51 protein-coding genes (2 of these 51 running past the window's edge) are annotated in these 57671 nt (G+C 40.2%); 27 read left to right on the plus strand and 24 right to left on the minus strand.

What is annotated here, in order from left to right; genetic code table 11:
• The 5 genes from sov to I5349_RS08600 all read left to right on the plus strand — a co-directional run.
• Nucleotides 1-2785 carry the final stretch of a T9SS outer membrane translocon Sov/SprA gene (gene sov / locus I5349_RS08580; protein ID WP_438865896.1) on the plus strand. It extends 4322 nt beyond the left edge of the window, so only the last 2785 of its 7107 coding nucleotides appear in the window; the start codon falls outside the window, past its left edge; the stop codon is at nucleotides 2783-2785.
• A gap of 126 nt (nucleotides 2786-2911) precedes the next feature.
• A complete protein-coding gene (gene gcvH, locus I5349_RS08585) occupies nucleotides 2912-3292 on the plus strand; it encodes a glycine cleavage system protein GcvH (protein ID WP_226390348.1) in 381 nt (126 codons plus the stop codon).
• Between the two features lie 9 nt (nucleotides 3293-3301).
• Complete coding sequence (locus I5349_RS08590; RefSeq protein ID WP_226390349.1) at nucleotides 3302-3667, plus strand: VanZ family protein; 366 nt, start codon at nucleotides 3302-3304, stop codon at nucleotides 3665-3667.
• 98 nt (nucleotides 3668-3765) lie between these two features.
• Nucleotides 3766-4440, plus strand: coding sequence for an energy transducer TonB (locus I5349_RS08595; protein ID WP_226390350.1), 675 nt, complete (start codon nucleotides 3766-3768; stop codon nucleotides 4438-4440).
• Between the two features lie 176 nt (nucleotides 4441-4616).
• A complete protein-coding gene (locus I5349_RS08600; protein WP_226390351.1) occupies nucleotides 4617-5288 on the plus strand; it encodes an energy transducer TonB in 672 nt (223 codons plus the stop codon).
• A gap of 44 nt (nucleotides 5289-5332) precedes the next feature.
• On the opposite strand, the gene I5349_RS08605 is transcribed toward I5349_RS08600, so the two are convergent.
• From I5349_RS08605 to I5349_RS08615, 3 genes are all read right to left on the minus strand, one after another.
• The gene (locus tag I5349_RS08605; protein ID WP_226390352.1) at nucleotides 5333-6211 is read right to left on the minus strand and encodes a YicC/YloC family endoribonuclease; all 879 of its coding nucleotides are present in this window, start codon (nucleotides 6209-6211) and stop codon (nucleotides 5333-5335) included.
• 76 nt (nucleotides 6212-6287) lie between these two features.
• Nucleotides 6288-9602, minus strand: coding sequence for a biopolymer transporter Tol (locus I5349_RS08610; protein WP_226390353.1), 3315 nt, complete (start codon nucleotides 9600-9602; stop codon nucleotides 6288-6290).
• A gap of 110 nt (nucleotides 9603-9712) precedes the next feature.
• Entirely contained in the window at nucleotides 9713-10759 is a 1047-nt protein-coding gene (locus I5349_RS08615) for an NAD(P)/FAD-dependent oxidoreductase (protein WP_226390354.1), read from the minus strand.
• Between the two features lie 71 nt (nucleotides 10760-10830).
• Here I5349_RS08615 and I5349_RS08620 point away from each other — a divergent pair, with 71 nt between their 5' ends.
• From I5349_RS08620 to I5349_RS08640, 5 genes are read left to right on the plus strand one after another with little or no spacing between them, the layout of a single operon-like run.
• Nucleotides 10831-11472, plus strand: a complete 642-nt coding sequence (locus tag I5349_RS08620) for an MBL fold metallo-hydrolase (RefSeq protein WP_226390355.1) — start codon at nucleotides 10831-10833, stop codon at nucleotides 11470-11472.
• Nucleotides 11473-11476: 4 nt separating this feature from the next.
• Nucleotides 11477-12178 carry a CDP-diacylglycerol--serine O-phosphatidyltransferase gene (gene pssA / locus I5349_RS08625; protein WP_226390356.1) on the plus strand — a complete coding sequence of 234 codons (702 nt, stop codon included), beginning with the start codon at nucleotides 11477-11479 and terminating at the stop codon, nucleotides 12176-12178.
• Entirely contained in the window at nucleotides 12175-15483 is a 3309-nt protein-coding gene (porU, locus tag I5349_RS08630) for a type IX secretion system sortase PorU (RefSeq protein WP_226390357.1), read from the plus strand. The genes pssA and porU overlap by 4 nt, the downstream gene beginning before the upstream one ends.
• 6 nt (nucleotides 15484-15489) lie before the next feature.
• Complete coding sequence (gene porV / locus I5349_RS08635; RefSeq protein ID WP_226390358.1) at nucleotides 15490-16719, plus strand: type IX secretion system outer membrane channel protein PorV; 1230 nt, start codon at nucleotides 15490-15492, stop codon at nucleotides 16717-16719.
• Nucleotide 16720: 1 nt separating this feature from the next.
• Nucleotides 16721-17986 carry a M16 family metallopeptidase gene (locus tag I5349_RS08640; RefSeq protein ID WP_226390359.1) on the plus strand — a complete coding sequence of 422 codons (1266 nt, stop codon included), beginning with the start codon at nucleotides 16721-16723 and terminating at the stop codon, nucleotides 17984-17986.
• Here I5349_RS08640 and I5349_RS08645 read toward each other — a convergent pair.
• The 4 genes from I5349_RS08645 to I5349_RS08660 are packed head-to-tail and all read right to left on the minus strand — an operon-like array spanning nucleotide 17983 to nucleotide 21463.
• Nucleotides 17983-18927, minus strand: a complete 945-nt coding sequence (locus tag I5349_RS08645; RefSeq protein WP_226390360.1) for a glycosyltransferase — start codon at nucleotides 18925-18927, stop codon at nucleotides 17983-17985. The genes I5349_RS08640 and I5349_RS08645 overlap by 4 nt on opposite strands.
• Nucleotides 18917-20137: an oligosaccharide flippase family protein gene (locus I5349_RS08650; RefSeq protein ID WP_226390361.1), complete on the minus strand. Its 1221-nt coding sequence runs from the start codon at nucleotides 20135-20137 to the stop codon at nucleotides 18917-18919. The genes I5349_RS08645 and I5349_RS08650 overlap by 11 nt, the downstream gene beginning before the upstream one ends.
• Nucleotides 20134-21057: a GNAT family N-acetyltransferase gene (locus tag I5349_RS08655; protein ID WP_226390362.1), complete on the minus strand. Its 924-nt coding sequence runs from the start codon at nucleotides 21055-21057 to the stop codon at nucleotides 20134-20136. The genes I5349_RS08650 and I5349_RS08655 overlap by 4 nt, the downstream gene beginning before the upstream one ends.
• Nucleotides 21050-21463 carry a sugar 3,4-ketoisomerase gene (locus I5349_RS08660; protein ID WP_226390363.1) on the minus strand — a complete coding sequence of 138 codons (414 nt, stop codon included), beginning with the start codon at nucleotides 21461-21463 and terminating at the stop codon, nucleotides 21050-21052. The genes I5349_RS08655 and I5349_RS08660 overlap by 8 nt, the downstream gene beginning before the upstream one ends.
• 66 nt (nucleotides 21464-21529) lie before the next feature.
• On the opposite strand from I5349_RS08660, the gene I5349_RS08665 reads away from it, so the two are divergent.
• Both I5349_RS08665 and dinB read left to right on the plus strand, forming a co-directional pair.
• Nucleotides 21530-22126: an IMPACT family protein gene (locus I5349_RS08665; RefSeq protein ID WP_226390364.1), complete on the plus strand. Its 597-nt coding sequence runs from the start codon at nucleotides 21530-21532 to the stop codon at nucleotides 22124-22126.
• 26 nt (nucleotides 22127-22152) lie between these two features.
• The gene (dinB, locus tag I5349_RS08670; RefSeq protein WP_226390365.1) at nucleotides 22153-23241 is read left to right on the plus strand and encodes a DNA polymerase IV; all 1089 of its coding nucleotides are present in this window, start codon (nucleotides 22153-22155) and stop codon (nucleotides 23239-23241) included.
• Between the two features lie 42 nt (nucleotides 23242-23283).
• Here dinB and I5349_RS08675 read toward each other — a convergent pair whose 3' ends face one another.
• Entirely contained in the window at nucleotides 23284-23781 is a 498-nt protein-coding gene (locus I5349_RS08675) for a DUF4494 domain-containing protein (protein ID WP_226390366.1), read from the minus strand.
• 140 nt (nucleotides 23782-23921) lie between these two features.
• Here I5349_RS08675 and I5349_RS08680 point away from each other — a divergent pair, with 140 nt between their 5' ends.
• Nucleotides 23922-26198, plus strand: coding sequence for a patatin-like phospholipase family protein (locus I5349_RS08680; RefSeq protein WP_226390367.1), 2277 nt, complete (start codon nucleotides 23922-23924; stop codon nucleotides 26196-26198).
• On the opposite strand, the gene I5349_RS08685 is transcribed toward I5349_RS08680, so the two are convergent.
• From I5349_RS08685 to I5349_RS08700, 4 genes are all read right to left on the minus strand, one after another.
• Nucleotides 26195-27649, minus strand: a complete 1455-nt coding sequence (locus tag I5349_RS08685; protein ID WP_226390368.1) for an SLC13 family permease — start codon at nucleotides 27647-27649, stop codon at nucleotides 26195-26197. The genes I5349_RS08680 and I5349_RS08685 overlap by 4 nt on opposite strands.
• Before the next feature lies 1 nt (nucleotide 27650).
• Nucleotides 27651-29666, minus strand: coding sequence for a monovalent cation:proton antiporter family protein (locus I5349_RS08690; RefSeq protein WP_226390369.1), 2016 nt, complete (start codon nucleotides 29664-29666; stop codon nucleotides 27651-27653).
• 104 nt (nucleotides 29667-29770) lie between these two features.
• On the minus strand, nucleotides 29771-30250 hold the full coding sequence (locus tag I5349_RS08695; RefSeq protein WP_226390370.1) for an Mpo1 family 2-hydroxy fatty acid dioxygenase: 480 nt from the start codon (nucleotides 30248-30250) through the stop codon (nucleotides 29771-29773).
• Between the two features lie 12 nt (nucleotides 30251-30262).
• A complete protein-coding gene (locus I5349_RS08700) occupies nucleotides 30263-30769 on the minus strand; it encodes a DUF4442 domain-containing protein (RefSeq protein ID WP_226390371.1) in 507 nt (168 codons plus the stop codon).
• Nucleotides 30770-30838: 69 nt separating this feature from the next.
• Between I5349_RS08700 and I5349_RS08705 the strand changes: the two genes are divergently transcribed.
• From I5349_RS08705 to I5349_RS08715, 3 genes are read left to right on the plus strand one after another with little or no spacing between them, the layout of a single operon-like run.
• Nucleotides 30839-31969, plus strand: a complete 1131-nt coding sequence (locus I5349_RS08705; RefSeq protein ID WP_226390372.1) for an NAD(P)/FAD-dependent oxidoreductase — start codon at nucleotides 30839-30841, stop codon at nucleotides 31967-31969.
• 53 nt (nucleotides 31970-32022) lie between these two features.
• Entirely contained in the window at nucleotides 32023-33498 is a 1476-nt protein-coding gene (nhaC, locus tag I5349_RS08710) for a Na+/H+ antiporter NhaC (protein WP_226390373.1), read from the plus strand.
• A complete protein-coding gene (locus I5349_RS08715) occupies nucleotides 33488-34072 on the plus strand; it encodes a 3'-5' exonuclease (RefSeq protein ID WP_226390374.1) in 585 nt (194 codons plus the stop codon). The genes nhaC and I5349_RS08715 overlap by 11 nt, the downstream gene beginning before the upstream one ends.
• Here I5349_RS08715 and I5349_RS08720 read toward each other — a convergent pair.
• The 4 genes from I5349_RS08720 to I5349_RS08735 form a co-directional block, all read right to left on the minus strand.
• The gene (locus I5349_RS08720) at nucleotides 34069-34659 is read right to left on the minus strand and encodes an outer membrane beta-barrel protein (protein WP_226390375.1); all 591 of its coding nucleotides are present in this window, start codon (nucleotides 34657-34659) and stop codon (nucleotides 34069-34071) included. The two genes, I5349_RS08715 and I5349_RS08720, sit on opposite strands and share 4 nt — an antisense overlap.
• An 80-nt stretch (nucleotides 34660-34739) precedes the next feature.
• A complete protein-coding gene (locus I5349_RS08725; protein ID WP_226390376.1) occupies nucleotides 34740-35813 on the minus strand; it encodes an alanine racemase in 1074 nt (357 codons plus the stop codon).
• 1 nt (nucleotide 35814) lies between these two features.
• Nucleotides 35815-36252 carry a GNAT family N-acetyltransferase gene (locus I5349_RS08730; RefSeq protein WP_226390377.1) on the minus strand — a complete coding sequence of 146 codons (438 nt, stop codon included), beginning with the start codon at nucleotides 36250-36252 and terminating at the stop codon, nucleotides 35815-35817.
• Nucleotides 36242-37690, minus strand: coding sequence for a sodium:solute symporter family protein (locus tag I5349_RS08735; protein ID WP_226390378.1), 1449 nt, complete (start codon nucleotides 37688-37690; stop codon nucleotides 36242-36244). The genes I5349_RS08730 and I5349_RS08735 overlap by 11 nt, the downstream gene beginning before the upstream one ends.
• Nucleotides 37691-38059: 369 nt before the next feature.
• Between I5349_RS08735 and I5349_RS08740 the strand changes: the two genes are divergently transcribed.
• The 3 genes from I5349_RS08740 to I5349_RS08750 all read left to right on the plus strand — a co-directional run bounded on the left by I5349_RS08740 (nucleotide 38060) and on the right by I5349_RS08750 (nucleotide 40264).
• Nucleotides 38060-38692, plus strand: a complete 633-nt coding sequence (locus I5349_RS08740) for a hypothetical protein (protein ID WP_226390379.1) — start codon at nucleotides 38060-38062, stop codon at nucleotides 38690-38692.
• A gap of 106 nt (nucleotides 38693-38798) precedes the next feature.
• Nucleotides 38799-39857 carry a linear amide C-N hydrolase gene (locus tag I5349_RS08745; protein WP_226390380.1) on the plus strand — a complete coding sequence of 353 codons (1059 nt, stop codon included), beginning with the start codon at nucleotides 38799-38801 and terminating at the stop codon, nucleotides 39855-39857.
• Complete coding sequence (locus I5349_RS08750; RefSeq protein WP_226390381.1) at nucleotides 39854-40264, plus strand: phosphate-starvation-inducible PsiE family protein; 411 nt, start codon at nucleotides 39854-39856, stop codon at nucleotides 40262-40264. The genes I5349_RS08745 and I5349_RS08750 overlap by 4 nt, the downstream gene beginning before the upstream one ends.
• Nucleotides 40265-40336: 72 nt before the next feature.
• Here I5349_RS08750 and I5349_RS08755 read toward each other — a convergent pair whose 3' ends face one another.
• A complete protein-coding gene (locus I5349_RS08755; RefSeq protein WP_226390382.1) occupies nucleotides 40337-41551 on the minus strand; it encodes a DcaP family trimeric outer membrane transporter in 1215 nt (404 codons plus the stop codon).
• 252 nt (nucleotides 41552-41803) lie between these two features.
• Between I5349_RS08755 and I5349_RS08760 the strand changes: the two genes are divergently transcribed.
• Nucleotides 41804-42196, plus strand: a complete 393-nt coding sequence (locus I5349_RS08760; RefSeq protein ID WP_226390383.1) for a DUF1801 domain-containing protein — start codon at nucleotides 41804-41806, stop codon at nucleotides 42194-42196.
• A 75-nt stretch (nucleotides 42197-42271) separates the two neighbouring features.
• Here I5349_RS08760 and I5349_RS08765 read toward each other — a convergent pair whose 3' ends face one another.
• From I5349_RS08765 to I5349_RS08790, 6 genes are read right to left on the minus strand one after another with little or no spacing between them, the layout of a single operon-like run.
• Nucleotides 42272-43081, minus strand: coding sequence for an SDR family oxidoreductase (locus tag I5349_RS08765; RefSeq protein WP_226390384.1), 810 nt, complete (start codon nucleotides 43079-43081; stop codon nucleotides 42272-42274).
• Nucleotides 43082-43093: 12 nt separating this feature from the next.
• Nucleotides 43094-44389: a TRAP transporter large permease gene (locus I5349_RS08770; RefSeq protein WP_226390385.1), complete on the minus strand. Its 1296-nt coding sequence runs from the start codon at nucleotides 44387-44389 to the stop codon at nucleotides 43094-43096.
• 11 nt (nucleotides 44390-44400) lie between these two features.
• Nucleotides 44401-44868, minus strand: coding sequence for a TRAP transporter small permease (locus I5349_RS08775; RefSeq protein ID WP_226390386.1), 468 nt, complete (start codon nucleotides 44866-44868; stop codon nucleotides 44401-44403).
• Between the two features lie 5 nt (nucleotides 44869-44873).
• Nucleotides 44874-45869 carry a TRAP transporter substrate-binding protein gene (locus I5349_RS08780; protein ID WP_226390387.1) on the minus strand — a complete coding sequence of 332 codons (996 nt, stop codon included), beginning with the start codon at nucleotides 45867-45869 and terminating at the stop codon, nucleotides 44874-44876.
• Nucleotides 45870-45904: 35 nt separating this feature from the next.
• Nucleotides 45905-46573 carry a beta/alpha barrel domain-containing protein gene (locus I5349_RS08785; RefSeq protein WP_226390388.1) on the minus strand — a complete coding sequence of 223 codons (669 nt, stop codon included), beginning with the start codon at nucleotides 46571-46573 and terminating at the stop codon, nucleotides 45905-45907.
• Entirely contained in the window at nucleotides 46570-47565 is a 996-nt protein-coding gene (locus I5349_RS08790) for a sugar kinase (RefSeq protein WP_226390389.1), read from the minus strand. The genes I5349_RS08785 and I5349_RS08790 overlap by 4 nt, the downstream gene beginning before the upstream one ends.
• Nucleotides 47566-47670: 105 nt before the next feature.
• Between I5349_RS08790 and I5349_RS08795 the strand changes: the two genes are divergently transcribed.
• From I5349_RS08795 to I5349_RS14305, 6 genes are all read left to right on the plus strand, one after another.
• A complete protein-coding gene (locus tag I5349_RS08795) occupies nucleotides 47671-49317 on the plus strand; it encodes a UxaA family hydrolase (RefSeq protein WP_226390390.1) in 1647 nt (548 codons plus the stop codon).
• A gap of 44 nt (nucleotides 49318-49361) precedes the next feature.
• Complete coding sequence (locus tag I5349_RS08800) at nucleotides 49362-50387, plus strand: LacI family DNA-binding transcriptional regulator (RefSeq protein ID WP_226390391.1); 1026 nt, start codon at nucleotides 49362-49364, stop codon at nucleotides 50385-50387.
• A gap of 9 nt (nucleotides 50388-50396) precedes the next feature.
• The gene (uxaC, locus tag I5349_RS08805; RefSeq protein WP_226390392.1) at nucleotides 50397-51821 is read left to right on the plus strand and encodes a glucuronate isomerase; all 1425 of its coding nucleotides are present in this window, start codon (nucleotides 50397-50399) and stop codon (nucleotides 51819-51821) included.
• A gap of 18 nt (nucleotides 51822-51839) precedes the next feature.
• Nucleotides 51840-53267 (plus strand): tagaturonate reductase, encoded by a 1428-nt coding sequence (locus I5349_RS08810; RefSeq protein ID WP_226390393.1) that lies wholly within the window; start codon nucleotides 51840-51842, stop codon nucleotides 53265-53267.
• Between the two features lie 100 nt (nucleotides 53268-53367).
• Nucleotides 53368-54603 carry a serine hydrolase domain-containing protein gene (locus I5349_RS08815; protein WP_226390394.1) on the plus strand — a complete coding sequence of 412 codons (1236 nt, stop codon included), beginning with the start codon at nucleotides 53368-53370 and terminating at the stop codon, nucleotides 54601-54603.
• Nucleotides 54604-55555: 952 nt separating this feature from the next.
• On the plus strand, nucleotides 55556-55705 hold the full coding sequence (locus tag I5349_RS14305) for a carboxypeptidase-like regulatory domain-containing protein (protein WP_226390395.1): 150 nt from the start codon (nucleotides 55556-55558) through the stop codon (nucleotides 55703-55705).
• 122 nt (nucleotides 55706-55827) lie between these two features.
• Here the strand turns inward: I5349_RS14305 and I5349_RS14285 are convergent, their stop codons facing one another.
• A complete protein-coding gene (locus tag I5349_RS14285; RefSeq protein WP_317194235.1) occupies nucleotides 55828-55971 on the minus strand; it encodes a single-stranded DNA-binding protein in 144 nt (47 codons plus the stop codon).
• A gap of 632 nt (nucleotides 55972-56603) precedes the next feature.
• On the opposite strand from I5349_RS14285, the gene I5349_RS08830 reads away from it, so the two are divergent.
• A protein-coding gene (locus I5349_RS08830; protein WP_226390396.1) for a tyrosine-type recombinase/integrase crosses the window boundary here: on the plus strand, nucleotides 56604-57671 show its 5' portion. It continues 48 nt past the right edge of the window; the window shows 1068 of its 1116 coding nt (coding positions 1-1068); it begins with the start codon at nucleotides 56604-56606; its stop codon lies off the right edge, out of view.

Raw genomic sequence — 57671 nt, forward strand, 5'->3', positions numbered from 1 at the left:
CGTCTCTGTAAAAGCTGAAAGAAATCAGAACATGGTTTCCCAAAACCTACCTTACAGTAAAATGATCGGTAGATATAAAGTCACTATCGTGGGTAGACCTGAGCTGAGTTTTATCCAAGCACTACTCCTCGGAGTTAAAAACCCTGGAAATGACGGACTCAACAAATCAGTTTGTATCTGGGCAAACGAACTTAGAGTGACTGGTATCAATAACTCAAGTGGCTGGGCAGCCAATGCGCGTACCAACATCAAATTGGCTGATCTAGGAACGATCAGTAGTTCGATCCGCTACAATTCCTTTGGCTTTGGAGCCATCGAGAGTCGTATATCAGATTTATCGAGAGAGAGTACCACACAGTATGATGTAGCCGCTAATATCAATGCTGAAAAAGTGCTTCCTGAAAGTTTTGGGTTGAAAATCCCAATGTTTGTCAGTTATGAGCGTGCGGTGACAAGGCCACAGTTTGACCCACTCGATCCAGATGTTCCTTTTGAAATAGCCTTGAGAACGCGACCTACCTCAGGAGACCGAGAGGCTTACAGGAGTCTCGTACTTGATCAGATGACTGCTAGGAATATCAGTTTCAATAATGTGCGCAAAGTCAAAACCAGAGAAGGTGCCAAAAATCATATTTATGACATTGAAAACTTTGCATTTAGCTATGCGCAAAGCTCTATTCGCCAGAGCAATATCAATACTGAGTCATACATCTTCAATACTTATCGTGGTGGAGTAGCTTACAACTATCAGCCAGAAGAGCGATTTATCACTCCATTTAAAAATTGGAATTTCTTAGACCTTCCTTTCCTCTCTTTGATCAAAGAGTTTAATATCAATTTTATTCCAGATCAAATCTCAGCAAGAGGAGATCTCGATAGGCGATTTATGAGGACTCAATACAGAAATGACAATCTAGAAACTGATGGTGTAGAACCACTCTTTCAAAAGGCATTTACTTTTAACCGCTCCTATGGTTTTAACCTCAATTTGACCAAAAGTCTGGACCTGAACTATAACGCCCGAAACTTTGCCATCATAGACGAGCCAGAAGGTGATCTCGATACTGAAGCTAAACAGGACTCTGTCAGAAATAACTTGAGGAACTTTGGTCGAACGACCAACTATCGACATGAACTTGTAGCCAATTATACCTTGCCTTTTGACAAAGTAGCCGCCCTAGACTGGGTCACTGGTAGCGTCAGATACAATGCGACCTATGACTGGAGAACTGGTGCTATCGGACAGAGAGATACTCTGGGCAATGTGCTACAGAACACCAGAGAGCAGACGCTCAGTGGTAAGGTAGATCTTGTAAAGCTGTATAATAAAAGTAAGCGTCTCAATGCGATCAATTCCCCTAGACGTCCAAGTACAGTCCGGACATCTGGTTTTAGAGGTGCTGCACCAGAAACCCCTCCTACTAATCCCGCAGTAGATAAAGCACTACGCTTTTTGATGATGCTGAGAGAGGCTAACTTTACTTATACCATTACTGAAGGGACTTTCTTACCTGGATATATGGGAAATACTTTCCTTTTTGGTATGGATAGAGGCTTCCTCAATCCAGGGCTTGGATTTATCCTAGGAAGTCAGGATCCTAATATTCGTTTTGATATAGCTGAGAAAGACTTACTAGCACCAAGTGGATTTTTGACCAGTCCTTTTGCGCAAAATCAAATCAAGAACTTACAGATGAGTGCCTTGGTCGAGCCTGTGAGAGATTTGAAGATCACACTCACTGCCAAGCGTAGAGAAGTGGGCGATTTCAGAGAGATATTCAGGATAGAAAATGGTGAGGCAGTCTCACTCAACCCAAGCAGAGTAGGTAGCTATAGCTTGTCGTTTAATCTCCTCGGAACAGCATTCACAGGCGCTCGTGGGGATAATTCATCTCCACTTTTTGAGCAGTTTGTAGCTAATCGAGATCTTATCAGAACGAGGCTTAATCAAAGTAATGCTGGAGGTGAATACAATTTAAACAGTCAAGATGTACTGATCCCGGCTTTCCTAGCTGCATATCGCGGACAAGATGCTGTCAGTAGCGGATTGAGTCCATTCCCAGCTATCCCACTTCCTAACTGGCGACTTGATTACAGAGGTTTGGCAAGGTTACCAATTTTCAGCGAATACTTTACTTCTATCAACTTATCTCATAGCTACACTTCTACTTTTGATATTGCTAATTATGCTAACTCACTTTCTTATTTTGACAATCTAGAGCTTAGAAATAGCATCTTAGACTACCCTACAGCAGGGGTGACCAATGACGAGGGAGTCTTTTTACCAGTCTATATCGTCAATCAAGTATTACTCACAGAGCGATTTGGTCCGTTTTTGAGGATAGATGTACAAACCAAAAGCAGGATCACTTTCCAGATAGAGTACAACCGTGAGCGAAATGTTTCCCTCAACTTATCCAATGCACAAGTCACAGAGCTGATTGGACAAGACATAAGAGTGGATTTTGGATTTACGCAAGCGGGTATACCAATACCATTTAGAATACAAGGAAGAACAGAAACGCTCAAAAATGACTTGACGATCCGCATCGCAGGTCGACTAGGAGACACCCGTACCCTTCAGCAAAAAATCGGTGAACCTGCTACAGTCACCAATGGTAACTATAACTTCAACCTTAGACCAACAATCAGCTACATCGTCAATCAAAACCTCAACGTGCAGTTTTACTTTGAACGTACAGTCAATGATCCAAGGATATCTACCAGTTTCAAGCGAGCTACCACTACCTTTGGTGGACAAGTGAGATTCAACTTATCTGAGTAACCAGTTGACTTTTAGGGGCTTTAATACGATATATTATCCAAAGTCTTACCATTAATTTATTTTGTGGACTAAAAATTTCTACATTGGCCAAAAGCATGTATTTTTGATCAAAATAAAACGTTTAACATGAATTTTCCAGCAGAGCTTAAGTACACTAAAGACCACGAGTGGATTCGCGTAGAAGGCGATATCGCTACCGTTGGCATCACTGATTTCGCACAGCGTGAGCTAGGCGATATCGTATATGTAGAAATCGAAACAGCCGGTGATACCATAGATGCACATGAGGTATTTGGTACAGTAGAAGCTGTCAAAACAGTTTCTGACCTATTCATGCCTATATCAGGTGAAGTGATCGAGTTCAATGAAGATCTAGAATCTGAGCCTGAATTGGTCAATGATGATCCTTATGGCAAAGGCTGGATGATCAAGATCAAAATAGCTGATGCTTCTCAAGTTGCTGATCTACTCGATGTAGCAGCATACAAGGAGCTCATAGGAGACTAAGCATAGGCTGTGTTTCTCCGATATAACCTCTTCGGTTTGCTATGGCTGATCGCTATCCTAGTACTCACTCAGATGCCTGGAAGCGAAACACCTCGTACCTCTCTCTTTGAAGGTTTTGACAAAATAATACATGGATCTATTTTCGCGGTCTTTGTGTTATTGATGGTAGTTGGCTTTATCAAACAAAGAAAGTATATCAAGTTGAGAACTAAAGCCAAATCTATTGCGTTAACTATTGGTATAGTTATTGGAGTTATCTTAGAGATTGTCCAAAGTGCTGTACCAGATAGATCCTTCGAATGGCTAGACATGCTAGCCAATGTAGGAGGTAGTTTGACAGGTATCCTATTATTTTATTGGATATATAGGGTTTAAAATAATCATGCTTGACATGAACAATAAAATTAGTTATCATTGTTTTTCCTTAATGGAAAGATATGGTAGAAATAACCAAAATTAACCGCTTATAAACCATGGAAGCAAAAAAGACACCCCAAGCTGACCTAACCCGTAAGACAGGATTATTCCTGAATATCGGATTGGCTATCAGTTTGTTTATTACGCTCATGGCCTTTGAGTACAAATCTTACGATGATGGTGAGTTAATGGACTTAGGGACAGTGAACGATGAGTTTGAAGAACTATTAGAAATCCCATTAACGGAGCAACCACCTCCCCCACCACCAGAGATTCAACAGCCTGAGGTGAAAGAGGTAGAAGATGAGATCGAGATCGAAGAAGAAATCGAAATTAACTTTGACGTAGACGTTAAAGAAGATACTAAAGTAGCCGAAATCATAGTCGCAGAAGGTCCTGCAGAAGAAAAAACAGACGAAATCTTTGAATTCGTTGAAACTTCTCCGGAGCCAGCTGGTGGTATGGAAGGTTGGATGAAATACCTCAGTAAAGAGACTAAATATCCTACCCAAGCTAGAAGAATGGGTATCGAAGGTACAGTATATGTGGCTTTCGTTATCGAGACTGATGGATCTATCACTGATGTACAAGTGATCAGAGGTATAGAAGGTGGATGTAATGAGGAAGCGATCAGAGTAGTAGAAAACGCTCCAAAGTGGACTCCTGGTAAGCAAAGAGGACGTCCCGTGAGAGTTAGAATGAGACTACCTATCCGATTCAAATTAGGTTAATCCATTATAGTTATATTGAAGCCCAATCGATGAGATTGGGCTTTTTTTGTTCACTTTACTCAACTTTTTTTAGCTTCAATTAATTTTTTAGTTGACATATTTTGAATTGACTAAAATATTAGTTAATATTCATACGGCTTGCAAGTCTTTCTTTTATTCATTTAAACAAGAAGTATATGGAAACTAAAAAATCCCCCCAAGTGGATGTTCATAGACATCGCACACTCTTCAGGCATATCGGACTGATGCTTACTTTGGCTATCGTACTGATGGCATTCGAGTACAAATCCCCTATGAGTAATGCTTACATTAGCTTGGATGACTTGAGCGATCAGTTTGATCCATTGTTGGAGATTCCGATCACGGCATTTCCTCCACCCCCACCACCAAAAGTGGAGCAACCTATTATCAAAGAAAAGCTAGATGACATAGAAATACCGCCAATAGATGTCATCTTAGATACCAATATACCAGAAGTAATCTCTTCACCGCAGATTATATTATTAGACTCAATCACTCCTGAAAAGACAGAAGAGATATTCACATTTGTCGAAGAATCTCCCTCCCCTGCTGGAGGCTATGAAGGCTGGGTCAAATACCTGCAAAAGTCTGTCAAATACCCAAATCAAGCTAAAAAGATGGGGATTAGCGGAATCGTCTATGTCTCGTTCATCGTGGATAAAGACGGGAGTATCTCAGATGTATCTGTGACAAGAAGTATAGGAGGCGGCTGCGATGAAGAAGCCATGAGAGTTTTGAAAAATGCACCAAAGTGGAATCCTGGTAAGCAAAGAGGCAACCCTGTAAAGGTAAGGATGTCACTTCCCATCAAGTTTGTTCTGCAATAAATGAAAGAGGCTGCTAAATGCAGCCTCTTTATTAAATTTATCTCTTAGAGAACATTCAGACTTTGTTCCTTAATCTTTTCTAGCTCATCTTTCATCGCTACTACATAGCGCTGCAAGCTCGCATCATTTGCTTTAGAGCCAATGGTATTGATCTCTCTGCCTATTTCCTGAGAGATGAATCCTAGCTTTTTGCCTTGAGACTCATGAGCATCTAGTGTCTTTTGAAAATAATCCAAGTGAGTAGAAAGCCTTACGATCTCTTCATTGATATCTAGCTTCTCTAAATAATAAATCAACTCTTGCTCAAATCTATTCTCATCAAATCCGTTTTCAGCAATCAATTCTGCAAAGTTATTTTTGATACGATGCTTGATCTTAGCGGCTCTATCTCCTTCTACTTTTGTGATCTCATGTAGATTCAAAGCGATATTATCGATATACTCTCCAAGTTTGCCTTGTAGCACATTCCCTTCATCTTCTCTAAACTGATTACAGTTTTGTGCAGCAGTTCGGATTACCTCTTTTACTTTATCCCAGTCATAACTAGTCTCGCCTGTTTCCCCTACATAAGTGGACACATTAGGAGACTGCAATGCCAATTTGAAGAGATCCGTATCAGACGCTCCTACCTTATCTGCCATGCCTTTATACTTGAAATAGTATGCCTCAAATAGCTCTTCGTTGATACTTACTGGAATATCTGCTTTACCTTTTTGGATATAGTCTAGCGATACACTCACTTTACCACGCTCAAGGATATCAGCTATCAGATTTCTAACTTCTAACTCTTTGTCTGAAAATAGCTTAGGAAGCTTCAGGCTAAGATCCATGAATTTAGAGTTGAGGGACTTCACCTCCACTTGAATAAGCACTTCATCTGATTCGAATACGGAAACTCCATATCCTGTCATTGATTTGATCATGAGAATTTATTTAATGCTTTTAAACAAATAAAGGCTCTCAAAAGCCTTTATCTTAAGCTATGAAAATGCTGTTTTCTTAAAAATTATAACCCAAAGTTAAGTAAAATCTAGGTTCTTCTACTTGATAATTTCTCACTGGCCAAGCCACATCCATTTTCATATAATAACCTAATAGCACTGTTCTCAGTCCACCTCCATAGCTTTGCAGCCATGGATTGTTGAAGTTATTGATTATTCCTTGGAATGGAGAACCTGGGTTTTTAATCACCTCTGTATTGAGATTATTTTCTTCCTCAAATGGAGATCTATTAGTCCAAGCAGAACCTATATCGTAAAATCCTACAAGCTCGAAGTTCCTAACGAAATTTGAAGCAATGGAACCTCTCTCAAAATACCTAAACACTGGTATTCTCAACTCGGTGCTGAACGTCAAAACATTACTCCCCCTGAGTTCATTGTAATCATATCCTCTCAAGTCTTCAAACTCAACAAATAAGATATTACTTGCATCCTTTTGAGTCACATTGGCTAGAGGGCTATCACTCTCGATAGGCTCTTGTCTGAAGTCATTGAATAACCAGTTATTCATCCCACCTAGAAGATAGTTTTGTGGATTTGCCCCAAAAAACCTACCGTATTTCAACCTAGAAGCTAATACGATTTCTCTATGGATCTTTTGATAATTTCTTAAATCAACTGAGATATTTCTAAAACCTTTATCACTGCCACTCAAACTGCCATAGTGATTGTAACTGATTTTTCCTTTGAATCCTTGTTGCGCATAAAGCCCAGTCACCACAGTATTGTCATATACGAAAGCAGTGGAAGCACCTGCATAGTTGACACGTGCTTCACTCGCTGGTTCATTTGGAGGGCGATTAGGTGTCAGCAGACTAGGGTCTAAGTCATAAAACTGTGTCTGTGCAAAGAATGGGCTCACCGTAAATCTCGCATTCACAGAGATCGGATAGGAAACACCAAAGTTCACCTCACTCAATATATACCGCTGCTGCGCAAACTCTGTAGCTCTAAATATAGACTTACGATCAAATCTGGCTTCAAAATCAACTCTGTACTTAAGATACTTATACTCTGCAAATATGTCACTTCCACTCCTAAAGTCTAGTATGGCCATCGCTCCAGCTCTGAATCTATGATTTTCTAATAGATCTGTAAGCTGCGTCTCTAACTGCAAACCGAAACCTCTCAAGGGATCTATTGTCCAGCCTGTGACGACATTATCTGTAAAAAACCTAGTCTGATATGGAAGAGGACCTACCGTTGTTTTACGGGTTTGAAGTTTGCGGAGATTGTCTAAGAGTGAAGGTCCAGCTTGGCGTTCTTGCTGTGTCACCGTAGAGTCAAAGGTATAATTAGTGAAATCGATACCTTTTGGCTTATCAAAGGTGTATGATCTTACGTCTAAAGCTTTGGTGAGATCTCCTGACTGTTTGGTTGTATCACTAGCACTTTGTCTTCCGATCAGATCACCTTGGGAGAGATTTATCCCAACTGTAGAGTCAGGCTGAGCAGCCCTTCTTCTCGCATTAGCGATGGATTCTTCCTGCTGTTGTTTTCTAAAGTCTTGAATCCTTTTGGTGATGAACTTTGATTGGATAGCATCTTGACGAGCAGTCTGCTGTGTGAAAACCTCAGAGAGGCCATCTAGTGACTCAACGTATATTTTTTGACGATCTTCATCTAGTAGTATGAGGGCTAGTTTATTTTCCTTGACATTGATATCGTAAGCCTGAATGTTGTTAGAGAAATTACTGTACTGTACAAAAATCGTATCAGCTACATTGTGCCTAAACAAATTGATGATTCCCTTTTGATCAGATAGATAATAAAACGAACTACTATTGTCTATCACTTTTGGATCAAAGTTGATTCCCATGATATTAGTGATTTTTGACAATACCTGAGTAGTCGTATCTAGATCAAAATGATAGATATTGAAGTCCTCAGGCATCTCTAACATCTTAGGAACTGTCCTAGCAAATAAGGAATCTGAATTCCTGTTTGAAGAAAAGATCACCCCATTGTCTCCATAAAACTGCGGAGTGATATTATCAAAAATATCATTAGTTAGTCTACGTGTATTGCCTCTCAGTGTATTGAGTACGTAGATATCCGATCGGCCATCTATCTCTGCACTGAGTACGGCAAGTCTACCATTTTTTGAAAACTCCATCTGATTGACTTGGTTGATTCTAGTCAACGGGATATTGAGTTTACCTCTACCTGATACCGGTATGAGGCTAATGGTTGCTTGTCCCTTCTCATGATGTGCTACGCCTATGGTCAGGTTATCTTTCCAATCGATGATTGGCTGAGAAAAATCAGGCGTTTGGTAGATAGCTTTGTAGCCACCTTTGAAGACCACCTTTTCATTATTATTTTCTAGATCACGGATGATGACTTCATACTTTCCTTCTTGATTGACACTATAGGCTAGTTTTTTTCCATCCGGACTAATTTTCACTTCTTTGACGAAGTATTTTGCTTTTGGATTTTTAAAAATCTCACTTTCTTCATCTGGTTGAATGTAGTTATCAGCGATGATTGCCTGCTGATTGGTATAAAACCCTTGCCACTCGACCATGAATTTTCTGAAGCTGATTCCTAGAGTCTTTGACACACTATTTTCTTCATTTCGGATGATTCGAGAGAGATTCAGGACGTTGGAGATATTTCTTCTTCCATATTTTTCTACGATATAGTTCCAAAGAGATTGGCCTATGAGCTCAGCTCTTTTACCTTGTAGATTGGTCAGTTTGATGTTCTTTTCGGTCGTCACATACTCTCTGACATAGTCATCCATCTCTACACTCCAGCCACTAGCGATATATCTCGCAGCCCCATCTATGAACCAGTCTGGAAATGAATTGATCAAAGAGGACTGAAACATATCTGCTATGCTTCCCCCAAAAAGCATGTCAGTGATGTAAGATTTTGACAACTGAAATACGAGCTCTCGCTTGTAGCTATACCAATCTCCTGTAAAAGGGACTTCCACTAGGAGTTTAGAGAATTCTGTCTTTCCTCCGATCGTGTAGTTATTTCGCTCTATGCCAACATTACTTTGAAGTAGGTCTGCCCTTGAGTTATAAATGAAAATTTTAGTCTTGGTATAGGGAGCATATCCTATCAAATTGGTCAGTCGATCGAATTCATCTTCTAAATATGCGATAGTCTCTCGGGCTGTTGCTTGCCCTCCTTGTGTGTAGTGTACTTCAAAGTTATTGGACTCATAATATGCCCAATCAAACTCTCTATATTGTATTCTATTTTTACCAAAAGGCTCATTAAAAACTTGCGCTTTGGCTCCAGAGAAAAAGCCAAGCCCAAAAAAAGCCAATAAAAATAGTCCTTTATAACACTTATTCATTTCACAATCAATTTATTAAGACCATCAGAGACTATTGATTCACTTTTGCTATTCAGAGAAAAATTAACGTAAATCAGCAACTAATGGACGAAACTTTCGCATTAATATAATTATAAATATCGTGTAATGTTTAACTGCGGATCTATTTTATGACCATCTAGAATTTGACCTAGCAATTGCTTCACACAATAAGGCGCTAGTGACACTCCCTTAGCCCCGAGCCCGTTTACAATGGCGACCTGTGTAAAGCTAGGATGAACTCCGACAAATGGCCTTCTGTCCTTTGTGGCAGGTCTCACACCTGCGACATGAGCTAAGATTTCCTTAGGACTGATATGGATTAAGGTGGCCAGTTTTTCTAAAATTTCATCTTTTCCTTGGGCCGAAATTCCTCCATAGATATCTTTAAAAGAATAGGTTGATCCTACCCTATATGTCCTCGCTTTTGTAGGCACCATGAATACTCCTCTATTGATGATCTGCTCTGAATCCAACGCTATCTGAGTAGTCAATATTTCTCCTTTGACAGGATGAAAAGGTAAGAAATTAAAATACTTACTCTCAGATGCGGCTAGCCCATTACAATAAACGATGAATCTAGCTTGCACATCTGCGTATGTCAATCCTTCATCAGTCAGTATTAATTTGGATTCATCAAACTGCTCTCTTCTATGCGAGATATATGGAAGCTGCGCTTCTCTGAATGCATCCAACATCTGAGCAACAGCCAAGTATCCTGAATGATTGAGTAATATGCCACCATATGGGTCATTTACTTTTTGATCATATTGAGGTGTGGTAAAAATCTCCAAAACGTAATCGGCAAAAAGATCTGTAGCACTTTTTCCCATCCATTCGTTTTGCTCTTCTATGGATAAAAATGGCCTATAAATCCTTTTTTTAAATAAAAACTTAGCTGAAGTAGCCTCCTCCAAACCTTCATAAAAAGGCTCAATCAATGGAAATAAAGCATCGCAATACCAAGTCTTGACCATCTTTCGACCTGTGATGGGATTGTACAAACCTGCAGCAACCCTAGAACTGCTGTGGTGCTTTTGATCATCTATGATGAGTACAGATTTCCCTCTTTGGGAGAGTTCAAATGCTAGCGCAGTGCCTGCTATTCCTTGACCTATGAGTAAAAAGTCTACTTCCATGACACGAAATAAAGCAGTTAATTTATAAATTTGACCACATTGCTTAAATAATTTCCAAAGACACATTGCTCATGATTCATATCAAAACATTCACGTTTAACCCTTTTCAAGAAAACACCTATTTGCTATATGATGACACTAAAGAAGCCGTATTGATAGATCCTGGGTGCTATGAGAAATATGAAAGAGAGGAGCTTTCCTCATTTGTGGCTAAGGAAGGATTAAAGCTTAAATTTTTACTCAATACGCATTGTCATATAGACCATGTACTAGGAAATCAATGGGCTAAAAACACCTTCCAAATTCCACTAATCATGCATGAAGCAGACTTGCCAGTCCTAGCATCCATCCCTAGTTATGCCAGCAACTACGGTTTCCAACAGTATGAAGCAAGTCAGCCTGATCGATTTGTGGATGAAGGGGATGTAATCTCCTTTGGCGAGAGCAGATTATCGATCCGTTTTGTGCCAGGGCATGCACCTGGACATATCGTTTTTATTTCAGAAGCAGATGGGTTTTGCATAGCTGGAGACACGCTATTCAGTGGAAGTATCGGCAGAACCGATCTCCCTGGAGGTGATCATGAGACACTTTTGAGCGCTATTCAAGAAAAGTTATATACCTTAGCTGATGACATGGTCGTCTACCCTGGGCATGGACCTAGTACTACCATAGGTAAAGAAAAATCTACTAACCCATTCGTAAGAGGATAAGCCTGTGAAAATCATCAAACATATCCCTAATTTCTTGACTTGCTGTAACCTATTCAGCGGATTTATGGGGATCATCTTTGTAGCGAACTATGACCTAGTAGGTGCTGCAGTGATGATCTGGGTTGCAGCAGGATTTGATTTCTTAGACGGTTTTGCGGCCAGACTGCTCAATGCCCAAAGTCCCATTGGAAAGGACCTAGATTCTCTTGCAGATGCTGTGACTTTTGGTGTATTGCCAGCATTTATCATGTTTACTTTGTTAGATAAGGTAGCCCTTTATGATCATGTGGCACTTGTAGCTGGTCTGATCGCAGTTGCTTCTGTGGTGAGATTGGCCAAATTCAATCATGACGAAAGGCAGTCAGATAGATTTATTGGACTCCCTACACCTGCTAATGCGCTTTTGATCAGTGGTTTACCCTTTCTGATGGAACAATCCACTTGGTGGAGAAGTTATCTCGAAAGACCTGATGTCTTGGTTTTCCTAATTTTGAGCTTGTCATATTTATTATTGGCACAGCTCCCTCTGATAGCTTTGAAGTTCAAATCCTTTGCACTGAAGCCAAATATCTTTAGATACTTATTGATAGTATTGAGTATCGGGCTTGGAGTGATTGGCGGAGTAGCGGCATTACCTGCTATCATACTCTTGTATCTCGTCCTTTCGATGATCGAAAATATAGTTTCCAAAAATAAGGCTGTGTGAGACTTCTTTTGTATTTGGTCTTTTGTCTCTATGCGATTCAAAGTACAGCGCAGTCGGCTTCTGTTTTTACGAGCGGTGACTGGATAGCAGTGGAAATCAGTGAAGACGGCATCTATAAGATCACCGCAGCACAACTAAGATCACTCGGCTTCAATCCAAATACTATCCGAACTGATGAGGTTGCTCTTTTTGCAGGCAATTCAAAAATGCTTCCCCAATCACTGGCTCAAGCTTTTGACTCAGATCCTCACCCAATCAGTTTTGAACTATCTGCTACGAGCAATGGCTTTTTAAGTAATGATGGAGCCATAATTTTCTATGCGGAAGGCCCTCATCAGCTCATATATCAAGAAGAAGTTGTCAGATATGAGCATCATTTATATAGTGATACAAATTATTATTTTCTCCGATTAAATGCTGGACCAGGTGTGCGTCCTCTACGCAATACAAGTATCTCTGGTAGCTTTGATGAGGTCAATCAAGTGACTGAAACGCTCGTTTATAAAGAAGATACTCATAATATCCTAAACTCTGGTCGTGTCTGGTACAGTGACCGTTTTGAGCAAAATCTGAATAAAAATCTCAACTTTGATCTTAGAGGTTTAGTGTCCTCTGACCCTGTGAATATCCAGCTTGAACTGATGAGTCAATCTACTGCTACTAGCAATTTTTCGCTTTCAGCAGCAGGTTCTAATGTTGCCACTGTATCTATGAATCCTATCAGTGCAGGCATCTACAGCAAAAGGGGATTTGAAAGGTCATTCAGCGTGGATATCACAGCTAACTCCCCTACTTTGAATCTTCAGCTCACTTATGACAAACAGGGACAAAGCAATGCTGTTGGATATCTCAAATCTATCCTCGTCAGCTATCAGAAAAAGTTAACTCTAGGCAATATACCTTTTATATTTGATCCGAGAAACCATAACATGGATCTTAAAACCTATATATTTGATCAAAATTTAGCTGATCAAATTATATGGGATTTGAGTGACAGGACATTCGTAAAAACCATACAAACAAGCGATAATCAATTTACCTCTGGTGCGAAAGGGCCTTTTGCAGTTTTCAAAATAGATCAGGTCCCTCAAGTCAGTCAACTGACACGAATAGCCAATCAAAACTTACTCAACCCAAGCACTGTCGATATGTTGATCATATCACCTGCAAGTCTGCTCGGTGTAGCGGAAGCCTATGCACAGTATCGCAGTGAGAAAAATAACATACAAGTTTTAACCGTTTCTTCTGAGGATATCTATAGACAGTTTTCATCAGGCAAGCAAGATCCTACAGCACTTAGAAACTTCATCAAGTACGTCAAAGAACAGTCAAATGACCAATTGAAATATGTTTTATTCATAGGAAAGGCCACCTTCGACTACAAAAATAAGTTGGGACTAAACAACCACCTTTTGGCTAGCTACCAATCTAGAGATCACCTCAATCCACTATTGACCTACAGCTCAGATGACTACTTCGGCTTCATGGATAGTGACGAAGGCGACTGGCCTGAAGAAAATCCCATAAATCATAGTTTGGATATGGCCATTGGTCGGATCCCCGCAAGAAATAGACAGGAAGCGCGTGATTACCTGAATAAAATCATCCACTATGAACAGCAATTTGGCAAATGGAGGCAAAAGGTAGTTTTCATAGCAGATGATGCAGATAATAACCTACATCTAAATGACGCAGAAAAACTCAGTCAACATGTAGATACAGTAGCTACGGGCTATCGGATAGACAAACTATATCTTGACAGCTTTGAGCAAATCCAATCTCCTACTGGCCAAAGATCGCCTAATGCAAGCAATGCGCTGCAAAGAACCATAGATGAAGGCGCTTTGCTGATCAACTATACGGGGCATGGAAATGAAACTACCTTAATGGCTGAGCAGATATTTACAAACTCTGACCTTAACAATTGGAAAAATATCGATCGTTTGCCTGTCTTTATCACTGCAACTTGCGAGTTTGGCAGACATGATAGCCCATTTATCCGATCAGGAGCGGAAGAGATGCTATTCAAGCCAGACGGTGGTGCTATTGCGATGCTTACTACTAGTCGTCCTGTATTTTCAAGTACCAACTTCCAATTGAATGAAGCTTTTATCACACAAGCGTTCAGGGCAGATGCGACTCAAGATCAAACTTTAGGAGAGATTTTTCAGATTACAAAAAATGAAAGCCAAAATGGCGTTTTGAATAGAAACTTTATCCTATTGGGCGATCCAGCCATGCTGCTATTTAGGGCTAATCCTCAGATCACGCTCACTGCTCAAGATCAGGTTTCAGATACGCTCCGAGCAAATCAGCATGTCTCTTGGTCAGGTGCTATCACACAAAACAGTAATCTTGTGAGAGACTTTGACGGAGCGTTTGAATACGAGTTGATAGACAAGCTAACCAGATTCCAGACCTTAGGGGATGAAAGTAGTTCTACACAATACGCGCTAAGAGACAAAATCATCGCTAGAGGATCTGGAGAAATCCGAAATGGGGAGTTTAGTATCTCAGAACTTATCGGTGAAGCGATAGACTACAGTATCGGAGAAGGCAGGCTCAGAGTCTATGCTTTTGATGAACAAAAAGAGGTGGTTAGTGGTCTGAATGATTTCAAAATAGGTGGTAGCCTCTCTTCAATAAGCGATCAAACTCCTCCAGAAATAAGGATGTATATCAATGATACTACAAAACAAATTAGAAGCATTGCCAGCAGACGAGCACTGCTCATCGCCAATCTTGTCGATCTTAGTGGTATCAACTTGAGTGATGCGATCATAGGCAGAAGTCCCATACTGACTATAAATGGTGACCGAACTATCGCACTCAACAGTGAAATAAAAAGTTTAGGAGGAGATTTCACGAAAAATATTCTCATGATCGAAATTGATAGCTTGAAAGAGGGTAATAATACACTAGAAATTAGTGCTTGGGATAGGGCTGGAAACAGGGCCACAGCTAACTTAGAAGTGGTCGTAAATGGTAGTAATCGAATAAAAATATTAACCTTAAACAACTATCCAAACCCTGCTAATGCAGAAACAACATTTAGTTTTAGTCATAACCGACCAAATCAAAACCTTCAAATACAATTTACGGTTTATGACTTGTATGGAAAAAAAATATTGAATTACACGACAGCGATAAATAGAGCTTCGGAAAAAATTGATATTTTGACTTGGAATATTTTTCAAAATAAGGTTAATATTCCCACAAAAGGAATTTATATTTACGTACTTGAGGTGATAGATAGAGAAGACGGTTCTTCGGATAGTAGTACAGGAAAACTCCTCATAGATTAATTAAGCATGAAAATAAAGCATTACACCTTAAAATCTCTAGTAGTACTAGTAGCAAGTAGCCTTCCAGGCGTATTGATGGCACAAAATTCGGCTGTCATCGCTGGTCAAGATACTACTAATAGAGTCATTACTACCGCAGTCCCGTTTTTAACTTTTTCACCAGATTCTAGACATGCAGGTATGGGGGACGCTGGAGTAGCTACCAGTCCAGATGCTAACTCTGCTCATTGGAACCCCGCCAAATTTGCCTTCATCGAGGATGATTATGGATTTGCACTTTCATACACTCCTTGGCTAGGTCGTTTCTTTAATGACATGTCGATCTCCTATTTAGCAGGATTTAAGCGCATAGATAATCTATCCACGGTAGCAGCATCTTTGAGATATTTTGACTTAGGAGATATCCAATTGACTGATGGTGGTGGCAATAGCCTTGGGGAATTCAATCCAAGAGAAATCGCCTTAGATGTAACCTATTCGAGGGCTTTATCTGAAGCATTGTCCATTGGTTTGACTGGTCGATTTATACATTCAAATCTATCAGGAAGTATAAGTGCTAGTGGCAATGAAGGTCAGCCTGGGGTAAGTGTTGCTGCGGATTTAGGGATTTACTACAGTAAAGACGTAAGCTTCACTGGAAGGGCTTCTACCCTATCTTGGGGTGCTAGTATCAGCAATATTGGTTCAAAAATCACTTACAATAGTGCCGAGAATAGCGACTTTATCCCTACAAATCTTAGGGTAGGTTCTGCTCTTACTACAAAGCTAGATGCAAGAAATAAGATCACTTTTGCGCTTGATCTCAACAAACTCATGGTGCCTAGTACTCCTATCTATGCAAGAGATGAAGATGGCAATATACGTACAGATGCTGATGGCAATAGAATCGTAGAAAGAGGTAAAAATCCAGATCGTGGCCTACTCAGCGGTATGTTTGGCTCATTTGGAGATGCACCTGATGGCTTTAGCGAGGAAATCCAAGAATTCATGGTAGCTGCAGGTGTTGAATATTGGTACAATGACGTATTCGCAGCTAGAGCTGGTTACTTTTATGAAAATCAGCAAAAAGGTAACAGAAGATACTTCACAATGGGCTTAGGTTTTAGACATAAAAAGTTAGCTTTTGACTTCGCTTATCTAGTGCCTCAAGTACAAAATCATCCGCTAGGAGAAACCCTTCGCCTCACACTTGGCTTCAACTTCTCTAAGATAGCAGCGACAGAAACAGCCGAATAAAATGGTATTAGATAGAACTCAAGCGCCACCTTTTCAACTTCCTGATAAGGTGGCTCTTCAACATATATCCCCTAGATATCTAAAAAATGGCACCCCAGCCTATGTATTGAATCAGGGAGATCAATCCATCATCAAAGTAGAAATCAGCTTCAAATCTGGTGCTTGGTATGAATCAAAGCAAGGAATCGCATTCTTTGTCACCAAAATGCTCACAGAAGGCACTAATAAAAGAACTTCTACGGAGATCAATGATATCTTAGATCATTATGGCGCATATCTAGAGACCATACCAGGCCTAGACAATACTACCGTATCACTCTATGTACTAAATAAGCACCTAGATAAACTCCTTCCGCTATTTGTAGAAATGATCAATGAATCTAACTTCCCTGAAGCTGAGCTCGAGACACTGAAAAGCATCAAAAAGCAAGAAATCAGAATCAATCGGGAGAAAAATAGCATGGAAGCAGGTAAGGTTTTCAGAGAAAAATTCTTTGGAACAGACCATCCTTATGGCCGATTTATCTCAGAAGAGATTGTAGACAGCTATCATCGAGAAGACTTATTAGCATACTTCACTGAAGGCTATAGAGTCTCTCCAGAAGTGTTTTTATGTGGCAAGGTAAGCGAGGAAGACTTTCAATTAATCGATCAATATCTCAGTCAAATAGCAATCAGTGAGCTGAAGACTAGTGTGAATTATGAAAACACCTTCACACCTAGTGCTTACTATCAAGAAAAAGCACAAGCTGTGCAGACTAGTATTCGGGTAGGCCTACCCATTATCAATCGATCGCACTCTGATTACATGGCGCTGTCAGTACTCAATGAGCTATTTGGAGGATACTTTGGTTCACGTCTGATGAAAAATATCCGGGAAGAAAAGGGCTACACCTATGGCATACATAGTTCACTGCTGCATCTTCAGAATGCGAGCTATCTAATCATCGGCACTGATGTGAAGAAAGAGCATGCTCAGGCTACTATCAATGAGATACATGCTGAAATAAAAAAGCTCCAAACAGAATTGGTTCCTTCCCTAGAGTTAGAAACTGCCAAAAATTATATGATTGGCCATTTTCTATCAGAAATCAACACTTCTTTTCACTTGATGGACAAGTTCAAAACTATCCATCACGCTGGATTAGGCTATGATTTTTATGAAGGAATGATCGCTCGTATCAAAGCTGTAAATGCTGATATTTTGCAGGAAACGGCTAAGAAGTATTTGAAAACTGAAGAGCTACTTCAAGTCATGATTGGTTAGTAAAACCATCGATAAATAAATTGCCAAGAAATAGGAAGCCTATTGAGTACTGACCAAAAGTATCGATAGGCTTTTTTTACTCTCATTTTGCTCAGTAATTCTATAAATCCATCCCCTACCTCTTTATTGCCACTGAGAATTGCATGTCTTAACTCATAAGCCACCCTTTCAGCTAGTGCCTGGTGCTCTTCTTTGGATCTATTCAATTGCCAAGCTTTCTCACATACGATCAGTGTTGATTGCAATTGCTCACTATCAGGCTGATACTGTGAAGTAACCATACTGTCAGTATGCAGACGTTTTTGAACTAAAACTTCATCCTGATATTTAAACTGATAATTACGTGCTGCTCTCACCCAGAGGTCAAAGTCCTCATAGTACAGCGTCTCATCGTAGCCCTCCAAATCAATTAGCATAGATTTTCTAAACATCATAGTCGGAGAACAGATAAAGTATCGCTTCAAAACCTCCTGATAGACATTACCATCTGGTACTGGTCGTACAAGTTGACCTTTGTGATCTCTTTTATAAAAATAGCGAACATGGCGTCCTTTTTCATCGATCAATTCCGCATCTGAAAAGAGTAGCCCCACTTGCTCAGAACTATTCAAAAAAACCTCTATGCCTTGCTCCACTCTAGAGGGTAAAAGTACATCATCTCCTGACAAGTCTATAATAAAGCTTCCACTAGCCATCTGAAGGCACTGATTAAAAAGCTTAGTATATCCTAATTTGTGTTCAGGTAAAAGTGTCTTAAAAGTATATGCTTTAGCCAGTTCGTTAATAACTGATCTGCTCTGATCGGTACTCATATCATCTGCTACGATCAATTCTATCTTGGGGTAAGTTTGATCCCAAACAGATCCAATCGCCTCTTTAATATAGGCGGCCTGATTGTAACAAATGCATATGATCGTTACCAGTGGATTGTTATGCGTCATCTTTCAGCCATTTATACCAAAAGATAGTTAAAAACAGCAAAAAAGAAGTAAATCTAAAAGCATGCGCCCAAGCAAAAATCTCTAATCCAAGGAATGAAAGTCCAAAATAGACAATCAAAATATATATAAAAGCAGAAACCACTTGAGCTCCTATATAAATACTCGTTTGAGTACTGGCTAAAAATACATAGGCTAATAAATAACTAGGCACCATCAATATATCTCCGATCAATTGAATTCTCAAAAGCAACGCTTGATCTACATAATCTCTGCTGTAAAAAAGTAACATAGTTTCTTCAGCAAAGACAGCCATTCCAATAGCAATGACCAAAACAGGTATTAGAAGTGTCTTCGATACCCTCTCTAAGTAATTTTTTACAGCTTTTTTGTCCTTAATGATGGCTGCCACGCGTGTATAAAAGACCACCCCGACAATCCCACTTACCAATGCTGCTAACTGAAGTGATATGCGATAGGGTGCTTGCCAAAGCCCCGTCTCAAACTCTCCTAATAGATCAAATGAGTATGTCCTGACTAAAAAATCTAAACCTGTTCCACAAAAAAGCGAAATCAAAGCCATTGACAGAAAAGGAATCAGCGGCTTGAATGAAAACTTGTTAATGCGCATACTGGGTAACTTTGGTCTAAATAGCCAAATCAAAATCCCAGAAAACTGCCCTACCAAAAATCCAAAGGCAATCAAATAAATAGGAAAAGCTAGCCTAGCGAGTCCTGTCACGATCAATAAAGATACAACAGCGGAAAACAACTGCATCAAAGCAAATGACCTGATATTTTGCTGGGCTTGATAGAGTCCTAAGAGTAAAATAAACAGTAGAAATAACCCAAGTAAAATAGAAAAAAACAACCAAAACCAAATGGATAACTCTATATCAAGCCACTCCAAAAACACTCCTCTTCCAAGCCAAAGCACCCCAAGCACTCCTATGTAATAGATCACATACCACCTGATGGTCAATCCAAATATATTTCCTCGCTCTTCCGATGCATTATGTTTTATGAGAGCTCGATTGAGTCCATCAGCTGGCAAAAAGGTGATGATCCCTAAGAGATTTTGAAAATGAACTAAGAGTGAAAAAACCGCTGGGCCTAAAGTTGAGGCGACTACTTTATTGATCCAAAAGCTGACCAAAGCTCTGACAAATACAGCTACGCCAGACCAAGAGATATCCTTGAGAAAACTCGTCATGACCAAGTAGCTTTTAGTACATGCTTCATCGTACGATTAGCCCCAAGGCTGTCCTTAAACTGCAGAAGCCCCTTATTAGGTCCGTCTGACAGATAAGATGTCCCTAAGTCCAAAAATCTAATCCCCTCCTTTCTTGCAAAAGCATGCATACCTTCTACTAGCCTAATAGCAGGACTTATCTCATCATAAAGCGGGTCTGATGCTGGATAAAAATAATAGAGAATGTCTCGATGAGGCCTCACGGCTAAGCAAATGGCAACAGGATCACTATCCAAACAAACTGCAAACAGGTGAAGGTAATTTGGAATTTTCTTCGATATCTTCTCAAATGCAATTAAAGTCATCGAATTTTGATGCCCTCTTAGTGCTCTCCACTTACTGACCATTTGGTAGGCAGTGGCTAATTCTGTATCAGGAAGCATCTTAAATACTAATTCACGCGACTTTTCATATTTACGCTTAGCCGTCTGATGAAGTGATGAGGTAAATCCATTACCTGATGGCAAAAGTTTGAAATAATGATTTGGATGGGATTCTATTTGACATTTAGCCAATGACTCCCATGCTGAAACTGTCTCATCTACCACGTTCTTAAAAAAATCAACTGGTGGCAACTTCCAGTAAAGTCGGTATATTCCTTTGCTAGACCAAAACTGAAGCAAATCAGTATAAAAGGATCTTAAATAGCTTTGAAATGCATTTCCATAGACACTAACCAACTGATAGGGAGCTCGATCTGCTATGATGATTGTATCATTTCTCACCGCATACTGTAAGCTCAACACGATCTGACCATTGACTTGGTAAGCATGTGATTGGATCTCAAGATCATGAAGTTCATAGTAAAGCGCAGTATCGAATACCAAGTCCTGAGCAGGAATACTTGCCTGATCTAATGATATGAGCTGTCCCTTAGACATGCTTGTATTTACGCTGCAAAGCATCAAAAACTGCACGGTCTCGGATATAATCCTTCTCTTGATATAGATCTGAAGCCAGCCCTACTAGTAAGGCGTCATTTTTAAACTTCATCGCACCCCAGCATAGCTTTGGAATGTAAAGCCCCTGTGTCGGATCCGACAAAGTAAAGTCAAAACGCTGTCCTGTCATATCCTCTAGCTGAACTTCAACACTGCCTCTGACACATACGATCACCTGCATCGAAGTGTAGTGCGCATGACCACCTCTAACTACATCATCTGATACTTGTGTGATCCAGTAGACCCTTTGGAGTTCAAAAGGAAGTTTGATGGAGTTTTCTGCAAAGGCTAAAAGTCCCTTTTCTGAATTAGTATGTTTGAAGTTGATGATCTGAGGTATTTCCATAAGGGCTAATTTAATACAAAAGCCTTCTAAAGCACAGCTTCAATAATTTAATTATTTTTGTATACTATGATCCATACCTCTGATTCCTATCTCACCCTAGCACGATCATCTGAAGGATTTTACAAAGAAAAAGGGAGTAAATTTATCAGCCTAGCCTACAAAGTATATGATGAAGAAGAAGTCAAGTCAATTCTATTGTCGCTCAAAAAACAATACCATGACGCTCGGCATCACTGCTATGCTTATATCCTAGGACAAGATCAGACAAACTACCGAGCCAATGATGACGGAGAACCAAATCACAGTGCTGGAGATCCCATATTAGGTCAAATTCGCTCTCATAATCTGACAAATGTTCTCATCGTAGTCATACGTTATTTTGGAGGTACAAAACTTGGCGTAGGAGGACTCATTTCAGCTTACAAAACAGCTGCTGCGGAAGCCATCGCTAGCAATGAAATCATCGAAGAGATTGTATTTGAAAAGATCACTGTAGATTTTGAATATCCAGCTATGAATGAAATCATGCGCGTGATAAAGGATTATGATCTGACTATCATTGAACAAGACTTTGGAATAAAGTGTCATATTACTGTGAAAGTGAGGGCTGCTTTAGTCGAAGAGGTAAATGCAAAGCTCCACGTAGCAATCAATGGGTTCTAACATCTATCTAGACCAATGCGCTAATCATGAAGGAGGAATCAGCTGTACGAAAGATTATACATGTGGATATGGATGCATTTTATGCTTCTGTAGAGCAGCTGGACAATCCATCACTGAGAGGGAAACCCATAGCAGTAGGCGGAAATCGTGAAAGAGGCGTGGTAGCCGCTGCAAGCTATGAAGCGAGAAAGTATGGTGTAAGATCCGCCATGCCTTCTAAAATAGCAGCTCGAAAATGTCCCGAGTTGATTTTTGTTAAACCAAGATTTGATCGCTACAAGGAGATCTCGCTTCAGATCAGAGAGATTTTCTTCGATTATACTGACTTGGTAGAACCTCTCTCCCTTGATGAGGCTTTTCTAGATGTGACGGTCAACAAAAAGGACATGCCTTACGCAACAAAAATCGCTAGAGAGATCAGAAATAGGATCAAAATTGAACTAGGACTCAATGCCTCCGCAGGGATTTCTTACAATAAATTTCTAGCCAAAATAGCCTCTGATCTCAATAAGCCAAACGGTCAAGCTGTCATTTTGCCTGAAGATGCCGAGGCATTCCTAGAAAAACTTCCCATAGAAAAATTCTTCGGTATTGGTAAAGTAACTGCTGAAAAAATGCAAGAAATAGGCATCCATACAGGTGCTGAACTGAAAGAGCGCAGTCTCCAAGAGCTCACGAGGAGATTTGGCAAATCTGGCTTGCACTACTACAATATCGTAAGAGGTGTACATCTCAGCGCTGTCAAGCCAAATAGAATCAGAAAGTCCATCAGTGCTGAAAACACATTTGCTAATGACCTGTCTGAACCCGAAGAGATTCAAGAAGCACTGCACAAAATAGTCGATGAACTACTTAGAAGAATAGAAAAAACAGCGATAACAGGCCGTACGCTAACGCTTAAGATCAAATATGCAGACTTTGAGCTGCATACTCGTAGCAAAAGCCTTGAGCGGTATATTCTCAAGGAGGAAATTTACCCGATGACCATTGAGCTGCTCCATCAAGAATCTCTGGCTAAACCAGTCAGATTATTCGGCATCGGACTGTCAAATCTCAACCTCACAGATCCTGCAGACGAAGAAACTGGTCAACTCAAAATCAAATATCCGCTTTGATCTAAAAGCAAAATGCCAGAGCGGCTTGCTCTGGCATCAGGACTATTCGTCATCCTCCTCTATCTCTGAGACTGGCTTGAATCCATCTGGAACCTTCATAGCTTTCTCATCCGAAGAGACATACTTAAATATATCGATGATAGGACTCTCTGTGACATCTGGCACTCTAAAAGTAACCAACATATTGTTGAGACTTTCAAATATTCGCTCAAAAGCCTGCTTGACATCCTCAGCCTGTACGAGCATATAGTTAGTTACCTTCTTCTCCTTTCCAGAGTCTCCATCTGCTACTAAGTAAGTCACCTTGCATTTGTGCCATAGATCTGACTCATGAAAGAAAAAGACATCTGTGAGATTACTCTTACTGATATTGGTCACCTGAAACTCCCCACGAATCATCATTCCTAGCTCCTCATAGATCCTCGCTTCTGCCTCTGTAAAAGAAACAGCATCTACGAGATACTGCTCAGAGACATTTTTGAGCAGCCCTTGCTCATTTTCTTTTTGATATTTTACTTTACACAAAAACCAAGTTCTCATTTTTTTCTACTATTTAAGTCTGCTAAGGTAAGCATACAGCTTAAAGAGAAAAAGAGCAATGATTAAAATTGACCGAAGATGTCCTTCACTTGACCTTTATTCCTATTATTTTCATAAATTCAGCGAAATCAATTACACAGATGCTAAAGGCCTTTTATTTTTCATTTCCAATACAGTTGCTTGTCACGCATTTCAAGAAAAACATTTTGCTGCTGATCATTTGGTTGCTACTTTTTCTGATCGTTACGGGCAGGTTTGGTTCCGTTTTAGGCATTCCTTATTTGTTCCTAGATCCTGAGTATCTCAATCAGGTTGACTTCACTTCTTTTTTCATCATGGGTTTTGTAGTGGGTGGATTCATTATGGCCTTTCATATTGCATCATACATTCTTGACGGCCCTAAGTTTCCATTTTTAGGAAATTTAAAGCACCCATTCACCAAATTCTGTGTAAACAATAGCATCATCCCAAGTATTTTCAATATCGTCTACATTTACCATTTCGTCAGTTTCCAAATCAAAAATGGAGAAGACGAACCTATTCGCATCGTCATATTGGTTATTGCCTACTTGATTGGCGTGATGGCGATGGTCATATTTCTCTTCGCTTACTTCAGATTGACCAATAAGGACATCTTCAAACTACTAGCAGACAACTTAGAAAAACGACTCAAAAAGGTAAAAATCACCCGTGCTAATGTGCTCAAAAGACTTTCTGATAGTAAGAAAAAGGTCAGCCCGATCAGCTACTATTTCAACTCTTTCATGAAGTTAAAAAGAGTGGATCAAATAGTCCATCAATATGATAGAGAGGCTATCATGCGTGTTTTTGATCAAAATCACCTCAACTCTATCGTCATCCAATCAGTGATTTTTGTGGTCATAATACTACTCGGTGTCTTTAGAGACAATCCAGTGTTTCAGATACCTGCAGCAGCTAGTGCTGTGTTACTTTTCACCATCTTGGTGATGTTCTTTGGTGCTTTTACTTTTTGGATGAGAGATTGGGCAGTTCCAGGTGCTATCTTACTCATCTTAGGGGTAAACTTCTTAGCTAGTCACCCCATATTTGATCGGCCTAATGAAGCCTATGGAATCGTCTATGATGGACCTAGAGCTAGCTACAACCTAGACGCTATAGCTGCACTCAATCACCCTGACACACTCACCAAAGACCTAAGTGCCACACTACAAATCTTGGAGAAATGGAGAGCTAAATTTCCACAAGACCAATCTCCTAAACTCGTTCTCATCGCTACAAGTGGTGGTGGTCAGCGCGCTGCACTTTGGACCATGCGCGTACTTCAGACGGCAGATAGTATCTCAGAAAGCTCCTTGATGAAGCATACAGCCTTGATGACGGGTGCATCGGGTGGATTGATAGGAGCAGCATACTATCGCGAACTTTATAGACAAGCGCAAATGGGAGAAATTCCTTCAGCTTATGCTCCAAGCTACCTTAGAAAGATAGGTGCTGATAATCTTAATCCCATCATTTTCACCGCAGTGGTCAACGACCTTTTTATTCGTTATCAATATTTTCACTATGCAGGTAGAGATTATCTGAAAGATCGAGGCTTTGCTTTTGAACAGCAGTTGAATAAAAACACTGACTTCGTACTAGATAAGCCGATTTCTGCTTATCAGGAGGAAGAAAGCGAAGCAAAAATTCCACTACTTTTCATCACTCCTACTATCACCAATGATGGTCGTAAGCTATTCATCTCTCCACATCGGCTATCTTTCATGACTTCCTTTGGCTATGGAGATAGACTAGGCAATGAAAAACTTCAAGGAATAGATTTCGGCAGGTTTTTTCAAAATCAAGATGCTGGTTCCTTAAGATTTAGTAGTGCCTTAAGGATGGCAGCTAGCTTTCCCTATATCACGCCTAATGTGGAACTTCCAAGCGAGCCGGTCATAGAAATCATGGACTCTGGCTACTCTGACAACTTTGGTGTGCAGGATGCGCTCAGATTTGTACATGTCTTCCAAGACTGGATCAGTGAAAACACATCCGGTGTTGTAATGATCACAATTAGAGATTCTGAAAAAGTCACAGAGATAGAAAAAAACATGAGCACTAGCCTTTTTCAAAAGATCTTCACTCCTCTGAGAAGTATTTATATCAATTGGGATAATGTACAAACCCTCAATAATGAAGTAGCCATCAATTATGTGCCTCAATGGCTTAATGCTCCTTTTGAGCGAATCGAATTTGAGTACTCTACCAGAAGAATTGTAGAACAAAACAATCCAAAAGGGACTGAAAGCGAAAAACAATTGGCAGAAGAAATCGAACGTGCCTCACTTAACTGGAGACTGACAGCTGGTGAAAAAAGAAGTATACTAGAAAGCATCTACTTACCTACCAACCAAGAGTCTCTTAGAAGGCTAAAAGAAATACTAGTGGACTAAATCCAACCAAATGATGCTAATGATCTGAAATACAAAATGATCAATGCTAAGGAAAATAGCCCGATGATCAAGCCTGTTTTCATAAAATCTTGATTGGTCAATACGCCTCTAGCATAAGCTATGGCATTGGGAGGCGTACTAACGGGAAGTGCCATGGCTGTGCTAGCACTTAGCGCTACACCGAAGCATAATACCAACTCTGAAAATCCTCCTATAGTCCCTAAACTAATAGCTATTGGGATGACCAAATTGGCTGAAGCCGTATTGGACATAAAAGTACTAAGCGCTAGGGTAAATAAAAGCAGGAGCGGAAATAGCCACTGACCATCCATAGGGATTTGAGCAATCAAAGCAGTGTCTAAACTACTAGCTTGTAGCCCTTTGCCTAGCGCTAGACCTCCTGCTATAAGTAATAAAATATGCCAATCGATGTCATTGACATCTTTAGTACCAATAATACCCGTAGTAGTAAATGCAACAGCAGGTATCATCGCTACTACCGCTGCCGGAAGTCCATGCACTCGATCTGTTAACCATAGAGAAACAGTCACCACAAAGACCGCGATCACAAACCAAGACCTTGGCTCCATTTTACTATAGGATATCTTTAAGTCCATCTGTCCCGTAGTACTGGGCTTAAAATAGCGCCACAAAAGCCCCCATAGTAACAGCAAAGTCAGCAACATCAAGGGCATAGCATAGATCATCCAAGAAACAAAATCTAAAGAAATACCTGCTCCATTGAGATAGGCGACTGCTACAGCATTGGGTGGTGAAGCGATGGGTGTTCCCATACCACCTAGATTCGCAGCAAAGGGTATAGCTAATAAAAGACCTTTTCGAAAACGATCTGTCACTGAAATCTGACTGATTACAGGCGCTGCCAAAGTCACCATCATGGCAGTAGTGGCGGTATTGCTCATCCACATAGAAAAGCCAGCAGTGATCAATATGAAACCTAATAAGATAAATAATGGCTGACGACCAAATACCCTCAAAACAATCGCTGCCAGCGACTGATCTACTCCTTCTTTAGTCGCGGCCATAGCCAAAATGAACCCTCCAAAGAAGAGCACTAAAATAGGATCTCCAAGTGGGCTAAGGACTTGATTGACACTTAGCACAGAATCTCCTACCCAAAGCCACTCTCCTGGATTGGCCAATAAGACGATCTGCAAGGAGAGGATCAAAATAGCTGTAGCAAAAAGTGGAATCACCTCAGTCACCCAAAGCAGAGAGGCCAAAATAAAGATCCCCGCCATCCATGAAGCTGAAGCACTCAATGTTGTCTCTGTGCTTAGTACATAAGATAATAACACAGCCACTAACACCATGAGCCAAAAGCCAAGTAACTTTCCTAATCTAATAGGCGACTTCGTGCCTGCCAACAACTGAAAATCAATCAGTTCTTGATAGGCTTCTTTCAGCTTGTCGTAAGATAGTAGCTTCATTTTAGACTTTTATTTCATCCTCAAAACGCGTGATATTCTCAGGAGTACCTACCACATAGACAAGATCTTCTAATCTAATTTCAGTATCTGCAGAGACATCCGTGATCATCTTTTCTCCTCTCTTGATGGCGACTACAGATACACCAAAGTGATTTCTAATATCAGATTCATTAAGTTTTTTTCCGACTACTTTACCGCCTTCTCTATGCACACTGAGCGAGACGAAATTGATGTTGGGTAAGTCTATATTTAATTTATCTCCGCCCATGGCTGTACGGCTAGATCGAAGCATCTCATAGTTGTCCATACGGATAGATTGTGTGAAATCCTCTATTTTATCTTTAGGGATCAGGTACTTGTTCAGCACACGTGTAAAGATCTCAATAGATGTCTCAAACTCCTCTGGAATGACTTCATCCGCACCTAGTCGATAGTTGGCCTCCATCTCTTGGATGAATCGTGTCCTCACGATCACGTAGATTTTTTTAGAAATAGATCTAATGTTTGAAATGATACTTTTTGTGGCTTGCGCATCAGAAATCGCTACTACCACTACACGCGCTTTGTGAATATTTAAATGCTCTAGGATAGTACCATTGATAGCATCACCATACATGATGGGCTCTCCTTTGGCAGCCTCACGTTTTACAGTCTCCGCATTGAGTTCTACGATCACATAAGGGATCTGAGCGCTTTTGGCTGCTTTGGCTACGTTTTGCCCATTCAGTCCATAGCCTATGATGACTAAGTGATCCTCCAAGTCATGACTTTGATCGACCTCCATATCTGGCAAAGTCCCATTAGCGCTAAATCTAGATTTGATCTTTTCTGGTATCGGGATGTTTAGGATTCTACAAGCCATATTATTAGAGCCTTTCATCACAAATGGTGTCACTGCCATAGTCAAAATAGACACTGCCAAGAAATACTGATAAGATACCGGATCTAATATCTCTAGCTTCACTCCCTCTTTAGCTAGCAAAAGTGAAAACTCTCCTACCTGAAAAAGTGAGAAACCCACAATCATCGAAATTCTAGCAGGCAGCTTAAGTGCTGCAGCCGCACCATATCCTGTAATGATCTTGAGTAGCATCGTCAAACCGACTAGCGCCAAAATCATCGGAAAGTTTTCTATTAAGAAGTTAGAGTCAAAAAGCATCCCTACAGATACAAAGAAAAAACTAATGAATATCTCTCTAAATGGTAGTATAGCACTGGTCGCCTGATGACTATAGTCTGATTCACTCACAATCAGTCCAGCCAAAAATGCTCCCAAGCCTAAAGAAAGTCCTAGCTGTGATGTGGCATAGGCTACCGCAAAACAGATCACCACAATACTCAATATAAAGAGCTCTTTGCTCTTAGTCATAGCCACTCTGTAGAGCAATTGAGGCACTACATATCGCGCCAATACCAGTGTGAGGACGATGACTAGCAAACCTTTTCCTCCTAAAATAAGCAGCGACATACCCACATCGTCTGTCGCTCCCGCCAGCATAGGCGTGAAAAGCATCATAGGAACGATTATGATGTCTTGAAATATCAAAATAGCCAGAATGGTCTTACCGTGAGGTGCATTGACTTCTCCTCTTTCTTGGAGTAGCTTGAGTACGATAGCAGTACTACTCAGCGAAAAAAGGAAGCCAAAAAATACGGCCTTATTCCAATCAAACCCGAAAAAATGCGTCACTACTGCTGTAGCAGCTATGGTCAGTAAAACCTGAAGTGTCCCTCCTATGAATACATAGCGCTTGATCGCTGAGAGACTTTGAAGTGAAAACTCCATTCCAATCACAAAGAGCAGCAAGATGACACCTATCTCTGATAAGATATCCACCGCTTCTGAAGCTTCTACCAAACTGAGTCCATAAGGTCCAGCGATGACTCCTGTGATCAAAAACCCAATGATCGTAGGAAATTTAAGTCTTTGGAAAGCTAAGATCACAACAGTAGCCAGTCCAAGGATCACTACAATGTCTGACAATAAAGGAATCTCAACAGCAAGAAGTGGTGTCATAAAGTTCAATGGTTAATCAAAAGTATGTACAAAATAAGGATTTTAAATAAAATAGCCGCTCTATGGCAAAAGCGGCTTTTCAAACTTCCTATAAAAACTAAAAGCTAATACTTTAGTCCAGCCTTCTTGTAAATGAAATGCATCAACCAAGCTGGACCAATGAGTAAAAACTGTAAATCTTTTAGAAATGAGGGTTTTTTACCTTCTACCTTGTGACCATAAAACTGCCCTATCCAAGCTAGTACAAAAATCCCCAAGCTAATCTGCCATAATGGAATAGTCGTGCTATTCACTATCACACTTGCCATAAACAAACAGGCCGCAGAAAACAGGAGCATACCAAAAAACAAGGGCGGTGAAAGCCTGATATAATACAGTAAAACCAAAGCCAAAACCACAGTGGCCCAGTTAGCAAAAACGCCCAAACTTCCCTCCATAAAAGAAAGTGCTCCACTAGGTATCGACCATATCAGCCCTACTATGCTAAAAAAAATCAAAGGAACACATATCCAATGAATCAACTTATTGGTTTCATTTTGATGGCTGACTCCGTATTCGGTGAGTAACTGATCTATCTTTCTCATCGTATGTTGGGTTTAAAGTGTCGTTTTTACCTTTTGCCAAGATTTGATCTGCCAAGTAACTTTAGCAACCACTACAGCCCGATCATCTGTATCATAAACAGTGATCTCACAAGTGACAAATACTGCTTCTTGACTTTTTAAAGGTATCAAAATTGTTTCTTCCAACCAATCCTTATGTAGCTCAAACTTGGCATAAACATCTTTTTTGGCTTGATAAAGGTACTCTAACTCCAGTTTTTGAAGGATGATCCTATAGTCTGATGCCCCTAGCACATCTATCAATTTAAAGCCTGTCACAAACTCACACAATGTTGCCAATGCACAAGCGTGTATTCCTCTGATATGGTTAAAATTACCTCGCTTATAGGGTAAGTCAATCCTAAGTGACTGATCACTGATCGCAGTAATCTTAAATCCGTGTGGCTTATTAAAAGGAATCTTATAAGCCAACACCTTATTGAGTAACCAAAGGTGAAAATTAGACTGCTTAGCTTTTTGTATGATCTCAGCGGCTTCCATAGATTAGGTTTAGATATCTTTTCAAGTTAGTCTTTTGTTAGCTAATTTGCCACAAACAATAAAAAAGACATGATCAGCATTTGGGAAAAGAAGCACTTTGTGAGCTTTGACTATCTCATCATAGGAGGTGGTATCGTAGGGCTGTCTACCGCTATTCATCTCAAAGAGCATCATCCACATGCCCAAGTAGCCATTTTAGAAAGAGGTCTTTTCCCCAGTGGAGCTAGTACCAAAAATGCAGGATTCGCCTGCTTTGGCAGTTTAACTGAATTACTCGATGACCTAGCACAAACTAACAGCGATACGGTGCTAAAGACAGTAGAAAGTCGATGGCTTGGCCTACAGAAACTCCGCTCCAAACTGGGAGATCGGCACATTGATTTTCAAAATCATGGTGGATACGAACTATTAGGAGGTGCTGACCTAAAAGCATTAGATCAAATGCAAGAGATCAACGAATGGCTAAAACCGCTCTTTGGCAAAGCAGTATTTTCCATCCAAAATGAAAAAATAGATCAGTTTGGCTTTTCAAAAAATGCGGTCAAAAGCCTAGTTTGGAATGCCTTTGAGGGTCAAATAGACACTGGATTGATGATGAAGTCACTACATCAGCTCGCCAGTGAACTTGGTGTCAAAATATATACAGGTGCCCATTTGGAGAGTTACACGCTTATAAATAATGATGTAGCTTGTCAAGTAAACACACTACAGGGGTCTTATCCACTTAAAACCAAGTCTCTTATATTCTGCACCAATGCTTTTACCAAGCAACATTTCCCTAATTTAGACATTCAACCTGGCCGCGGAATGGTCATGGTTACTACGCCTATCAAAGATTTGAAATTTGAGGGAACCTTCCACATAGAAAAAGGGTATTACTATTTCAGAAATTACCAATCTCGACTACTCATAGGAGGCGGAAGGCATTTGGACTTTGCGGGTGAAACTAGCTATGACTTTGGACTCAATCCCAAAATCTCCTCTGCCATTCATCAATTAATCCAAGAAGTGATCCTACCTGATCAAGCTTATGAAATAGACTTAAGTTGGTCTGGAATCATGGCATTTGGCCAGTCAAAATCGCCTATTATCCAGCAGCTTGAGCCAAATGTCTATGCTGCTTGTAGACTAGGAGGCATGGGAGTAGCCATCGGTTGGCAGGTGGGGGAAACTGTAGCTAAGCTAGTTTTAGAGGCTTAAATGCAATAATTTTTATTATCTTTCAAATCTCATTATAGAATCGAAAAATCAGCATGAGTAGTCAACCCCAAAAACCGGGATTATTTCTTTCGCTTTTCCCCATTATCTTCCTGATAGGACTTTTGATCATCAATATCCAAGTATTTGGAGATGATGGGCTTTCTGGTTCTAATCAAATGGTGCTCGTACTGGCTTCAGCCGTAGCAGCTATTATCGCTGTAAAGCTTGGACATACTTGGGAGAAAATCCAAGATGGGGTAGTCGCAAGTATTAGTTCTGCCATGTCTTCCATTCTTATTTTACTTTTGATAGGCTCACTTGCGGGTACTTGGCTATTGAGTGGTATCGTACCAGCCATGATATACTATGGACTTCAAGTATTAAATCCCACTATATTTTTGATGGCTGCTTGTGTAGTCAGTGCTGTAGTTTCTGTCTCTACGGGTAGCTCTTGGACTACTGTAGCCACTGTCGGTGTAGCCCTTCTAGGAATAGGTAAAGCGCTGGGTTTTGAAGAAGGCATCATCGCAGGAGCGATCATTTCAGGAGCTTATTTTGGAGATAAAATGTCACCCCTTTCAGATACGACTAATCTAGCTCCCGCTATGGCTGGTACGGATCTTTTTACTCATATTAAATATATGGCTAAGACGACTGTACCGAGCATCATCATCACCTTGATCATCTTTACAGTCATCGGCTTTACAGATGGCGCATCGGGAGAGCTTAGCGATGTAGGGATCATCTCTAATGTCATCACAGAAAACTTTAATATCAACGGTTGGCTCTTCATAGTTCCCGTATTAGTCATCATCATGATCGTCAGAAAAGTCCCTGCCGTACCAGCATTATTGGCGGGAGCTTTGCTAGGAGGTATTTTTGCGGTGATTTTCCAACCAGAGATCATCCAGCGAATAGCTGATACCAATGGATCTTACGCTTATCTCAGCTTTATCGCTGTGATGAAAGCACTCTATGGGGACATCGGGATCGTCACCACCAATGAGATCGTCAATGAACTACTACAAACCAGTGGTATGGCAGGTATGCTCAATACCATCTGGCTTATTTTAGTAGCGATGGTATTTGGCGGTATCTTAGAGTCTAGTGGCATGCTCAAAACGATTGCTGAATATGTAATCAAACTAGCTCAAAGCACAGGTTCGCTCATCGCTACCACCACAGGTACTTGTGTATTCTTTAACATCACCACTTCTGACCAATACCTAGCCATCCTCGTTCCAGGACGTATGTATGCGGATGTCTACAAAAAGAGAGGGCTTAAGCCAGAAAACCTCAGCAGAACGCTAGAAGATTCTGCGACTGTGACATCCGTCTTGGTGCCTTGGAATACTTGCGGTGCTACACAAGCCTCAGTGCTCGGAGTCGCGACATTAACTTATTTACCATTTTGCTTCTTCAATATCATCAGTCCGTTCATGACGATGATCTATGGCTACTTCAATATCGGCTTGACGAGATACAGCGATGAAGAAATGAAAGCATTCGAACAAGAAGATGCTGCTTAGAAAGATAACTAAAGAAGAAATTACTGAGCTTCCACTGGGAGCATTTGAGGGTGAGTCTATCGTGATAGATGATGAAAAAGAAGTCACTGAAGCCATCAAAATCCTCTACAAATCAAGAGTTATAGGCTTTGACACAGAGACGAAACCTGCCTTCAAAAAGGGACAATTCAATGAAGTCGCTCTACTACAGCTCAGCACATTAGACCAAGCTTTTCTTTTCAGATTGAATCATATAGGACTGCCTAAAGTAATCACTAAACTGTTGGCAGATCCCGCAGTGATCAAAGTAGGAGCAGCTGTACATGATGACATCAAAGCATTAAAAAAACTCACCTACTTCCAGCCAAAAGCATTCTTTGACCTCAATGATGAGTGTAAAGCTGTTGGCTTTAAAAGCTATGGTGTGAGAAACTTGTCAGCTTTGGTTTTGGGCATTAGAATCTCTAAATCAGAGCAACTTTCTAACTGGGAAACGGATACACTATCAGAAAAGCAAATCAAATACGCAGCTACTGATGCTTGGGCATGCTTAGAAATCTATCAGGAATTAGTCAAACAAGGTTACTTTGATTAAAAAGTATAGCCTAGACCAAATTTAAAGACCCTATTGTAGACAGACTGTGCGCCATCTCTATCTAAGGTGAAAAGTCCATGATCATAAGTGGCCAACACTTCAAAAGACTTGAAGAATCGGTATTTCAGACCTAAATGTGGGGCTAGGTCAAAATTTCTAAAGCCTTGAGTGTCCAATAAAATCACCGTCCTATTTTCTCCTGAAAAATCTGGCGCATCAAAAAACAATTCGTTTTCAAGAAGATAAGAAGGCTGTAAGCCGACCAAAACATCTAAGTTAGGCAGCACATTTCTTCTCAAAGCTATAGGCAAATCTAAATAGTAACTTCTGACAGCATACTCTCCGTTAGCGAAAGTCTCTTTAGATCCTTTGGCTGCAAACTGCAAACCTACTTCTATTCTAGATTGCTCATCTTTGAGCGGAAAACTTACAAATGCTCCTCCGAAATAAGCTAATCTCATCTCTTGGTTCACGGCATCAGCACCTCCAAAATAGGGCGCTGTGATACCTGCCCTCAGACCATAGTCTATTTGAGCTTGAGCTGAATAAGAGAATAACACAAAACAAATCAAGAGAAGCTTTTTCATCAGAGCCGAATTTTAATCCAAAATAATGAAGTCTAAACTACAAAGCAATAGGTAATTGTTTCACCACTCATTTTAAAATACTAAGCCACCCGCTTGTCTATGTAACTCGAATTTAAAATTGCTAAAGCACCCATATACTTCAACTGAAAAGGAAGCAAATCTCCTACCTTATACTGATGCGGATTATCCCCTAGATCGATCACTAACATGTCAGAACTGGCACCTATGATCTCAATGCCCATATTTTCCTCGATGATCAAATACTTTGGGTCTATGTCCAGCAAACCGATATCGATGATTGCTCTAAAGCTCGTTTTACCATAGAGACTTTCATCTACTTCAGCCACTACACCTTGCGGATTAGCTGCTAGCTCGCCAGAAGGCACGAGTGGCTTTTCGTGCATCTCAATGATTTCAGTGAATAGCTCAAATACATCTCCATGCATCCCATCGATGACTTTGTCTTCAAAGAGATCCGCTCCAAAATAAAGCGTCTCTCCCACTCTAAAGTGATTGACTCCAGCAGGCAACTGCTGACGCATCATCAGTGGGATAGTCACAGATGTTCCAGCTGATACCCAAGGAATCTTTTTATTAAACTTGAGCTCTATGATCTGCTTATAAAGTGATAGTTGTATCAGCTTATCTGTAGATGGCATGACACCATTGAGGCAGTTTAGATTGGTTCCTAAACCTATGATCTCAATGTGCGGAAGCTCAAATACTTGCTCATAAAAATGCACAAGTTCATCTCCCATCACCCCTTCTCTAAGATCACCTGTCTCTACCATGATGATGATCTTATGATGCTTATTTTGACGCACAGCCTCCTCTGATAGCCAAGTGATAGTGTCTAACTCAGAGTTGAGGCTGACATCTGCATAGCTGATAATCTTGGGAATATTACGCTTCGAAGGAGGCTTGATATACACCGTCTGCACATCTCCATGGATCTCTTTGACCTTTTTGAGATTGCTGATACGAGAGTCATGTATTTCTCTAACACCCAAGTTGATCAATTCTTTAAGGTACATACGGTTACCGCAAAGCAATTTGGAAACCACACCCCATTCTACTTGCTGTTTGTCAAAAAGCTCCTTTAGGAAATTAAAATTATGCTGAAGCTTATCCCTATATAGATTTAAAAATGCCATGTTATCTAGTTAACCTCATCTCAAGGTATTTGTTGGTAAAACCTAACTTTTCATAAAGTTTTCTAGCAGGATTGTCAGGTTCTACGTGCAGTGCAATACTTCCTTTCGCCATCTCTATAGCCTTCTGCATGAGCGATTTACCTGTTCCTTTGCCTCTTTGATTTTGATGTACTGCTATGTATACCAAAATATTCTCAGGGATGTACCCGTCCATACCGGTATAGTTGATCACCGTAGCACCGACTATATCTCTACCCTCACGCGCCAGTATCGCATAGCCTCCTCTATTTTTCGCACTATCTAGCGCGTAGTCTAGGCATTTCATGATATCCTCATGCCTATCACCATACTGATCTAAATGGGTGAAAAGAAAATCTGCTATCTCCTTCTTTTGAAGATAAGTAGCATTGTCGATACTAGTTAGTGTTTCAAAGTTCATGTGTTTTGACTTTTGATTGATATGTTGGAAATAAAATAGATACTAAAACAAAAAGAGCCAAGGAAAGTAACAGCCCAAAGAAGTTAGGATCGAGCCCTAAAGGCAAGTCTACCTTCAAAATAGAAAGTGTCGCAGTAAGTCCGCCTCCACCGATCATAGCAGCCAATGCCGCTACCCAATTACTTTTCCCCCAGAATAGTCCCGCGATAAGTGGCACCAATAGTCCAGAGACCATAAAAGCATAGGAATAGATCATGAGATCGAGCACATTGGTCATCTGAGAGGCGATGACTAAAGCTAATACCCCAATGACCAAAGTAAGAAGCTGGGAAACTCTCAATGTCTTAGCTTCTCCGTAAGAAGCCAATTTCTTGCCAAGAATGTCTGAGGTCAGATTTCCCGAAGCAGCCATCATGCAACTATCCGCTGTAGAAAGCACCGCAGAGAAATAGGCTGACATCATGAGACCCATTAGTCCTGCTGGAAGTACCTGACTAAGTAAAATAGGCAAACCCATCTCAGGGTCTACATCGGCTAATGCTACAATATCCGTAAATAGCCCTTGCTCAAAGGCCACTCTAGCAAGCAAACCAAGCGTCACTCCCATCAGTGCCATGATCGGCCACTCAAAAAGTCCCGCAATAAACCATGCTTTCTTAGCAGTTTTCTCATCTCTACAAGCGAATATCCGTTGATAAAGCGTCATGCCAACAAACCAAATAGGAATGATGGTAATAGCCCAATTGGCAAGGTCCTGCCAAGCCAAATTATCAAATCTTAGAAACTCAGCAGGCAAAGAACTAACAATACCCTCCCATCCACCTACATAAGTATAAGAGATCGGGATGCCTATAAATATAAATCCTGCAAGCAAAATAATCCATTGTATGGTATCGGTATAGATCACTGCTTTGATACCGCCTAATACGGTATAGACTACTGCGATCAATCCCATGATCCAGAGGGCGGTATTCATCTCTAAGTCTACAAAAGTCCCTGAAGCCAACTTGGCTCCTGCAAGGATCTGAGAACTCGTAAAGCCCAAATAACCAATAAAAGAAATGATAGCGGCTACAAAAGCTACTTTGCTATTGTATAAAAAACCAAAAATCTCTGGGAAGGTATAGAGATTTTTAAATCTAGGCTGTGACTTCACGACAGGAATAAGGAGAACTGCAGCCAACCATGCTCCCAAAAGTCCAGTGAAGAGCATCCAAGAGCCAGACATCCCCATCATAAATCCTAGGCCTCCAAGGCCTACTGAAAATCCCCCACCAACATCTGTAGCTACTACTGACAAGCCGATATGCCAACTCCCCATATTACGACCACCGACATAATAATCCTCTTTGCCAGCATTGGTACGCATAAAATAATAACCCACACCCAACATGATGAGCATGTAAATAATGAAAATACTAATATCTATTGGACTCATGGCTAATGGTTTAGACTGGTGTAACGCCTGTAGACTAAAAAGAACACCGACACATTAATTATGACAGATTGCTAATTTATATGTTTTTGGACTTAAAACAAAATAATATAACAAATCTAAGTTAACTAAACTCAAAAAACGCAATTTTGTTATGAGCTAAATGAGAGAAGTGAAATTTAATTGTTTTGAAAAAAGAGTACACGACTATTATGTAGGTTTTAAAATTATAATTGTTTCACAATTTAAAAGAGTCATTTTCTTACTTTTTATTTATATTTCTAAATAAAATTTAAATCCAACCACTAACCTTTACAAAAAATGACAAGAGAAGCTCAACTTGCATTTTGCAAAAGATGCACTAACCGACACATGGATCAAATGCAAGGTCTGCTTTGTGGTCTCACAAATGCTAAAGCAGATTTTCAAGACAGTTGCATAAGCTATCAAGCGGATGATAGCACTAACGTTTCTGAAAATGATGATCAGGTAAGTTATTCTGGTGCTGAGATTGATAGCATGATATCGCCTGAAATGCATTCTTTATTAAGCAGTGAACAGCGTTTATTCCCCGCTATTTTAGTAGGACTTACAGCAGGGTTTATCTGTTCGATATTATGGGCGGCTATCAGCGTAGCTACAGGATATCAAATAGGCTATATGGCTATCGCAGTCGGAGCAGCTGTAGGGTTTTCGATGCGCTACGTAGGAAAAGGAATCGATCAAATCTACGGCATCATGGGAGGTGCGATTGCTTTCATAAGTGTTCTACTGGGCAATTTCCTTGTCTTTATTGGATTTGTCGCAGAATCTGAAAATCTAGGTTATCTAGAGACTATTTTAGTTCTAGACTATAGCTATCTTCCAGAGATATTGATTGAATCATTTAGTTCTTTAGTAGGTATTCTATTTTATGGTTTGGCTGTTTTAGAAGGTTATAAATTTGCATTTAGAAAATTTACAAAAGCAGATATAGAATCTATGATGAGATCTAAAACCTTATAAAAGTGTAATCCAACTCAAAACATACACTATATTACACAGCAACTAGCACAATAAACCTACACTCCATTTGGCAAAATATCAACTAAGGAATCCGAACTAATTGACCATGAAAAAAATTTACAAAAACCTCGCAATCGTGATGGCATGCTATCTAGCAGTCATCCTTTCTAACATCGAATCCTATGCTTGTACTAGAGTCGTCTATAAAGGACCCAATGGGACAGTGCTGACAGGAAGAACGATGGACTTTTCATTAGAAATCCCAGCTAATCAGTGGATTTTTCCTCGCGGGATGAAGAGAACTGGCGAGGTTGGCAAAAACTCAATCGAATGGGTCTCAAAATATGGTAGCCTAGCCGTTAGCTCATGGGATATCTCTATCTCAGATGGCATGAACGAAAAAGGACTGGTAGCCAACATGCTTTGGCTTGTAGAGTCTGAATACCCAAGCTTCAATAAAGAAGGAAATACTAAGGGACTCGCTATTTCTCTATGGGCTCAGTATGTATTGGACAATTTTGCCACCGTATCAGAAGCTGTAGAGGCACTCAGCAAAGAATCATTCGCAATCGTCTCGGACTTCATCCCTGGAACCAACAAATTCACTACCGTTCACCTCTCTATCTCTGACGCCTCTGGAGATAGTGCCATATTTGAGTATATAGGTGGTAAGCTAGTGATTCATCATGATCCTTGCTATACTGTGATGACCAACGACCCAGCTTACGACAAGCAACTAGCCATAGCGAAGTATTGGGAAAACATCCCAGGAAAGACTTTCCTGCCAGGCTCTGTCACTGCCTCAGATCGTTTTGCGAGGGCATCCTTTTTCATCAAAGCCATCCCACAAACAGATGATACCCGCATCGCAGTAGCCAGTGTATTCAGTGTGATCAGAAACGTTTCTGTGCCTTATGGTTTTGAGATAGAGGGCTATCCAAACCTTTCAACTACGCGTTGGAGAGCAGTGGCTGATCAAAAAAATCTTGTGTACTATTTTGAAACTGCCCTGACGCCTAATGCCTTTTGGGTTGATCTTAAGAAAATAGATTTTAGTGAGAAAGCCAGTGTCAGAAAATTAGATTTATCGAACCACAAGACTTACTCTGGAGAGACATCTGATGAATTTAAAAAAGCTACTCCATTTAAATTTATTGGTATATGAGCCATGAGTTTATCAAAAAGTTTGAGGTAGCAGTCTTCTATGTGCTAAGTGCTATCATCGTACTGTACATAGCGGTAGAGCTGATCGAGTTGATTTATCAGTTTGGCAAAGCACTACTAACTATGAATGACACGACCACCCGACTGCTGATCACCAAAGAGCAAACAGCCATGGTGCTACCTGTCTTCTTCAACATTCTGATCGCAGTGGAGCTGATCGATACCTTTAATGTCTACATCAAAGAACACAGTATTAAGGTACAAAGCATATTACTCATCGGCCTGATCGCCATAGGTCGCAAGTTATTAGTACTTGACATCGGACATGCTGATGGCTTGAGCAATATTGGGATAGCCTCCATCATCGTAGCCTTGTCTCTAGGATACTATTTGGTGAAAAAGAAATAAGGAGCATCAGTGATGCTTAAGCTTCCACTACTAAAAATCCCTTGTTCACCTACTGACAAGGGATTTATCTTTTCATAGCTTTTTGGCAAATCGATAAATAAAATTGGCTTGCAATTTATGGACAGCAAAGAACCTACCTTGTGCAGCAGGAAGACCCAGCACTGGATCCCCCGCAAAGTCTGTATTCTGCCTGGACGCGTGCTGATATTCCACCCCAAAGGAAATGTTTGAAAAAGGCTGATGAATGAGTCCTAACGTAAAATAATTCCCTCTTTCAAAAGAGGTACTCAACTGCGAAGCAAAAGTCTGATTGACAACTCTAGAAAAGACTACCGTAGCACTAAGCGTCTCAGACAATTTGACTTCACTAGCTGCCATGATAGAATAAAAAGGAATAGCGCCACCGGTATAAGGAGTAACGGTATTATCAGGATCAGTCCTAACACCCACATCCGCAGTACCATCATTGAGAAAGTTTTGGATGCCCTTACCCGTGACAAAAGCCCCCTTGAGCGTCACATGACTACTAGCTACTAGGCGCCCTGTGAGATTGGCGCCATAGCCCCACGTACTCCCGCTATAGTCTTCCTGCGGAGTACCACTCCTATCAAACCATGAGATATACTTCGTGACCCAACCCAACTGAAAATGCCCTTTGGCAAAACTCCTCCTGTAATGAATCGTAGCTGCAGGAAGCTTATTAGTAAAGACGATATCAGATAGCTTATCCGCATACTCGAAATCTCCTCTAAAAGGACTCAAATCTGAAGTGGCGGAGGGATTTTCCAGTCCGACCATCACTTGGGTGGCTTGTCTATCCACTACTTGATAACTCACCTGAATATTGCGCAACAAAACCAAGCCACTAGGCCCGAAAAAATCAACAGTAGTGGGATTCACACTGCCATCCATAAATACCGAATTTCGCTGACCAAAAGCCCATCGATTCCACTCGAGGTAGGCACTATGCACCCGAAAAAAGGTCTGTCCGATATTGCTTCCTCCTCCTACAAGATCAAATGCAAAGCGTGTCACCAGATCACCTTTCTTAGTCTCTTGTCGTGTATTAAACCCAAACCTAGAGGGTCTGATACCGATGGTAAATTGCCCATCATCTGCAAAGGGTCGCCCTTGATCATTGAGCAACTTACTTGGCCTAAGCATCTCACTCCAATTGGGATCTGAAGATTGGAAATTATAAGTCGTAGTCAACCAAAACATCCCCGTAAACTCTACCTCGATAGGAGGTCGGTCCTGAGCAACTAACCGACTCGAAAACAAACTCACCAGTAGAAACAACCTTAAAAATAAGTTAATACGCCCCATCAATAGCTCACATTAGTTTTCTAGAATAATCAGACTTTATCATAAATTTAATCCAAAAGCCCTTAAACCGGAGCTTTGTTTCGGTTTTGAAAATTAATTATTTTAGACATCTCCTTTGATTGTATTTATTAGTCTATCTAATAAAAAATCAAAGGTAAAATCTTAAAATTATGCTATAACTGCCCTTTAGCAAAAACAGTAATCTTAAATCATATGAACTCAGATATTTTAGCCTATCATAATAGACAAACTGCATCTGATAAGATAATTTGCGAACTAATCGCAGAAATCATCGAAGCCGAACTAATCGAAGCCGAATCAAAAATTTGGCATGGACATCCTGTTTGGTTTCTAAACGCTAATCCTATTGTAGGTTATAGTAAACAAAAAAGAGGTGTTAGACTAATGTTTTGGAGTGGTGCTGATTTTGAGGAAAAAGACCTTACAGTTATAGGCCATAAGTTCAAGGATGCTTCTATTTTTTATCAGGATGTCTCTCAAATCAAAGTAAACGATCTAAGACGCTGGCTCAATAAGTCTAGAGCAATTCAATGGGACTATAAAAATTTGATCAAACGAAAAGGGCGTTTGGAAAGAGTAAAATAATTAGAGCTCTAACATAGTTTAGTTTTACTATTAGTCAATTAATCGGATATTCTTGCTGTTCTGAGCTGATTTTAATCAAACACCTGAATACGCATTAAATCCTCCATCTATGGGGATGATAACACCAGTCACAAATTTAGAAGCATCACTAGCGAGCCAATGGACGGTGCCTAACAGATCCTCATCCTCACCAAATCTACCCATAGGTGTATGCGCTATTATTTGTTGACCTCTGACAGTAAGAGCACCATTGACCTCAGTGAGTAAAGCTCTATTTTGCTCTGTTAGAAAAAACCCTGGTGCTATAGCATTGACACGCATATTGGGTCCATATTTCTGGGCAAATTCTACTGCCAGCCATTTAGTGAGGTTATCTATAGCTGCCTTAGCTGAAGAGTAGCCCATGACACGCGTTAGCGGTCTTTGAGCCGCCATCGAAGAAGTATTGATTATACTTACAGGATGTCCTCCATTGAGTAAAGGTAAAAAAGCTTTGATCGGTAAGAGGGTTCCTTGATAGTTCAGTTCCATGACTTTCTTTAATGCCCCAGCATCCAAGTCTTCCAATGTCTGATCTGGCCTAATGACTGCCCCAGGCATATTGCCGCCAGCTAAGTTGATCATGACATCTATAGCGTTTATCTCATTTGAGAGCTCCTTAGCTACTTTAGTTAGTGCACTCTCATCCGTTACATCTGCAACCAAAATTTTTATCTGAGTATTGGGAATTTTAGATTTCAAGTTCAAAAGCTTCTCTTCACTCCTGCCTAGTAAAAATAGATTTGCTCCATGAGCTGCAACATAGCTAGTGATCTGAGTACCCAGCACTCCTGTAGCACCAGAGATCAGGATATTTTTACCGTCAAGGTTAAATAGGTTTTTCATATCAGATTAGATTTAAATACCGAACAATCGAGGTAGCCAAAGCGTGAGCTCTGGAAAGAGCGTGATGATAATAAGCGCAATGACCATTGCTAAGAAAAAGGGCAAAATCGGTTTTAAGACTTTTTGAATAGTGGTATTGGCTACACCCACACCTATAAATAACACAGATCCTACAGGAGGCGTACAGAGACCGATACACAGATTGAGTATCATCATGATACCAAAGTGTACAGGATCTACGCCCAACTCCTCCACTACTGGCAGAAATATCGGAGTGAAAATCAACACCGCTGGGGTCATATCCATAAATATCCCAACAAATAGCAAAATCAAATTAATGATGATCAAGATCACAATTTTATTCTCACTTAGCGAAAGTAATATGGCGCTAATATTTTGAGGAATATCTTCACTAGACATCACCCAAGACATACTCATAGACGTGGCGATTAGTAGCATGACTACAGCGGTAGTCTCTGAGGATTTAAGTAGTACAGCAGAGAGATCCTTGAAGCTTAACTCCCTATAAACAAATGACAAGATCAATGCATAAAGTACCGCTATAGCAGATGCCTCAGTAGCGGTAAATATACCACCTACTATGCCTCCCATCACCACTACCAAAAGCAAAAGGCTCGGAATAGCATGACCAAATTTATTCCAGACCTCCTTCATAGAGCTTCGCTCTCCTGTAGGCAACTTTTTCTTTCGGATCATGATAGCTCCAGTCAGCATCAGCATCAGTCCCACCAAAAGCCCTGGTATGTATCCTGCTAAAAATAAAGCCGCGATGGATACTCCTCCAGAAGCTAAAGAGTACACAATGAGCACATTAGATGGAGGGATGATAAGACCTGTAGTCGAAGAAGTGATATTTACAGCAGCTCCTAGTTCTTTAGGATAGCCCTCTTGCTCCATGCGCTTACCCAAGATACCACCTATAGCCGAAGCTGCTGCCACCGCAGAGCCTGCGATAGCGCCAAAGAGCATCGCTGCCAAGACATTGACATAGATCAAACCTCCCGGAAGTCTGCCAGTGAGCGCTTTAGCAAGTTCGATGAGTCGATGGGCTATACCTCCTCTATTCATGATCTCCCCAGCCAAAATGAAGAATGGAATCGCTAGCAAAGAGAAGCTATCTAGACCAGTAGCCATACGCTGGGCAATCGTAGTAGCTGCTGGCTCAAATGGTACAGTGACCAAAAGGGTCAATAGCCCAGACAATCCTAAGCTCCATGCGACAGGCACGCCAATACTCAGAAATAATAAAAAGGAACAAACTAAAATCAATATGCTAAGAAACTCCATGTGTCTGTAGGTTACTTGATAAGCTTGATGCGCTGGAAAATCGCTTCTAGTTGATAATAAACAGTCAATAAGCCACTCAAAGGGATGATGGCATATACATAAGCTAATGGCACTTGCAGTGTGGCCGATTTTTGTGACAATGTATAAGTGATATAAACTAAGTTAGCACCTCCATATACCATAGTGACTAAGGCAAATATCATGACCAAAGCACAAATAATCATTTGGAGTTTAAGCTGATTAGGGGCTGACATTTTAGAGAGCAGCAGATCTATGGCAAGGTGCTTACCTTGGCCTGCCACATAGGCAGCACCCAGCATCCCCAGCCATATCAACATATAGCGAGAAAGCTCATCGGTAAAAGCACTTGGATTTTGAAAGATATAGCGAGAGCTTACTTGCCAAGTGACGTTCAGCACCATCAGCCCCATCAAAATGATCAAAAGAACAGCGACTACCTTGTCAATGCTAGTTTTCATCCTTATTATTTTTTATCTACCACAGGCTGATCCCTGATCTCTCTAATGATCTGATAGAGCTCAGGTGCTGTTTGTTCAAATGAACGATACATTTCCTCTACTTTCTCCCTAAAACCCGATTGATCTGGATAGTTGATGGCGACACCAGCGGCTTCAAGTGCTGCTAATGACTCTGCTTCTGCTTGCTCCCATATTTTGTATTGAAAAGTAGCTGATTCATCTGAGGCTTCTTGAAGCCATTGTTTTTCTTGCTCAGTCAGATTATTCCAAACTTTGGTGCTGACGATCATGATATCTGGTAGTGCAGTGTGCTCATTGATACTGTAATACTTGCATACCTCATAATGCTTAGACGTGAACAGACTTGGTGGATTATTTTCAGCACCATCTACGATACCCTGCTGCAGTGCAGTATATAGCTCACCATAAGATACTGGTGTAGGAGATCCTCCAAAATGTTTGACCATAGTGGTGGCAGTATTGCTTTCCATCACCCTGATTTTCATTCCAGATAGATCCTCTGGAGCATTGATCGGTTTATTTTTTGTATAAAAACTTCTTTTACCAGCATCATAATAGCAAAGCCCTCTCAACCAAAAATCTTCACCTTCAAGCAGAAGTTTCTTACCAATTTCACCTTTGAGTACTTGGTCTCTATGGGCATCGTCTCTAAAAAGATAGGGCATGCTAAATACCTGCATAGCTGGAGCAAAACTCTCCATGACTGCCGAGGAGACTTTAGTCATTCCCAAACTCCCTATTTGCAGCAGCTCTACAAGTTCTCTTTCTGTACCTAGTTGTTGATTAGGATAGACTTTTACCTGCATCTTCCCATTAGACTTTTCTTCCACCCTTTGAGCGAGATACAACATCGCTTCATGTACGGGATGTGTGACTCCTAGTCCATGTCCCAGTTTGATCACGCGTACTTGTTGGACTTGCTGACATGCGCCTACTGTAATGAGAAAAGTGACTATAAGAATATATTTAAATAGCTTCATTTCATACCTTTTTAATTAACGAAGTATGTCCTGCATCATGGATGCTCAACTTGCGCAATGGTCTTTTTTACTACTATGATTTTATTTTTGAGACCATCATAATCTTTTGATGCTATAGATCTCTGATCAAAAAGCTGCGATCCCATACCTACACAGTGTACCCCTGCGCTGAACCAAGACTTTAGATTCTCTTGAGTAGGTTCTACACCTCCTGTAGGCATAAGTAGTACATCTGGCAAAACAGATTTGATAGCAGAAATAAAAGCAGGCCCAAGTACATTGCCAGGAAAAGCTTTGATCAAAACAGCTCCTTGGTTTGAAGCTTCATAGACTTCTGATACTGTACCGCAACCAGGAATCCAAATCACTTTTTGTCTCATCATCCAGTCGCAGAGGCCTTGTGACCAAATAGGTGATACAAAAAAATCAGCACCAGCAGTATAGTAAGCTTCAGCAGAAGTGATATCTAAGATTGTCCCGATACCCAAATAGAAGTCCGACCATTCTTTGGCTATTGCTTTCATTTCTTTGAAAACCTCTAAGGAATGTACACCTCTATTAGTAAACTCAAAGACTTGAAGTCCCGCCTCTTTCGCAGTTTTCATAACTGTTATGGCGGTTTCTGGATCTTTATGATTAAAGACAGGAATCAGACCAGAGGACTTCATTGCTGCTAGAAGAACATTAGCATTTTTTATACTCATCTTAATAATTTACCAATGTTATTACCAGAAACCAACGCATTTACCTCTTCCACAGACACTAAATTAGCATCTCCAGGAATGCTATGCTTCAATACTGATGCGGCTGTTGCAAACTCCACAGCTGCCTCATCCTTCATGTGTAGTAAACCATATATCAATCCCGCCATGTAGGCATCTCCCCCGCCTATACGATCTACCATGGCGCTCATATCATAGATATTGGAGCGGATAAGTTCTTTCCCGTTCCAGAGTAGTCCTTGCAGCTTATTATGGGAAGCAGATATGGCTTCTCTTTCCGTTTTGGTGATATACTTGACTTGGGGAAATTGCTTTTGAGCCAATTGACAAGCTCCCTCATAATCGACCGCAGTAATCCCTGTACAATTTTCAAAATCCGTCATACCCGCTACAATGATGCTAGACTTACTAATCAAATCTGGCATGACATCTTGGGGATTTTGACCATACTGCCACAAATTTCTCCTGTAGTTAATATCTCCACTGATAACCAACCCTTTGTGATTTGCTGCGTCTAAGGCTGCTCTAGTCCATGCTAGAACACTCGATGAGATGGCAGGCGTGATACCAGTCCAGTGCAACCATGTAGCCCCATCTAATACTTGATCCCAATCTGTATCATTTGGATCTAAGTGGGCAAAAGCAGACTCAAATCGATCGTAAATGATCTTTGGAGCCCTTTGCATGGCACCATTTTCAAAAAAGTATACACCCATTCTACCAGCACCATATTGAATGGCGCTTGTATCTACCCCATACTGTCTGAGGTATTGGGCAGCAGCATACCCTAGCTCTTGGTCTGGAAGTACAGTCACATGAGTAGTATGCAAGCCAAACTGAGCTAATGAAATGGCTACATTGGCCTCAGCGCCACCATAAGTTACTTCAAAATTTTTGGCTTGGACAAACCGCTCATAATTAGCGGTACTGAGCCTCATCATAACCTCTCCTAAAGTGATGATTTTATGCTCCATATACAGATTCAATCATGATAAATAAAATTAATCGATTAGCTTTTCTTTTTCTACTTGTTTTATCTAACTTGTGCAATCGATTGCGCAATATAAACAAAAATTCTAATGAACCATAAAATTTTACAGACTCATCCAAAAGATAACGTTTTAGTTGCTTTAAAGGATCTATCAACAGGAGAAACTATTGTTTTTAATGATAAAGCCATCGAAATAAAAAATGATATTCCAGCTAAACATAAGTTTGCAATCGATGATTTGTGCAACGGTACGCACATTTATATGTATGGTGGTATCGTAGGAAAAACAACTACCTCAATAGCTTCTGGAGAGTTACTCACTACACTAAATGTAAAGCATGAGGCAAATGACTTTGGACAGAAAGAGGGCAATTATCATTGGGAGACTCCAGATATAAGCCGCTTTAAAAATAAGACATTTCTAGGGTATCATAGAGCTGATGGCCAAGTAGGTACTGATAACTATTGGCTTGTAATACCTTTGGTTTTTTGTGAAAACAGGAATGTTGAAATCATCAAACAGGCTTTTATAGATGAGCTTGGATTTGCTAAACCGAACCCATTCAAAAAACTGGTCAAAGAAATGGCCTCCTTGTATGAAAGTGGTGATCAGAAAAGCATCCAAACCCTAACTGTAGAAGCGGTCACTCAAAAATCTGATAAAAAGCTTTTCAATCAGATAGATGGTATCAAATTTCTAACACACCAAGGTGGCTGTGGTGGTATCAGACAAGATTCAGAGATGCTTTGCGCATTATTGGCAGGCTATATCAATAATCCCAATGTAGCTGGAGCTACTGTCCTTAGTCTGGGTTGTCAAAATGCCCAAACAAGTTTGTTAGAATCAAAACTGGATGCGATCAATCCGAACTTGACAAAGCCTGTTATTATTTTAGAACAACAAAAAGAAGGTACTGAGATGCAACTTTTATCTCAGGCTATCAAGCAGACATTCTTAGCGATGGCAGACGCCAATGAGCTCAAAAGATCTCCCGCCCCACTAAGTAAACTGACAATAGGGCTAGAATGTGGCGGCTCTGATGGTTTCTCAGGCATATCTGCCAATCCTGCTGTAGGTTATGCTTCTGACCTTATCGTAGCATTGGGTGGCAAAGCGATGCTTTCGGAATTTCCAGAGCTCTGTGGAGTCGAGCAAGACCTGATCAATCGCTGTGTAGATAATCACACCTCCGATAAATTCAGCTCACTAATGAAAGCCTATGCTGCATCTGCAGAGGCTGTAGGCTCAGGATTTGATATGAATCCATCGCCAGGCAATATCAAAGATGGACTCATCACTGATGCGATGAAATCTTCTGGAGCTGCCAAAAAAGGTGGTACATCTCCCGTATCTGATGTGCTTGACTATGGTGAGTATGCTACCAAACCAGGACTCAATCTCCTCTGTACACCTGGCAATGACGTGGAAAGCACCACTGCTATGGCAGGATCTGGTGCAAATATTATACTGTTTACCACAGGGCTTGGGACGCCTACTGGCAATCCTATCTCCCCTGTCATCAAGATTTCATCCAATACAGCTTTGGCTAGACGAATGCCTGATATCATAGATATAGATGCAGGTCCTATCATTGCTGGTGAAAAAAATATACAAGAGATGGGAGAAGAAATACTTGAATTCATCATCCAAGTAGCTAGTGGCGAAATCAAAACTAAAGCACAACTCTTAGATCAAGATGACTTTATCCCTTGGAAAAGAGGGGTGTCGCTTTGAGCTTGTCTAGAAGGCTCAAGAGATATACCTATAATAAAAAAGATATGAAACAAGACAGGGCAACCATACATGATATTGCTAAAAAGCTGAATACAACTGCCTCTACTGTATCTAGAGCACTCAATAATCACCCGAGAATATCAGAGGCCACTAAGAAGCAAGTACTCAAAATGGCTAAGAAGTTAAACTATCAGCCCAATCACATTGCTTCTGCATTACGTAGCGGAAGAAGTAGACTAATCGGAGTCGTCTTACCAACGATCAATCGTAACTTCTTCTCCTCTGTGATTAGAGGAATAGAAGAAATCGCCAATAACCTCGACTACAAAGTCATCATTACCCAGTCTTATGAAGACTATGAAAAAGAAGTACAGACAGTAGAAGCACTCCTCAATGCTCGAGTAGACGGCATCATCGCCTCTATCGGTAAAAACACTGAAAATTTTGATCACTTCAAAAAAGTATTAAAAAAAGGAATTCCGCTTGTGCTGTTCGATAGGATATCAAATGAATTAGAAGTCAGCCAAGTAGTCATTGATGACCATTTAGGTGCCTATCAGACAGCAGATCACTTGATCAAGCAAGGGTGTAAACGCATCGTCCACTTCACTTCTTCGCAGAAAATCAATATCTACAAAGAACGAAAGCGTGGATACGAAGATGCGCTCAAAGAACATGGGCTTCCTGTAGATCCTGAGCTAGTAGTGCTGTCCAATATGCAACTAGAAGATGGCCGACAAGCCATGCTTCAAATCATAGAAAAGGGAATTCCATTTGATGGTGTTTTCTCTGCATCTGACTATGCGGCCATGGGCGCAATGCAAGTATTGAAAGAAAAAGGCTTCAAAATCCCAAGTCAAGTGAAAATTGCTGGATTTGGAGACGAACCCTTTACATCATTTACAGAGCCATCTATCACTACAGTCGATCAAAAAAGTATCCCGATGGGACGCATCACTGCCGAAACCTTCTTTGAACTACTCAAATCAGATCCAAAGCAAAGTGTCCCACAGCGAACAATCTTAAAGCCTGAGCTCATTATCAGAGACTCTAGTAAAAAAACCAAATAGCCTATTAACATGGACAATTCAGTTTTAAAACAACAAAAATTTCTATCCGAAGACTTCCTACTTCAAAATGAGTTTGGAAGACTTTTATACCATAATCATGCAGCCCATCAGCCTATCATAGACTACCACTGTCACTTATCACCTCAAGCGATCGCTGACAATCATACCTTTGCTAATATCTCTCAATCATGGCTAGCAGGCGATCACTATAAGTGGAGAGCTATGCGTACTCTGGGTATCAATGAGAAGTATATCACTGGGAGTGCCTCAGATGAGCAGAAATTTCAAAAGTGGGCTGCTACTGTGCCTTACACGCTTCGCAACCCACTCTTTCATTGGACGCACTTGGAGCTTCAAAGATATTTTGATATCGATCAACTTTTAACGACAAATACGGCACAGGAGATCTATCAAGAGACTACCGCAAAACTCCAAACTCAGGACTATCGAGTAATCGGCCTAACCAAAAAAATGAATGTAGAGGTTATCTGCACGACTGATGATCCTACAGATGATCTTGCACATCATATCAAGGCTAAAAATCAAGGTGATGGTCCCAAACTCTACCCCACATTCAGGCCTGACAAAGCCTATGCAGTAGAAAATTCAAAAACTTACACTAAATATCTATCCCAACTTGAGTCTGTCAGCGGTATCATGATTAGCCGATATTCAGATCTTTTGCAAGCATTAGCTCAGCGAATAGATTTCTTTCACAACCATGGATGTAGGCTATCCGATCATGGACTAGAGCAACTATACTACTTTGAAAGTGATCCTTACGATATTGAAAATCTCTTTAAAAAAGTACTGACAGGCCAGCAACTTGATGTAGCAGAGGTACAGTATTTTAAATTTAGAACACTCGTATCATTGAGTAAAATGTACCATAGTAAAGGCTGGACTCAACAGTTTCATTTAGGTGCTTTGCGCAATACAAATGAACGAATGCTCAGTAAACTAGGGCCAGATACTGGGTTTGATTCTATAGGAGATTTCTCTCAAGCCCGTGCACTTGCAGGATTTCTCAATCTCCTAGATAAGACGGATCAACTTTCCCAGACCATCTTGTATAATCTCAATCCTGCCGATAATGAAGTTTTTGCCACAATGACAGGCAACTTCAATGATGGCTCTGTAAAAGGCAAAGTCCAATATGGATCTGGATGGTGGTTTTTGGATCAAAAAGACGGCATGGAAAAGCAAATCAATGCGCTATCAAACATGGGAATGTTGAGTTGTTTTGTAGGCATGCTAACTGACTCTCGTAGCTTTTTATCCTTTCCTAGACATGAGTATTTCCGTAGGACGCTCTGCAACCTGATAGGCAGAGATGTTGCCAATGGAGAGCTTCCTGCAGATGAAGCTTGGCTAGGCAAAATCGTATCAGATATCTGCTATCACAATGCCAAAAACTACTTTAAGTTTGGCTAACTATAGCTATTTGATGATATGAATGAATTGAATAAAAATACCGCTAATAAAATACACCGTCCTGTGAAAGTACTTCAGTATGGTGAGGGTAATTTCTTGAGAGGATTTGTTGACTGGATGATCGATATCGCTAATGAGAAGACTGACTTCAATGGCAATGTCCAACTAGTGCAGCCTCTACCTCAAGGTCTAACCGAACTGATCAAAAAACAAGACGGACTGTATCATGTACTCCTTCAAGGCATTGAGGAAGGTCAAGCTAAGGAGTCCAGTAGACTAATTACCTGTATTGCTGACATTCTCAATCCATATGAGGATTATGCAGCTTATTTAAACTTGGGTACCAATCCTGATTTGAGATTTGTCATATCAAATACCACAGAAGCGGGGATTACATTTGATCACACGGATTCAGATTATAGTAAGTTACCCACTACCTTTCCAGCGAAGCTTACCACCCTCTTGTATCATCGATACCTTCACTTCGATGGGGCTACAGAAAAAGGCCTTATCATCATTCCTTGTGAACTAATAGATCAAAATGGCAATCAACTACGTGATTGTATTTTGAACTACATCTCTCTTTGGCAACTTCCGGCTGCCTTCGCTGATTGGGTACTATCAAGCAACACCTTTTGTAATACCCTTGTTGATAGGATTGTCCCCGGATTTCCTAAAGACACAATACAACAAGTTCAGCAAAAATTAGGATTTACAGATCAGCTTGTTGTGACAGCAGAGCATTTTCATCTCTGGGTAATTGAAGCACCAGATCATGTTGCAAAAGAGTTTCCACTACACAAGGCCGGACTTCAAGTCAAATTTGTCAAAGATCTTACACCCTACAGAACTAGAAAAGTAAGGATATTAAATGGAGGACACACCGCCATGGTTCCTCTAGCCTATCTATATGGTCTTAGGACAGTACGAGAAGCTGTCGAAGACTCAAAGTTAGGAACCTTTATAAAAGCAGCCATCTATGAAGAAATCATCCCCACATTAGATCTGCCAGAAGATGAGTTAAACAGCTTTGCGGATGATGTCTTGGTGAGATTTGCCAACCCATATATCAGACATGAATTATCCTCCATAGCCCTAAATAGTATTGCTAAATTTAAAGTTAGAGTATTGCCGTCACTCCTTAAATACCATGAAATAAAAGGGACATGGCCTAAAAACTTAATTCTTTCATTTGCTGCATTGATACGTTTTTATAAAGGATCGCAAGATGGCATAGCACTTCCACTCAAAGATGATGATGAAGTACTCGCCTTCTTTAAGGAAGTTTGGAAAAACAGCTCCTTAGAAACATTAGTAAATACCGTCTTGTCTGAAAAAAAACTTTGGGGAGAAGATTTGACAAAATACCCAAATTTAGCTGCCGAAATAAAACAATCACTTATCACCTTAGAGCAGCAAATCAACGCCTCAACTAATTCTGCTTAATCAGTCCAAAACTCATTATATAATGAAAAAGAAGTTACTTAAATGAAAACGACCTCTTTATATTAACTTTATAGCCTACCAGACGCACAAGATGCCTGTCATGAAGAGGATTTATAGCTTTATCATATTATGCTTTCTCAGCAGCTGTGCTCATCAGCAGCAGCTCGAGCAAGACATCCTACAGATACAAGAGAAATATGAGCTGATGGGTGGCATAGTGGTGACCTTTGATGATCGTGAGATATTAAGTCAAATTCCTTTTGGAGTCGCAGACCTCAAGCAAAACATTCCTGTCACTGACCAAACCTTCTTTAGAGTAGCAAGCATTTCCAAAACGATCACCGCGATGGCATTTATGCTACTTGTAGATGATGAAAAAGTTTCTCTAGATGATGACATCAGTGAGATACTCGGTTATACAGTAAGACAACCTGATTTTCCACAGCAGCCTATCACGCCTCGAATGCTCCTATCCCACACTTCCTCTCTGGTGGATGGTAAGCACTATGATGATTTTTTATCAGCTTTAGCGAAAGACACAGTTCCGCCACTAGCATCTCTCATCCAAGAAGGTGGACGCTTTTACAGCCAGTCAAACTTTATACAGCATGCACCTGGATCTTTCTTTAGCTATTCCAATATCAACTATGTAATCCTTGGTACCCTAGTAGAAAAAATCAGTCAACAACGATTTGACATTTTTTGTGAAGAAAATCTCTTCAAACCACTATCCATTGAAGGTAGTTTTTCAGTAGAAAATCTATCTGATAGTGCCTCTGTAGCAGTGCTGTATCGAAAAATAAATGGCAATTGGAAAGCCCAAGCAGACAGCGCTATGATTCCTATCCAAAGAATGCCATTACTTACTAATTACATTCCGGGTACTAATGCCGTTTTATTTTCTCCACAAGGAGGACTTAGAATCACCGCTACTGATCTTAGCAAAATATGGCAACTAATACTCAATGAAGGGCAACATAAGGGTAAACAGATAATTTCTCCATCAGTGATTAAGCAAATGACTCAAGCCAGCTATGAATATGATGGAACAAATGGAGATCATGCACAAGGCCTCTTTAATAGTTGGGGATTAGGCATCCACCGAATCATCGGAAATAAGGGTTTGGACAAAGTTTTTGAGCAAAGTGAGCTAGTCTATGGCCACCCTGGAGAAGCCTATGGACTGGTTTCAGGAGCATACATAGATCCCGACAAAAAGTATGGAGTAATTTTTATCACCAATGGAAGCGGAAAAGGATATCAAAATGGCGAACGCTCCGCTTTTTATGAAGTAGAAGCCGCTATTTACCAGGCAGTAAGTAGGTCTCTTGAATAGCCATAATTGAGAGATTATCATGATGCTTTCCACCTCAAACACCCCTCGTAGAGACGCGATTTATCGCGTCTTATCTACATACAACCAACCGATCATAAAAAGCACCTATAGCAGTAAGCTACCTGCATTGTCACCCTGAGGCACGAAGGCCTGCCTCCTGAAGGCTTGCCTCACGAATGGAGGGATCTAGGAGCAGCCCGCTATTGAACAAACGAGATCATGACCCCGAAGTGGGTCACACATTTGTAGCACGGGGTGTCAACCCCGTGAAAAAAGCAATCACATTTTCAACGACCCCGAAGTGGGTCGAATATCTACCTGTTAAACCGCTAAAACGCTTAGGTATCCATGACACCGCTATAGCCCACGGTTTAGACGCTAGAGACTGATGACCACCTCACCCCTACCAATCGTTTCAATCCTTTCATCAATATCACCCAACATAAAAAACCAATACCTCAAAGAACGCACAATCAATCAACTGAAAAGCAAGATCAAAAATCTCAAAATAGGACGCAAATGGGATGGCGTGTTTGGCGCATTTGGCGTATTTGGCGCGATTGGCGCAAATCGACACTTTTGGCGTATATGGCGCATATGTCGCGTTATATAGGGGTATTTTGACCCTCTAAGGCAGTATAACCCTCCTTTAGGTGGAGGATAATACGGGGATAACCCCGAGGAAACCCCTATAAAACCAGAGGTGTCATCTAAAATAATACCACGAATTCCCTCTTTTATCTAAAAATGAATTGATAAGACCCCTTGAATGAGTACGCCTTTTCTCAGACACCAATCGTCAAAATTTCATCTAGTTTGTAGGGACTTGGCTTGGTTTGTTTTATATTGTTTGGAGATTAGGAATAAAAGCCATAAAAACCAATGAACAGAATAATTACTACAATTCTAGTTTTTTTCCCTTTTCCAAGTAATAATCATTGCTCAAAACATAGTGATAGAAGGAGTAATAAAAGACTCGAAACAAAAAGAAGCTTTGTCCTATGCCAATATTTTTTTAAAGGGAAGTTATTCTGGAACTATAAGTAATCAAAACGGACAATTTAGAATTATAATTCCGAAGGAAAAAACAGTGACAGTATAGTAGTCTCATATATAGGATACAAAACACAAACCTTTTATATATCAAAAATCCTTTGTCAATGTATTTTTCAGCAATATCCGCTATTTTGCTCCAGGCGGTCAATCTGTGCCATTGTGTTTCTTCTACCTTTTTCCATTTTGGTTTTTATAGGATTCATTGGTAGCCAGGTTGATGTTGACAAATTCCTTTCCATTATCGAAAGTTTTGATTTCAGACTTAGCACCTAAGCGACCGATTAACTGAGAGTTGTTTTTTAAAATGTACATGGTTTTTTAATTTTAATAAAACATTTATTGATTTAAGTCGCTACCAATCAGCAGCAATATCACAAAGGTGTAGGTTGGGCTAAAAATTAATCGGGTGCTAAGCGTTTACTGTCTTTTGTTGTCGTTTGTAAACGTTTATTGTCGGTTAAGAAAAGAAGATTAATTCATATAAGGTTGCCATTGTACTAGAACGAAGCGTTCAATGCCTCTAGGGTCTTTCTTAGCCAGGAAGCCAAACTCGTAACAGAATAGGTAAACTTCACTCTTAGAATTCTTCCAATAGTGAGTAAAATACTTGGGATCGAAGCCAACTTCCAATAATTTTTCCTTTCGAATAGTCGCTTTTCCAGCCTTATTAAAGTTTTTCAGAATTTTCCTGTTGATTTTAAGTTGCCTATCTATTTGCTTGTACAGGCTACTTTCATGCTGTTTATTTTGCTCGTAATGGAAGTTAGATTTGCAGTAAGGAGAGCAAAATTTCTTATCTGACCGACCAGTAATTACCTCTTTACAATTAGGACATTTCTTCATAAGCGTAGATTTAAACGATTATTATACGTTTAAATCTACATTTATTTATGTTAAAAACCAGACTAATCAGCTAGTTTAGAAGAAATAAAACTTTAAAAATCATGAATTTACAAAAGCAAATTACCTTGAAGCATCTCTTAATTAACAATGAAAAGAAAATTGGCCTTCAGTTTTACCCTGACAAGGTTATTCAAGCCTTGATTAAATCATTGCCGGAAGTTAAGTGGACTGAAAAGTATCAGATGGTCTATTTACCTAATACACAAAAGAATTTTTATACTCTACTGAAAACATTTAAAGGTGTTGCATGGATTAATATGAAATATTTCGCCCGAAATAAACCGGTAAACACTTATGGAGAGGAATTGAAAATTGATGATTTACGTAAGAAATATCCCCAGATACCAGAAGCCTATTTTCAGAAATTGGAATTGAAAAGGTACGCATATAAAACAGCACTTACATATTGTAGCTGTTTTGCTAAATTTCTGAGACATTTTCCCAAATCGAATTTAATTGAGATTCAAGAGCATGACATTAAAAAATTTATTCAGAGCCTTATTCAGAACGGATTATCAAATTCTTCAATTAATCAGGCCATTAACAGCATAAAATTCTATTTTGAGGTAGTGTTAGGAATGCCTAATAGATTTTATGATGTAGAAAGACCGATAAAGGAAGAAAAACTTCCTGAGGTAATAAGTAAAGAGGAGGTACAAGAGATGATTAATAAAACCTTTAATTTAAAACATCAATGTATTATTAGTTTACTTTACTCCGCTGGTTTAAGAAGGGGGGAATTATTAAGGTTGAAAATTAAGGATATAGATAGCAAAAGAATGACTGTTAGAGTTGAGCAAGCGAAAGGGAAAAAAGATCGTTACAGCTTACTGAGTGAAAAGTTATTATTAAAATTAAGAGCTTATTTTAAAGAGTATAGACCTAAAAAATACCTTTTTGAAGGTAATCCAGGGCATCCTTACAGCGCCAGTAGCGTAGTGAAGATTGTAAGAAAAGCAGCTCAAGATGCACACATTAAAAAAAATGTTAAACCACACACATTAAGACATTCATTCGCCACTCATTTGTTGGAAGCTGGAACAGATTTGCGATACATTCAAATTCTGCTAGGCCATAATTCAACCAAAACCACAGAAGTTTACACGCAT

It is taken from the genome of Penaeicola halotolerans, from assembly GCF_016464625.1.
Lineage (GTDB): Bacteria > Bacteroidota > Bacteroidia > Cytophagales > Cyclobacteriaceae > Penaeicola > Penaeicola halotolerans.

Excerpts from the sequence above, each read along its gene's own strand:
- gcvH (WP_226390348.1), top strand. The coding sequence starts at position 2,912 with ATGAATTTTCCAGCAGAGCTTAAGTACACTAAAGACCACGAGTGGATT.
- I5349_RS08595 (WP_226390350.1), top strand. The coding sequence starts at position 3,766 with ATGGAAGCAAAAAAGACACCCCAAGCTGACCTAACCCGTAAGACAGGA.
- I5349_RS08600 (WP_226390351.1), top strand. The coding sequence starts at position 4,617 with ATGGAAACTAAAAAATCCCCCCAAGTGGATGTTCATAGACATCGCACA.
- I5349_RS08605 (WP_226390352.1), bottom strand. The coding sequence starts at position 6,211 with ATGATCAAATCAATGACAGGATATGGAGTTTCCGTATTCGAATCAGAT.
- I5349_RS08610 (WP_226390353.1), bottom strand. The coding sequence starts at position 9,602 with ATGAATAAGTGTTATAAAGGACTATTTTTATTGGCTTTTTTTGGGCTT.
- I5349_RS08615 (WP_226390354.1), bottom strand. The coding sequence starts at position 10,759 with ATGGAAGTAGACTTTTTACTCATAGGTCAAGGAATAGCAGGCACTGCG.
- I5349_RS08620 (WP_226390355.1), top strand. The coding sequence starts at position 10,831 with ATGATTCATATCAAAACATTCACGTTTAACCCTTTTCAAGAAAACACC.
- porV (WP_226390358.1), top strand. The coding sequence starts at position 15,490 with ATGAAAATAAAGCATTACACCTTAAAATCTCTAGTAGTACTAGTAGCA.
- I5349_RS08640 (WP_226390359.1), top strand. The coding sequence starts at position 16,721 with ATGGTATTAGATAGAACTCAAGCGCCACCTTTTCAACTTCCTGATAAG.
- I5349_RS08645 (WP_226390360.1), bottom strand. The coding sequence starts at position 18,927 with ATGACGCATAACAATCCACTGGTAACGATCATATGCATTTGTTACAAT.
- I5349_RS08650 (WP_226390361.1), bottom strand. The coding sequence starts at position 20,137 with ATGACGAGTTTTCTCAAGGATATCTCTTGGTCTGGCGTAGCTGTATTT.
- I5349_RS08655 (WP_226390362.1), bottom strand. The coding sequence starts at position 21,057 with ATGTCTAAGGGACAGCTCATATCATTAGATCAGGCAAGTATTCCTGCT.
- I5349_RS08660 (WP_226390363.1), bottom strand. The coding sequence starts at position 21,463 with ATGGAAATACCTCAGATCATCAACTTCAAACATACTAATTCAGAAAAG.
- I5349_RS08665 (WP_226390364.1), top strand. The coding sequence starts at position 21,530 with ATGATCCATACCTCTGATTCCTATCTCACCCTAGCACGATCATCTGAA.
- dinB (WP_226390365.1), top strand. The coding sequence starts at position 22,153 with ATGAAGGAGGAATCAGCTGTACGAAAGATTATACATGTGGATATGGAT.
- I5349_RS08675 (WP_226390366.1), bottom strand. The coding sequence starts at position 23,781 with ATGAGAACTTGGTTTTTGTGTAAAGTAAAATATCAAAAAGAAAATGAG.
- I5349_RS08680 (WP_226390367.1), top strand. The coding sequence starts at position 23,922 with ATGCTAAAGGCCTTTTATTTTTCATTTCCAATACAGTTGCTTGTCACG.
- I5349_RS08685 (WP_226390368.1), bottom strand. The coding sequence starts at position 27,649 with ATGAAGCTACTATCTTACGACAAGCTGAAAGAAGCCTATCAAGAACTG.
- I5349_RS08690 (WP_226390369.1), bottom strand. The coding sequence starts at position 29,666 with ATGACACCACTTCTTGCTGTTGAGATTCCTTTATTGTCAGACATTGTA.
- I5349_RS08695 (WP_226390370.1), bottom strand. The coding sequence starts at position 30,250 with ATGAGAAAGATAGATCAGTTACTCACCGAATACGGAGTCAGCCATCAA.
- I5349_RS08700 (WP_226390371.1), bottom strand. The coding sequence starts at position 30,769 with ATGGAAGCCGCTGAGATCATACAAAAAGCTAAGCAGTCTAATTTTCAC.
- I5349_RS08705 (WP_226390372.1), top strand. The coding sequence starts at position 30,839 with ATGATCAGCATTTGGGAAAAGAAGCACTTTGTGAGCTTTGACTATCTC.
- nhaC (WP_226390373.1), top strand. The coding sequence starts at position 32,023 with ATGAGTAGTCAACCCCAAAAACCGGGATTATTTCTTTCGCTTTTCCCC.
- I5349_RS08715 (WP_226390374.1), top strand. The coding sequence starts at position 33,488 with ATGCTGCTTAGAAAGATAACTAAAGAAGAAATTACTGAGCTTCCACTG.
- I5349_RS08720 (WP_226390375.1), bottom strand. The coding sequence starts at position 34,659 with ATGAAAAAGCTTCTCTTGATTTGTTTTGTGTTATTCTCTTATTCAGCT.
- I5349_RS08725 (WP_226390376.1), bottom strand. The coding sequence starts at position 35,813 with ATGGCATTTTTAAATCTATATAGGGATAAGCTTCAGCATAATTTTAAT.
- I5349_RS08730 (WP_226390377.1), bottom strand. The coding sequence starts at position 36,252 with ATGAACTTTGAAACACTAACTAGTATCGACAATGCTACTTATCTTCAA.
- I5349_RS08735 (WP_226390378.1), bottom strand. The coding sequence starts at position 37,690 with ATGAGTCCAATAGATATTAGTATTTTCATTATTTACATGCTCATCATG.
- I5349_RS08740 (WP_226390379.1), top strand. The coding sequence starts at position 38,060 with ATGGATCAAATGCAAGGTCTGCTTTGTGGTCTCACAAATGCTAAAGCA.
- I5349_RS08745 (WP_226390380.1), top strand. The coding sequence starts at position 38,799 with ATGAAAAAAATTTACAAAAACCTCGCAATCGTGATGGCATGCTATCTA.
- I5349_RS08750 (WP_226390381.1), top strand. The coding sequence starts at position 39,854 with ATGAGCCATGAGTTTATCAAAAAGTTTGAGGTAGCAGTCTTCTATGTG.
- I5349_RS08760 (WP_226390383.1), top strand. The coding sequence starts at position 41,804 with ATGAACTCAGATATTTTAGCCTATCATAATAGACAAACTGCATCTGAT.
- I5349_RS08765 (WP_226390384.1), bottom strand. The coding sequence starts at position 43,081 with ATGAAAAACCTATTTAACCTTGACGGTAAAAATATCCTGATCTCTGGT.
- I5349_RS08770 (WP_226390385.1), bottom strand. The coding sequence starts at position 44,389 with ATGGAGTTTCTTAGCATATTGATTTTAGTTTGTTCCTTTTTATTATTT.
- I5349_RS08775 (WP_226390386.1), bottom strand. The coding sequence starts at position 44,868 with ATGAAAACTAGCATTGACAAGGTAGTCGCTGTTCTTTTGATCATTTTG.
- I5349_RS08780 (WP_226390387.1), bottom strand. The coding sequence starts at position 45,869 with ATGAAGCTATTTAAATATATTCTTATAGTCACTTTTCTCATTACAGTA.
- I5349_RS08785 (WP_226390388.1), bottom strand. The coding sequence starts at position 46,573 with ATGAGTATAAAAAATGCTAATGTTCTTCTAGCAGCAATGAAGTCCTCT.
- I5349_RS08790 (WP_226390389.1), bottom strand. The coding sequence starts at position 47,565 with ATGGAGCATAAAATCATCACTTTAGGAGAGGTTATGATGAGGCTCAGT.
- I5349_RS08795 (WP_226390390.1), top strand. The coding sequence starts at position 47,671 with ATGAACCATAAAATTTTACAGACTCATCCAAAAGATAACGTTTTAGTT.
- I5349_RS08800 (WP_226390391.1), top strand. The coding sequence starts at position 49,362 with ATGAAACAAGACAGGGCAACCATACATGATATTGCTAAAAAGCTGAAT.
- uxaC (WP_226390392.1), top strand. The coding sequence starts at position 50,397 with ATGGACAATTCAGTTTTAAAACAACAAAAATTTCTATCCGAAGACTTC.
- I5349_RS08810 (WP_226390393.1), top strand. The coding sequence starts at position 51,840 with ATGAATGAATTGAATAAAAATACCGCTAATAAAATACACCGTCCTGTG.
- I5349_RS08815 (WP_226390394.1), top strand. The coding sequence starts at position 53,368 with ATGAAGAGGATTTATAGCTTTATCATATTATGCTTTCTCAGCAGCTGT.
- I5349_RS14285 (WP_317194235.1), bottom strand. The coding sequence starts at position 55,971 with ATGTACATTTTAAAAAACAACTCTCAGTTAATCGGTCGCTTAGGTGCT.